At 61.3% G+C, this 57,671-nt stretch carries 48 protein-coding genes and 4 pseudogenes (1 of these 52 running past the window's edge); 26 read left to right on the top strand and 26 right to left on the bottom strand.

Annotated features, from left to right (window positions below; all coding sequences use genetic code 11):
* Positions 1-866, top strand: a protein-coding gene (locus tag EDE08_RS21015; RefSeq protein ID WP_131870730.1) for an IS3 family transposase (it extends 288 nt beyond the left edge of the window). Within the gene, positions 1-866 belong to an annotated coding region that runs on past the window's edge; the region does not span the whole gene.
* Positions 867-940: 74 nt separating this feature from the next.
* Positions 941-1,165 (top strand): hypothetical protein, encoded by a 225-nt coding sequence (locus EDE08_RS21010; protein ID WP_131870729.1) that lies wholly within the window; start codon positions 941-943, stop codon positions 1,163-1,165.
* Positions 1,166-1,208: 43 nt separating this feature from the next.
* On the opposite strand, the gene EDE08_RS21005 is transcribed toward EDE08_RS21010, so the two are convergent.
* On the bottom strand, positions 1,209-1,364 hold the full coding sequence (locus tag EDE08_RS21005) for a hypothetical protein (RefSeq protein ID WP_502700625.1): 156 nt from the start codon (positions 1,362-1,364) through the stop codon (positions 1,209-1,211).
* 52 nt (positions 1,365-1,416) lie between these two features.
* Here EDE08_RS21005 and EDE08_RS38500 point away from each other — a divergent pair, with 52 nt between their 5' ends.
* Entirely contained in the window at positions 1,417-1,650 is a 234-nt protein-coding gene (locus EDE08_RS38500) for a hypothetical protein (protein WP_165936073.1), read from the top strand.
* Between the two features lie 211 nt (positions 1,651-1,861).
* Here EDE08_RS38500 and EDE08_RS20995 read toward each other — a convergent pair whose 3' ends face one another.
* The 7 genes and pseudogenes from EDE08_RS20995 to EDE08_RS20960 form a co-directional block, all read right to left on the bottom strand.
* On the bottom strand, positions 1,862-2,371 hold the full coding sequence (locus EDE08_RS20995) for a PRC-barrel domain-containing protein (protein WP_131870728.1): 510 nt from the start codon (positions 2,369-2,371) through the stop codon (positions 1,862-1,864).
* A gap of 792 nt (positions 2,372-3,163) precedes the next feature.
* A complete protein-coding gene (locus EDE08_RS20990) occupies positions 3,164-3,400 on the bottom strand; it encodes a hypothetical protein (protein WP_131870727.1) in 237 nt (78 codons plus the stop codon).
* Positions 3,401-3,532: 132 nt separating this feature from the next.
* Positions 3,533-4,744: an FAD-binding domain gene (locus EDE08_RS20985; protein ID WP_131870726.1), complete on the bottom strand. Its 1,212-nt coding sequence runs from the start codon at positions 4,742-4,744 to the stop codon at positions 3,533-3,535.
* A 474-nt stretch (positions 4,745-5,218) separates the two neighbouring features.
* Positions 5,219-5,671: pseudogene (locus EDE08_RS20975) on the bottom strand (DUF4142 domain-containing protein); the annotation flags it as partial.
* A 553-nt stretch (positions 5,672-6,224) separates the two neighbouring features.
* A complete protein-coding gene (locus EDE08_RS20970; RefSeq protein ID WP_165936072.1) occupies positions 6,225-6,659 on the bottom strand; it encodes a hypothetical protein in 435 nt (144 codons plus the stop codon).
* Position 6,660: 1 nt separating this feature from the next.
* Complete coding sequence (locus EDE08_RS20965; protein ID WP_131870724.1) at positions 6,661-6,882, bottom strand: hypothetical protein; 222 nt, start codon at positions 6,880-6,882, stop codon at positions 6,661-6,663.
* Positions 6,883-7,130: 248 nt separating this feature from the next.
* Positions 7,131-7,334, bottom strand: a complete 204-nt coding sequence (locus tag EDE08_RS20960; protein ID WP_131871008.1) for a CsbD family protein — start codon at positions 7,332-7,334, stop codon at positions 7,131-7,133.
* A 580-nt stretch (positions 7,335-7,914) separates the two neighbouring features.
* Here EDE08_RS20960 and EDE08_RS20955 point away from each other — a divergent pair.
* Positions 7,915-8,469: an SPW repeat protein gene (locus EDE08_RS20955; protein ID WP_131870723.1), complete on the top strand. Its 555-nt coding sequence runs from the start codon at positions 7,915-7,917 to the stop codon at positions 8,467-8,469.
* A gap of 426 nt (positions 8,470-8,895) precedes the next feature.
* Here the strand turns inward: EDE08_RS20955 and EDE08_RS20950 are convergent, their stop codons facing one another.
* Entirely contained in the window at positions 8,896-9,606 is a 711-nt protein-coding gene (locus EDE08_RS20950; RefSeq protein WP_131870722.1) for a PRC-barrel domain-containing protein, read from the bottom strand.
* Positions 9,607-9,953: 347 nt separating this feature from the next.
* On the opposite strand from EDE08_RS20950, the gene EDE08_RS20945 reads away from it, so the two are divergent.
* Entirely contained in the window at positions 9,954-10,748 is a 795-nt protein-coding gene (locus tag EDE08_RS20945; protein ID WP_131870721.1) for a Crp/Fnr family transcriptional regulator, read from the top strand.
* Positions 10,749-11,020: 272 nt separating this feature from the next.
* Here the strand turns inward: EDE08_RS20945 and EDE08_RS20940 are convergent, their stop codons facing one another.
* Positions 11,021-11,194 (bottom strand): DUF1328 domain-containing protein, encoded by a 174-nt coding sequence (locus tag EDE08_RS20940; protein WP_131870720.1) that lies wholly within the window; start codon positions 11,192-11,194, stop codon positions 11,021-11,023.
* 253 nt (positions 11,195-11,447) lie between these two features.
* Positions 11,448-11,807: a response regulator gene (locus EDE08_RS20935; protein ID WP_131870719.1), complete on the bottom strand. Its 360-nt coding sequence runs from the start codon at positions 11,805-11,807 to the stop codon at positions 11,448-11,450.
* A gap of 244 nt (positions 11,808-12,051) precedes the next feature.
* On the opposite strand from EDE08_RS20935, the gene EDE08_RS20930 reads away from it, so the two are divergent.
* The gene (locus tag EDE08_RS20930; RefSeq protein WP_131870718.1) at positions 12,052-12,435 is read left to right on the top strand and encodes a BA14K family protein; all 384 of its coding nucleotides are present in this window, start codon (positions 12,052-12,054) and stop codon (positions 12,433-12,435) included.
* Between the two features lie 200 nt (positions 12,436-12,635).
* Here EDE08_RS20930 and ltrA read toward each other — a convergent pair whose 3' ends face one another.
* Positions 12,636-14,012 carry a group II intron reverse transcriptase/maturase gene (ltrA, locus tag EDE08_RS20925; RefSeq protein WP_165936071.1) on the bottom strand — a complete coding sequence of 459 codons (1,377 nt, stop codon included), beginning with the start codon at positions 14,010-14,012 and terminating at the stop codon, positions 12,636-12,638.
* Positions 14,013-14,529: 517 nt separating this feature from the next.
* Between ltrA and EDE08_RS20920 the strand changes: the two genes are divergently transcribed.
* The gene (locus tag EDE08_RS20920; RefSeq protein WP_131870716.1) at positions 14,530-15,912 is read left to right on the top strand and encodes a DUF2254 domain-containing protein; all 1,383 of its coding nucleotides are present in this window, start codon (positions 14,530-14,532) and stop codon (positions 15,910-15,912) included.
* Here the strand turns inward: EDE08_RS20920 and EDE08_RS20915 are convergent.
* Positions 15,875-16,825, bottom strand: coding sequence for a YihY/virulence factor BrkB family protein (locus EDE08_RS20915; protein WP_165936070.1), 951 nt, complete (start codon positions 16,823-16,825; stop codon positions 15,875-15,877). The two genes, EDE08_RS20920 and EDE08_RS20915, sit on opposite strands and share 38 nt — an antisense overlap.
* 178 nt (positions 16,826-17,003) lie before the next feature.
* Here EDE08_RS20915 and EDE08_RS20910 point away from each other — a divergent pair, with 178 nt between their 5' ends.
* The 4 genes from EDE08_RS20910 to EDE08_RS20895 all read left to right on the top strand — a co-directional run bounded on the left by EDE08_RS20910 (position 17,004) and on the right by EDE08_RS20895 (position 21,327).
* Positions 17,004-19,448 (top strand): membrane-bound PQQ-dependent dehydrogenase, glucose/quinate/shikimate family, encoded by a 2,445-nt coding sequence (locus EDE08_RS20910; protein ID WP_245524837.1) that lies wholly within the window; start codon positions 17,004-17,006, stop codon positions 19,446-19,448.
* A 270-nt stretch (positions 19,449-19,718) separates the two neighbouring features.
* Positions 19,719-19,907: a DUF3008 family protein gene (locus tag EDE08_RS20905; RefSeq protein ID WP_131870714.1), complete on the top strand. Its 189-nt coding sequence runs from the start codon at positions 19,719-19,721 to the stop codon at positions 19,905-19,907.
* A gap of 43 nt (positions 19,908-19,950) precedes the next feature.
* Positions 19,951-20,703: a LysM peptidoglycan-binding domain-containing protein gene (locus EDE08_RS20900; protein WP_131870713.1), complete on the top strand. Its 753-nt coding sequence runs from the start codon at positions 19,951-19,953 to the stop codon at positions 20,701-20,703.
* A gap of 105 nt (positions 20,704-20,808) precedes the next feature.
* Positions 20,809-21,327: a DUF421 domain-containing protein gene (locus EDE08_RS20895; protein ID WP_131870712.1), complete on the top strand. Its 519-nt coding sequence runs from the start codon at positions 20,809-20,811 to the stop codon at positions 21,325-21,327.
* Between the two features lie 50 nt (positions 21,328-21,377).
* Here the strand turns inward: EDE08_RS20895 and EDE08_RS20890 are convergent, their stop codons facing one another.
* Positions 21,378-22,469 (bottom strand): c-type cytochrome, encoded by a 1,092-nt coding sequence (locus tag EDE08_RS20890; RefSeq protein ID WP_131870711.1) that lies wholly within the window; start codon positions 22,467-22,469, stop codon positions 21,378-21,380.
* A 666-nt stretch (positions 22,470-23,135) separates the two neighbouring features.
* Between EDE08_RS20890 and EDE08_RS20885 the strand changes: the two genes are divergently transcribed.
* Genes EDE08_RS20885 through EDE08_RS20865 form a run of 5 tightly spaced genes read left to right on the top strand, consistent with a single transcriptional unit; the run spans position 23,136 to position 28,683 of the window.
* Positions 23,136-23,606, top strand: coding sequence for a hypothetical protein (locus EDE08_RS20885; protein ID WP_131870710.1), 471 nt, complete (start codon positions 23,136-23,138; stop codon positions 23,604-23,606).
* Positions 23,607-23,650: 44 nt separating this feature from the next.
* Complete coding sequence (gene coxB / locus EDE08_RS20880; RefSeq protein WP_245524836.1) at positions 23,651-24,649, top strand: cytochrome c oxidase subunit II; 999 nt, start codon at positions 23,651-23,653, stop codon at positions 24,647-24,649.
* Positions 24,650-24,672: 23 nt separating this feature from the next.
* Positions 24,673-27,225, top strand: coding sequence for a cbb3-type cytochrome c oxidase subunit I (locus EDE08_RS20875; protein WP_131871006.1), 2,553 nt, complete (start codon positions 24,673-24,675; stop codon positions 27,223-27,225).
* A gap of 6 nt (positions 27,226-27,231) precedes the next feature.
* Positions 27,232-27,588, top strand: coding sequence for a hypothetical protein (locus tag EDE08_RS20870; protein WP_131870709.1), 357 nt, complete (start codon positions 27,232-27,234; stop codon positions 27,586-27,588).
* A gap of 30 nt (positions 27,589-27,618) precedes the next feature.
* Positions 27,619-28,683 (top strand): sodium:calcium antiporter, encoded by a 1,065-nt coding sequence (locus EDE08_RS20865; RefSeq protein WP_131870708.1) that lies wholly within the window; start codon positions 27,619-27,621, stop codon positions 28,681-28,683.
* 15 nt (positions 28,684-28,698) lie between these two features.
* On the opposite strand, the gene EDE08_RS20860 is transcribed toward EDE08_RS20865, so the two are convergent.
* Positions 28,699-29,577, bottom strand: coding sequence for a cytochrome c oxidase assembly protein (locus EDE08_RS20860; protein ID WP_131870707.1), 879 nt, complete (start codon positions 29,575-29,577; stop codon positions 28,699-28,701).
* Positions 29,578-29,798: 221 nt separating this feature from the next.
* Here EDE08_RS20860 and EDE08_RS20855 point away from each other — a divergent pair, with 221 nt between their 5' ends.
* From EDE08_RS20855 to EDE08_RS20845, 3 genes and pseudogenes are all read left to right on the top strand, one after another.
* Positions 29,799-30,842 carry an AI-2E family transporter gene (locus EDE08_RS20855; RefSeq protein ID WP_165936069.1) on the top strand — a complete coding sequence of 348 codons (1,044 nt, stop codon included), beginning with the start codon at positions 29,799-29,801 and terminating at the stop codon, positions 30,840-30,842.
* A 275-nt stretch (positions 30,843-31,117) separates the two neighbouring features.
* Positions 31,118-31,603, top strand: a complete 486-nt coding sequence (locus EDE08_RS20850; RefSeq protein WP_245524835.1) for a DUF2231 domain-containing protein — start codon at positions 31,118-31,120, stop codon at positions 31,601-31,603.
* Positions 31,596-33,126: pseudogene (locus EDE08_RS20845) on the top strand (PQQ-dependent sugar dehydrogenase). Before EDE08_RS20850 ends, EDE08_RS20845 begins: the two are co-directional and overlap by 8 nt.
* A 153-nt stretch (positions 33,127-33,279) precedes the next feature.
* Here EDE08_RS20845 and EDE08_RS20840 read toward each other — a convergent pair.
* Complete coding sequence (locus tag EDE08_RS20840; protein ID WP_131870705.1) at positions 33,280-34,170, bottom strand: PRC-barrel domain-containing protein; 891 nt, start codon at positions 34,168-34,170, stop codon at positions 33,280-33,282.
* Positions 34,171-34,679: 509 nt separating this feature from the next.
* Here EDE08_RS20840 and EDE08_RS20835 point away from each other — a divergent pair.
* Positions 34,680-35,237: a ferredoxin reductase domain-containing protein gene (locus EDE08_RS20835; RefSeq protein ID WP_131870704.1), complete on the top strand. Its 558-nt coding sequence runs from the start codon at positions 34,680-34,682 to the stop codon at positions 35,235-35,237.
* Positions 35,238-35,523: 286 nt separating this feature from the next.
* Here the strand turns inward: EDE08_RS20835 and EDE08_RS20830 are convergent, their stop codons facing one another.
* A complete protein-coding gene (locus tag EDE08_RS20830; RefSeq protein WP_131870703.1) occupies positions 35,524-36,252 on the bottom strand; it encodes a peptidoglycan-binding domain-containing protein in 729 nt (242 codons plus the stop codon).
* Positions 36,253-36,674: 422 nt separating this feature from the next.
* Here EDE08_RS20830 and EDE08_RS20825 point away from each other — a divergent pair, with 422 nt between their 5' ends.
* From EDE08_RS20825 to EDE08_RS38495, 3 genes are all read left to right on the top strand, one after another.
* Positions 36,675-38,456 carry a DUF4142 domain-containing protein gene (locus EDE08_RS20825; RefSeq protein ID WP_165936068.1) on the top strand — a complete coding sequence of 594 codons (1,782 nt, stop codon included), beginning with the start codon at positions 36,675-36,677 and terminating at the stop codon, positions 38,454-38,456.
* Positions 38,457-38,816: 360 nt separating this feature from the next.
* Positions 38,817-40,250 (top strand): mechanosensitive ion channel family protein, encoded by a 1,434-nt coding sequence (locus tag EDE08_RS20820; RefSeq protein ID WP_131870701.1) that lies wholly within the window; start codon positions 38,817-38,819, stop codon positions 40,248-40,250.
* A gap of 422 nt (positions 40,251-40,672) precedes the next feature.
* The gene (locus EDE08_RS38495) at positions 40,673-40,849 is read left to right on the top strand and encodes a hypothetical protein (protein ID WP_165936067.1); all 177 of its coding nucleotides are present in this window, start codon (positions 40,673-40,675) and stop codon (positions 40,847-40,849) included.
* Between the two features lie 1,333 nt (positions 40,850-42,182).
* On the opposite strand, the gene EDE08_RS20815 is transcribed toward EDE08_RS38495, so the two are convergent.
* From EDE08_RS20815 to EDE08_RS20780, 9 genes and pseudogenes are all read right to left on the bottom strand, one after another.
* Entirely contained in the window at positions 42,183-45,500 is a 3,318-nt protein-coding gene (locus EDE08_RS20815; RefSeq protein WP_131870700.1) for a molybdopterin-dependent oxidoreductase, read from the bottom strand.
* 2 nt (positions 45,501-45,502) lie between these two features.
* Positions 45,503-46,495, bottom strand: coding sequence for a bifunctional Delta(1)-pyrroline-2-carboxylate/Delta(1)-piperideine-2-carboxylate reductase (gene lhpI, locus EDE08_RS20810; RefSeq protein ID WP_349627690.1), 993 nt, complete (start codon positions 46,493-46,495; stop codon positions 45,503-45,505).
* Positions 46,496-46,514: 19 nt separating this feature from the next.
* Positions 46,515-47,177, bottom strand: a complete 663-nt coding sequence (locus EDE08_RS20805) for a helix-turn-helix domain-containing protein (RefSeq protein ID WP_131870699.1) — start codon at positions 47,175-47,177, stop codon at positions 46,515-46,517.
* 85 nt (positions 47,178-47,262) lie between these two features.
* Positions 47,263-48,492, bottom strand: coding sequence for an ABC transporter substrate-binding protein (locus tag EDE08_RS20800; protein WP_131870698.1), 1,230 nt, complete (start codon positions 48,490-48,492; stop codon positions 47,263-47,265).
* Positions 48,493-48,495: 3 nt separating this feature from the next.
* Positions 48,496-49,488 carry a branched-chain amino acid ABC transporter permease gene (locus EDE08_RS39510; RefSeq protein WP_349627698.1) on the bottom strand — a complete coding sequence of 331 codons (993 nt, stop codon included), beginning with the start codon at positions 49,486-49,488 and terminating at the stop codon, positions 48,496-48,498.
* A gap of 141 nt (positions 49,489-49,629) precedes the next feature.
* A pseudogene (locus EDE08_RS39505) lies at positions 49,630-50,505 on the bottom strand (branched-chain amino acid ABC transporter permease); the annotation flags it as partial.
* A 13-nt stretch (positions 50,506-50,518) separates the two neighbouring features.
* Entirely contained in the window at positions 50,519-51,220 is a 702-nt protein-coding gene (locus EDE08_RS20790) for an ABC transporter ATP-binding protein (RefSeq protein WP_131870697.1), read from the bottom strand.
* A complete protein-coding gene (locus EDE08_RS20785; RefSeq protein WP_131870696.1) occupies positions 51,213-51,974 on the bottom strand; it encodes an ABC transporter ATP-binding protein in 762 nt (253 codons plus the stop codon). The genes EDE08_RS20790 and EDE08_RS20785 overlap by 8 nt, the downstream gene beginning before the upstream one ends.
* A gap of 151 nt (positions 51,975-52,125) precedes the next feature.
* Positions 52,126-53,409 carry an NAD(P)/FAD-dependent oxidoreductase gene (locus EDE08_RS20780; protein ID WP_131870695.1) on the bottom strand — a complete coding sequence of 428 codons (1,284 nt, stop codon included), beginning with the start codon at positions 53,407-53,409 and terminating at the stop codon, positions 52,126-52,128.
* A gap of 167 nt (positions 53,410-53,576) precedes the next feature.
* Here EDE08_RS20780 and EDE08_RS20775 point away from each other — a divergent pair, with 167 nt between their 5' ends.
* From EDE08_RS20775 to EDE08_RS20765, 3 genes and pseudogenes are all read left to right on the top strand, one after another.
* The gene (locus EDE08_RS20775; RefSeq protein ID WP_207913054.1) at positions 53,577-54,509 is read left to right on the top strand and encodes a LysR family transcriptional regulator; all 933 of its coding nucleotides are present in this window, start codon (positions 53,577-53,579) and stop codon (positions 54,507-54,509) included.
* 263 nt (positions 54,510-54,772) lie between these two features.
* Positions 54,773-56,329, top strand: a complete 1,557-nt coding sequence (amaB, locus tag EDE08_RS20770) for an L-piperidine-6-carboxylate dehydrogenase (protein ID WP_131870694.1) — start codon at positions 54,773-54,775, stop codon at positions 56,327-56,329.
* Positions 56,330-56,335: 6 nt separating this feature from the next.
* Positions 56,336-57,580: pseudogene (locus tag EDE08_RS20765) on the top strand (pyridoxal phosphate-dependent aminotransferase).
* Positions 57,581-57,671: the final 91 nt, after the last annotated feature.

The following is a 57,671-nucleotide window of genomic DNA, read 5'->3' as shown; positions in this document are numbered from 1 at the left end:
TGAAGTTCGTCTTCATCGCGAAGCACCGGACGATCTGGCCGGTGGCATGGCTATGCGATGCGTTGGGGGTGTCGCGGTCAGGCTTCCATGCCTGGCTGAACCGCTCTCCCAGCGCCAGATCCCGCAGCGACGAGGAGCTCGGCGGCAAGGTCAAGGCCAGCTTCATGGCAAGCGATCGCACCTATGGCGCGCGCCGAGTGTGGCGTGATGTGCTCGCCGAGGGGGCTGACTGTGGCCTGCACCAGATCGAACGGCTGATGCGCCTCCAGGGCTTACGGGCACGGCCACGCCGGCGACGCTTGCCGAAGGATAACGGCGATCGGCAGCTCGAGACCGTGCCGGCAAACCTGCTGGATCGGCAGTTCGCCGCCGAGCGACCGAACCAGAAGTGGATCGCCGACTTCACCTATCTCTGGACGGCCGAGGGCTGGCTTTACGTCGCGGCGGTGATCGACCTGTTCTCGCGCCGAGTGGTGGGCTGGTCGATGAGTGCCGCCATGACGGCACAACTCGTGACGGACGCATTGCTGATGGCTGTCTGGCGCCGCGGCAAGCCGGATGCGCTGCTGCACCATTCCGATCAGGGCAGCCAGTATACGAGCGATCAGTTCCAGCGCCTGATGGCCGACCACGGCATCGTCTGCAGCATGAGCCGTTCCGGCAACGTCTGGGACAATGCGGCGATGGAAAGCTTCTTCTCCTCGCTCAAGACCGAACGGACGGAAGCCAAAACCTACAAGACCAGAGACGAGGCACGCGCCGATGTCTTCGACTACATCGAAAGATTTTACAACACGACCCGCAGGCGCTCGACCATCGGTTACCTCAGCCCGGTTGAGTTCGAGCGCAAGGTGGGATTAGCTTAACCCGGTGTCCATCAAACCGGCAGCAGCTCACATCCATTTTTATGTACGGCTGCTTATTTTCCCTTTGTGATTGGATGAGTTCGCTGGAGAGGCTTAGGGCGCCGGTCTATTTCTTCTTTCGTGGTGCAAGCCTCGCTGCTCTGTACTTGGCTCCCTACATGGTTCCTGCCGTGGCTCCAATTGGTTCTTCCTTGTATATCTGGCTGCTCATTATCGTAGGCGCGATAATCATTTTTGCCGGCCAGTTGCTAACGCGCATCATGTTCTCGGTGACCGAAGAGCGAAGCTTCTACGGTTAGGGTGACCGCTATTGCAACGACACTGCCGATGCGAGCGATATGTCTAGACGCGATAGCCGACGATCAGGAACCAGGGCTCACACAAGCGCTGCTGATATCCGAGAGCTGCGGCGGTCCATTGCGTCGCGCCCGAGGTCGAAGCGGCGACGATGCCGAGCACAACGACGATCTGACCGACATAGACTCTTGCTGGAAACATCCGGCTCGCCCCACTCAGTCACCCCACGTGAGCGGCGCGATGAAAACGGCGAATGCGACTGGCCTTCAATCGAAATAGAAAGTCGCGCCCCCGTTTGGTGATTTTCGGGATCGTCAACTGGACCGACGTAGCGGCGATCCTGACCGCCCCCGCTGGCTTTGGTGTGTCGAAGTACCAGGACTTCTTGTCCTTGACCTCGACCGCCACGAACCTTCAATTCGAGGAGAATTCGGAGGTGAAGCTCTCATCGAGGCTACGCTGGACCAATTCCGAATACAGCGTTTGATAGGTGATATCGAGGCGGCCGGTCGTCATGCCGGGAACCCCATTTATACTATTTTCGCGCAAATAGTATAACTTCATATTTTCAGCTCTTCGGAAGAGGGATCGGTACGGTTTAGCACCGCATATTCTCGTGGCTGATTGCGATAAAGGCGGCGTCATCTTCGATGACACCGCCTTTATGAACAGCGCTGAAGCAGCGCCTGAGATCGGCCTCAGTACTTGAATTCAGGCATCTTCTTCAGCTGATCCTTGTTGACGTTCAGCACCACATGATCCGGATACCAGTTGTCGTTTCGGTTAGCCGGCGTTAACGCGCTTCCTGTCGTGGTTGTCGAGCTGGCGTTGCCGGCTTTACCGGCCCCATCGTTGGATGCCGTCTTCATCGGCTCAGTTGCAAATTTGAGCTGATCGAATGCCACGGCAACATTGTGCTCACCCATTCCAAGGAATCCTCCCACGCCGATCACCACGTTGGCAACCCGGCCGCTGGAGTCAAGGATCAGATCGTTGATGTCGCCGATCTTCTCGTCGCTGTTGTTGTAGACGCTTACGCCGACAAGCTTCGAGGCACGCCATTCGCCTTGCTTGTGCACCGAGGCCGTCGAAGCAGTCGCCGGCTGCATATTCGGCGCTGCGGTCGTCGCGTTGCTTTGGGGTGACTGCGCCATTGCGGGTGCGGCCATGAGCACCGCGGATGCGAGAATGCAGAGAGATTTGTTCACGACGATTTCTCCTTGTGTTGTTGGATCATCGTCAACTCGTCGCGCGGCGGGAAGTTTCGTCTGCCTGACCTCGCGGTACGCTTGCGCGCACGGTCTATCCTACCAGCTTGAGACGGCTTCGCATCTTCCGATGGAGCATCGCGCGTGTGACGGAAGGATCACAAATGATGAACTCGACCATCGCGATAATGTCTTCTCTCGTGCGATTGCAGCAAGGATTCCCCCAGGCGGCGAGAAGCCGGCTTGAACTGGTTTGGGTGGACGATGCGGCACGGATTGACGTCAGGATTTTCCCGACAGGTCACGCTCATCTCCTGACTGCCCGATTGGGCGGCACAGGCTATCGTTTCCGGAGCGGATGGAGAACAAAGCGATCCCGCGACCGGCATATGCGTCTCCGGCTCCTGCAATGCGCGCCCTATTGATCAGATCAGCTTGCTGGAGGCAGGTATGCGAAATGTACTTTTCCGAGGACGCGCTGGTCGTCAGCTTTTTGCACGCTACGTTGACGCTCGGATCATCTCGTGTGGCCCGGATTGGCAGGAGATCGTCTCATCATGGGTACAGTCCTGGCGCTACTCTTGCTCGGCATCTTGCTCACGGCGCTCGGCGGCGCAGCGCTGGAGATCGCGGCCCGCAGCTCTTCCCGGGCTGTCAATCGTGACCTTCCGACGTAAGCCCGACGCTTTACTCAGGACGCGTAGCTGACTTACGCACTCCCCATCCTACGTTTCGGTAAAGATTGCTCGCGTGCAGGATGATGGCCGCCTGACCGACCCTCGACGTCCACACCTAGCGGCAAACACGCATGTGCTTGATAATACGCCGACCATGATAGCCGCGCTTGATGACGGTCCGCACCGTGCAGACCCTCCGATGGTAGCGGCGACGATGGTAGTAGCCGGCCTGCATCATCTCGGATGCTGCAGCTGCGCCGACCGAAAGCGCCGTCATCGCATTCGCGGGAACCGGGAATTGAGTTCCCGCAAACAGAGCAGCGGCGGCGAGACCATAGGCGATTTTCCTCATGATTTTTTCTTGTCGTGTGTCCCGGTTCGCACTTCTATGCCCGACCAATGAAGGCGGAGTGAACGACGAGACCGACAATTGTCGTCGCGATCATTCGCCGCACATGAATGAGCAGATGCTGCTTCCACGTCGTCAACCCAAGTGCGGTTCAGCATTTGCTACGAGCCAATGGTAGCCCGGAAGCTCTAGTTGATCGGCCATGTCTCTCCCGATTGAGAGCTTCGCCAACCCCGGCACGGAGAAGCTTCTGACCGCGAGGTTGCGGAAGTGCATCCCTAAGCGAGTCTTCGGCGCCAAGGCCCCGGCAAAACGCTCGGCGCCCTGCTGCTTTCGATCTATATAGTTCTTCAGCCGGGCCTCGTATTGAGCAAATGCCGTCGAATATCGATCACCGGCGGCAGCGAGTTCGCCGGCCAGCACATAGGCAGAAATCATCGCCAGCGCCGACCCCTGGCCTGCCAGCAGCGAGACGCAAAAGGCGGCATCACCGATGAGAGCCACTCGTCCTCGCGACCAGTCCGGCATCTTGATCTGGCTGACGGCGTCGAAGTAGAGCTCGCCGGTGCGTTCGAGCTCCTCGAGCATCCGATCGCACTCCCAGCCATCGCTCCCGTAGATTCCGCGAAGGAGCTCCTTCTGCGCCTCCGGCGTTTCTGGCAACACTGCGCGATCCGCGGCGAAGATCAGGAGAAACAACGTCCGATCGTCACGCAACGTGAAACGGCCGACCATGCGACCCGGCCGGCCGTAGATCAAATAGACGTCCTCGTCGCGCGGTCGATAGCCGTGAACCTCGAAGGCCGCCACCACATACCCCAGATATCGCTCGAACTTCCTCTGCGGTCCAAAGACCAGCCTGCGCACGGCCGAATGCAGCCCGTCTGCACCGACCAGGAGATCACACCTGCGCCTGCCGCCACGCTCCAGCTGGACCTCGACGCAATCGGCTCTCTCTTCGACGAGAACGATCTCGTCTCCGAAAATGGTTTCGACGCCCCCGCTGATCCGCTCGAACAGAAGGCGCGAGAGTCGGCTTCGCTGAAGGGTGACGTATCGTCCGTTCGTCAATTCAGCGAAGACGCCGGTACCGAAGCCGGCCAATCGACGGCCGGCTTCGTCTACGATCCTCAGTTCCTGCACGTGGTAGCCGTCGCGATCGATCTCCGGGAGCAATCCCATCTGCTCGGCGATGCTATATCCCAGCCCCCAGAAGTCGATGACGTAGCCTCCGCTACGCAGAGCGGGCGCGCGCTCGACGAGCGTCGGCTCGAAGCCAGCCGCTCTCAGCCAATAGGCAAGCGTGGGCCCGGCGATTCCAGCGCCAGAGATCAGAACGCTCTTCATGTCCTCTCCTTCCAAGACCCTCGCCGCTGGCCGTCAATCCGAGGTGCTTGCAGTGCTCCGGCACCTGCCCCAATTGCAAGCTGCCAATTTTGCCTGGATGGCAAGAACAAGTAGGGCCGCGACGGCGTAATATATCCGAGACCTCGCGGCGTACCTATGGACGGCCTCCTCTTGTGCGTGGGCCGCTCCGTCTCCGTGGCAGGTTCAGTTCCGGGCAGCCTCTTCTGGCGACGGCGGCAATCGCCACTTTCGCATCCAGACCGTTCCAACAAAGGAGACCAGTTGGAAGACAAATCGACAGCTCACATCCGGCACATCGAGCGTACCGTCCGAGTCAGCGCGATCGGTCTATTTCTCGCAGCTTCCGTCTGGTTGCTTCGTGACATTTTGTTGCTCACCTTCAGCGCCGTGGTCATCGCTTGCGTCTGGACGCGTTCCGAATCGTTCTGCAAGCCCTTGACCAGCTGGGCAGCCTCATCGACCGGACTCCGGACGTTCGGGCCGCGCAGCAGAACCGGCGTTTCCGCTCGTCGTGTCGTTGCGGACGGCCTCGTTGCCGTCCATGGTCGCTGCGGCGACCTGCGCGCGCGTGGTAGGAAGGTTCTGCGCCCTCTGCAAATGCTTTTGCAGTACGGCCAGGGAGGCCTGAGCCCAAGACCGCAGATCTGCACGCCCAGCGCTGCCGTCTGCAAACTCCTGAAAGATCCGGATTGCCTTCCTGTGTCCGTCGATCTGGGTTTGGCGGTATTGTCGCTCGAATTCGTCGCCCTGGAGCTGCTGAAGCTGCGCGCCCCTTTGCCGATGCTGCTGATCCAGCTCCGCGGGGGCCCTCAGATTCGAAATCTCCGCGGCAATGCGCTTCAGGTTATAACCCAGGTTCGTGTGATCGGTGGCGATCATGGCTGCGAACTCTTCATACGTGGGCGAGCTTGCTCGCTTCTAAACCGCTCGAGCCACCTCGATCTCCATCATATTGATCATTGCGGCCTTGTTGACGAACTCTTGCGCATCCCGGGAAAGAGAGCTGTCCTGCGCTTACACCGGTGCGCCGGCAGGGCCCTGGACCAAGCTCCCCGCATCATTCTGTGCTACAGAAAGAAACGTGGCGGCCATCAGCGCCGAGAAAGCAAGAGCAACCGTTCTCATTGCAAGAACCCTCCGTCGAATGGTCGTGCACGGCTTCATGCACCCTAAGCACACAAACTTCCGAAGGCCGGGTTTGTTCGAATAAGCTGGTGCGCTGACGCGCAATGCGATGACGTATCTCGCGACCATCGGATGGAGTACGATCAGATCGCGCGAAGGCGAATGCAGTGTCATTCCCCTCGCCGTCCGCGATGTGTGGCATCGACGTTGGGGAATGATCTTTGCAGCAGCGTCCGTCGCAGCGAAACTGCTGCTCGGGCGCCCTGCTGAAATCCAGACCGACCGTTAGACCCCGGGCAGCTGCTGGACCGGGGAAAATGACGCGGTCGGACGGTTATCGTCGCGCCCGGGGCACGTCATCAGGTTGGATCGGTCGGGATGTGGAGGCAAAGCGGTTGGCGATTGCGAGCGCTCGTGGTTCATCGTCTTCCAGGATGATCTTTTGCGCGAGCACGACGTCGCCGATTGGCAAGGCCGCCGCGGGAAAGAAGCAGCCCCCCTCGACTGGAGCGCCTGCGTCGTTCAGCTCCCGAATGTTCGATACGGTGCTGTAGTAGATTCGGTAGCTTCGGCCGGTGGCGCTCCCAACCACATCGAGATATCCCTCCTTGTCGAAGGTTTCGAGTTGCCCGGGCGGAAGCCAGCTTCTCAACAGCTGGCGGCCGCGGGCCTCAGGAGGTCTCTCCCGCTCCGATATCCGATATAGCTCCCGCAGCGCGGCGAGCCTGGGCTCGTTCCGGCCGGCCCGTGTAGAGTGAAGAAGTTTCAAGCTACCCTCCTGCGAGCCGCGGGAAGAAGAGGGTTTCTGGCTCTGTCGGATCGAACGAGCGAACAAGTCGTAGGTCACCCGAAGCGACGCGCGCCGCAGCAGTGAAGCCGCTCGACGTCAGTTGGTTAAAGCGACGCTCGGCTTCGGATACCTCGTTGGCACTATCCGGAGCGAAATGATGCCGGGTATCGCCCGTCGCGTCCATCACAATCTGAATTGCCACTTGCTATGCTCCTTTGATCTTGAATGATCGCCAATCCTGTCTCTTCGACAGCGTTCCGAAATTGCCGTCTCGAGTAGTCATTTCTGATTTCCTCGTCCGGACCCTCCCGCGCCGCGACACCCCGACCTACACCGCCGGAGGAAGGGCGGTGTAAGCCTTGTGCTCGGCGGAGCCCCGTCCACCATTCGCAGGGTCGGTCAGACAAGCATCGGATTGTTGCACGGTTCTTCGGTACATCGCCCCATGAACTACGAGTTCAGCTTACTCGACCAATCATCTACTTCCTTCTTTGCCTGATCTTTGGCGTAGCCGTATCGTTCCTGCAGGCGGCCCTCGAGTTGATCTTGCTTGCCGCCGATCACATCCAGGTCGTCATCTGTCAGCTTCCCCCATTGCACCTTGACCTTGCCCTTCATCTCCTGCCAATTTCCTTGAACACGATCCCAGTTCATTGTGATCTCTCCTTCCGCTTCGCTGACGCCCCATTTCTCAGCAATGCCATGCACCGCCGCACGTTCCAATCGACACTGGCTTGATCGAGATAGCCCGACCTGCGATCACGGCAAAAGCCGTAGAGCGTCCGCGGCGGCCTTCCGAGCACGACAATGACTAAGACCGACGCGACGTACGAGACGCGCATGGCTACGGCACCATTGGTTCGCCGTCGTAAGTCAATTCGCCCTCGAAACCAGCAGATCTGAACGCTCGAGCTCGCGCTCAAAACTCATTGGCGTCCAACAAGATGGGTACGCTTTTGTACTATGTCTTTCTCGTGCGCGTGCGTCCATCGCCTTGCTTCGCGCGTATATCGAAAGGGTATCTATCGCAAATGATGGGTGCCTTGGCGAAGGGCGGCAAAGGCTTGAGCTTGATCCGTCGGAGCAGCCCACTCCGCTCAACCAACCAATCGCGTATGTCGAGTGCAGAAGGTGCTTACGTGAACCGCGGTGACGTCCAGGCCGGAACTAACCCCGAAGACATCGCCCCCCAAGACTTCCATCGGCAGATTCTCGAACGAGCGACGAGGCCCAAATGAAACAACTCGGAAGGTCCTGCGACGTCGCCATGCTTCTGATCGGCACCGGTCTGTTCATCTCTCCCTGGATTCTCGGCTTTGGGGCAGCGGTTCCGGATTTACCTACTCAGACGGCGGTTGTGATAGGTGCGGGCCTCGCCGTGTCCTCACTTGCCACCCTGATCGCCTTCGAGACGTGGGAGTTGTACATCGTTGCGGCGTTCGCCGCAGGATCGATCACATCACCTTGGATGCTTGGTATCGCCGACCGCACCGCAATCGTGACACTTGTCCTCGCCGGTGTTTCGGCGCTTGCAATATCCATCACGCGCATTCTGCTCGTACGACGGCTTGAAAGCGCATCGGCCGGCCAGAAGGCATCGCAGATGACTTCAGATCACTTTCCTTCTATGCCGGGGTTGAAGGCGAGCGCGCGGCGCATGCCGCCCGAGAGGGAGCCCGACCGGTATCCTAGAAGCGCGAGCACAGATAGGAAACGGGGTCAATTCGCAACAGCTGAGCGTAAAAGAATGTCGCAGCCGCGGCAGCATTCCGGCGGTGAAAGGCCCTAGGAGAAGGAGTCGAAGGTGGCCAAATGCGACACTGAGCACGTCATGTCGAGGCGCCTGGGCCAGCTCAAAAGCTTGGCGAAGGATGCTACAACCCCGCTTGCAGCCCGCTTGGTCCACGAGATCGTGATCGAATTGGAGAATAGATTGCGAACGAGCCAGCCAAAATCTCAAGAAAGAGAGCCGCTGCCGCGACCGTTCCGACCGCCGTCTTAATGTGCCTGCCACTCCATGTGCCTGCCACTTCGCATTCGAGCGCCAGTGGAGCATACAAGCCCCAACCCGGCATCACCCAGCCGAGTAACCGCCACCTTACCGTCATTTCTCCGACATCTCTTGCCACGTCCTTCTGGGGGTGCGCGCACGCCCCGAGTGCAGCCTTCGGAGAGACGCGCATCGCCGCGGACCGTCGCGCGGATGCTTGGCTGCTCACGAGTCCTGAAACTCCTTCATGTCGAGGCGCAGGCCTGCTTTGTTTGCTTGATCTGCCGTGGCGTAAGGCAGGCCGTAATAGCTCAGCTTCGGGCTCCATCGCCCGGTTTGGCCGGGGTAAGGGAAGGCATAGGTCCCTCCGCCCGCAGCCGCTGCGCGGGATATCACGATGGCCGCGAGCTTTCCGCCGCGGTCGAAGACGAGATCGGAGACATAGCCGTAGCCTTGTCCTGCCTGCAGCCGCGCATAGTCTCCGATGACTTTGGAGATCGAGAACTCGTGAGGCTCGGACTGTGCGGTGCCAGGGTCGGTGAAGAGGCCGTATTCTCGCGACCTCAAATCGGAAAAGTCTGCCACGATAGCGCCGTGGTGAAGCGGACGCAGTACGCGCTCAAATGGAACTCGGGAGATAAACTCCGGCTCATTCTTGGTTCGAAAGCCTTCGACCAGCAAGGAAACGATCTGGCCGTCGTCTGCCATGATCACGTTTCGGACGGCTCCCAGATACTGTCCTTTCAGGGAGAACACTGCACTTCCGAGCAATCGCGACGCTCGATATCCGTCGTACACCGTGGTGGCAAACTGCGATCGCGCCGGCTGCTCATTCGCAGTTGCTGTTGCCGTCTCTGCCCGTGCGGGGACCGACAGAAGAGAGGTCGAGATTGTACCCATGAGAATTAGAATAGGAATCCTGCTCTTGATCCGCATTCCAGTGCTCCTACCGTCCAGCGTTACCGTACCCTAATCGCACAAGGCGATCGACGTTCTTGGTGCTCTCAGAGAATGGTTCGCTACCGTGCAAAGGAATGGTCCAGCGATTGACTTCGTACCCGGTCATACCTGCTGCCCCAACATCTGCTCGGCGTGCCGAACTGACGATTCTCGACGCCGAGGGCAGTCGGCTTCCAAATTTGCATACGCATTTCTGGTCAGGTCGATCCCGGTCGTTTGGCCCCCCGTCAGGTTTCTCCTGACGAGGGTTCACCTTCAGCCCGACTGGGACCGGACGGCGCACGCCCTACATCATTCGAAGATCACCTTCGGAGGAGACAAGAATGTTGAGGATCGAACACGAGCACGGCCTTCCGACAATCAGTCCGGCACCGTCCCTCGGTCGGACACGAGAGGGAAATGAAGCGCAGCATGCGCACCACCCGAACAACGACCTGATCCGTCACCTTCCTCATTCATCACAAAGGGGGCTCTTGGTATGCTGCGATGAGGTCAGATTGGAACCGAGACAACTGCTTCAGGAGCGCAACCTCCCGCTGCGGCATGCCTATTTTCTGGAGCACGGCGCGGCCTCTCTGACCGCCAGAGCCGGTAACTGTCTCCCAGTCGAAATTCAGACCCTCGGGATAAACGACTTCATTGGCATCCCCCTGATACTCGGCATGCGCGTTTCCCCTCACCGTTGCATGGTACAGGTTCCCGGCACCGCCCTGTGCATCGAAGCTGATACACTGATCGATCTCGTAAGGAGGGATAGAGAAATCGAGAAGCTGCTATTGCGGTACGTGCAGGCCACACTGATTCAAAGCTCGCAGCTAGCTGCATGCAACTCGCGCCACAGCCTGCAGCAGCGGTTGGCGCGGTGGCTGTTGGTTGCACAGGACAAATTCTCATCCCGCGAAATCCCGCTCACGCACCGATGCATGGCGCAAGCCCTTGGAGTTCGACGCGCTGGCATCACGACGACAATGAGCAAAATGGAGGCACAGGGGATCATCAAGCAAGGTCGCGCTCAGGTCCGCATCTTGGACGAGGCGCGCCTCGAGGAGTTATCCTGTAACTGCAATCGTGTGATTACATTTGCACATCAATACTCTCTCAATGGAACCGATGCTTAGGAGGCGAGCAATTCCGGCTTGCCCGAGGAGGAGGTAGGCTCCGAGCGTGGCAATGTGTTCACCTCGTCCAGATGCGCACCAAGTTCAGTCCGGAGCAGCGAAACGCGCCCTATCCTACCCTGACTCTGATCGAGGTCGAGGAGCCTTGCCTAGAGAAGCCGCCCCTTCCCTGATGGTGCGCCGTCCGGTCTGCTGCAAGCGAATGGCTTGCAGCAGGCAGCAGGCGCCCTCGATCAGCTCCGCACATCCGCACAGGCACTCGCTTCGTGCGGTTACAAAATCACTTCTCCGGCTAAGAAGGCGAGGACCACGAACAGCAAGAAGATCACGATGGCCGCAAAGAACAACCACTTCGCAATTGTGGACGCGCCTGAAGCGATTCCGCTGAACCCGAGGAATCCGGCTACAACCGAAATGACAAAGAAGATCAACGCCCACTTCAGCACATAAAGCTCCTACTTGTCAGGCCCTCACCTGCCTGGACGACAATCGTCACGTCCAATGGGTGTTCCGAGCCAGACGCGTCCCCCATGGCGCGCGGAAGGTGCGACAGCGTACCCCATATCGCCGTGGAGCTGAGGCGAGCGCGCGGCGAGGCCTCTTGTATCCTACAAGGAAGGACCTCGGAGTGTTCGGTCATCCGGGGCAGCCGACAGTTGGCGGTGCTGCGGACCTAACGTGGCTTCGCCAAGCCGCGCATCATCGCGTTCCGGAGAGCCGATCCACGACGTCGGCAATCGAGATTGGCTTCTCGACAAGGCGTGGAATATATCGCATGGGGATCACCTCGCGGCTGTATCCTGTATAGATCAGGAACGGGATGTTTTTGCTCAGGAGGATGTCGGCGATGCCGAACGACGATTGCCCTTGCAGGTCGATGTCAAGCAGCGCGGCATCGAAGGCTGCGCGGCTCGCTGCATGTAACGCGTGGCTTAGCTCGGCAAAGGGGCCCACGGGTTCATGACCTCGCCGTCGGATCTCGGTGATCAGATCGTCGGCGATGAGGTATTCATCTTCGATTACGGCTATTCGCATCTGAGCCTCATGGATCTGCGGCAAGTCAGAACCCTCGCTTATTGAAATCGACGATCGTCGATCATCAAGCCACATTCGCATCGAACAGCGGAAACATCGTGCGCTTCTGTACAAGAACCAACCAGAGTCCGTCTGATGAACGGCTAGAGATTCGTCACGATGAATCAACCGACGCGGCGCCCTGGTACACACCTGTACCAATTGTCTCTGCAACGGCGCCGCCCGCTTGCGCATTTCTTTTGTGCATCAACGGTAAGGAGCAGAGCTGATGAACTTTACTTTCTTTAACAGATTGTGTGCCGCGGCCGCCGTATCATCCCTCGCAGTGCCGATTGGAATTCCTCCCGCGCACGCAGCCCCGATATCGCCTGCAAGCGTGATAGCCAAGAACCACGCCAATGTGGTGGAAGTTCAGTGGAGGCATCACCGTCATCGCAATCATTGGCGGGACGGATACCGGCACCGCTACGGCCGCGGTTGGGGGCCGGCTGTAGGTGGTTTCGTGGCAGGTGCGGCGATCGGAGGCGCTATTGCCAACAGCCGGGCGCAGGCAGCCGAGAACAACGCGTACTGCTCCCAACGATACAAGTCTTACGACCCGAGCACCGGGACCTACATGGGATACGACGGCGTGAGACATCCATGCCCATGACTTGGAGGGCGTCCTCACGACACTAACTTTCGGGCCGGCCCCTTCCGGAGATGGGGCGAAGGAGAGCCCGCAGCAGCCGACGTCGCGCCTGAATTCAGGTACCCCCAAGCAGCGGGTAATGATCGGGATAGGGGGAGCCTCGCGACCCCTCCCCTCCCACACCACCGTACGTACGGGTCCGTATACGGCGGTTCGGCGGATTATGCGGGTCGTTGTGCCGCGACAGAAGCCAAGCCGAGCGAACCGAACATAGCGATTGGCAGAGCGATGTTGAGCGCGGGGCTGTTCGCGAGCTGCCAGGGGCCCCGTGGGCTGCTGGCGGCCTTTGCCGCCAGGACCCGGCCGACGCCGCGGCGTCGCAGCTCGGCAAAACGAGCGGGTCCGCACTTCCATTGCTTCCAGGCGATGGCGCGCAACCGCCGCCTGATCCATTCATCAAGTGCACGCAGCACCGATGGAGTTTGGCAGAAGCCGAAGTAGCCGCGCCATCCCTTGAGATAGACGGACAGCTCCTTGACGGTCTGCGCGAGACTTCGGCCGCACGTGCGCCGCGTCAGCTCCCGGACTCTCGCCTTGAAGCGGGCGATCGCCTGCGGCGCGATGCGCCGCCGTGGCGACAGCTCCCATGTAAAGCTGAAGCCCAGGAACTTGCGGACGCTCGGTTTGGCGACCGCGCTCTTGGCCTTGTTGATCTTGAGCTTAAGACGCCTTTCGAGGAACTTCTCGATCCCGGCCAGCACCCGCTCGCCCGCCTTCTGACTGCGCACATAGATGTTGCAGTCGTCGGCGTAGCGCACGAAGCGATGGCCGCGCTTCTCCAGCTCCTTGTCCAGCACGTCCAGCATCAGATTCGACAACAGCGGCGAGAGCGGGCCGCCCTGCGGCGTGCCCTCCTCCGTCGGACTGACCAGCCCTCCCTCCATCACACCCGCAGTCAAGAAGCCACGGATGAGCTTCAGGAGACGCTTGTCAGTTACCCGCTTGGCAACCAGCCCCATCAGGATGTCGTGGTTGACCCGGTCGAAGAACTTCTCCAGATCGATGTCCACAACCACGGCATGCCCGGACGCGATGTAGGTCTGCGCCCGTTCCACCGCCTGATGCGCCGAACGGCTCGGCCGGAAGCCGAAGCTCGCCTCGGAGAACGTTCCGTCCCAACCTGCCTGCAACACCTGCATCACCGCCTGCTGGATGAAGCGGTCGAGCACCGTTGGGATACCGAGCGGCCGCAAGCCGCCCGATGCCTTCGGTATCTCCACCCGCCTCACCGGCTGTGGTTTGTAGGTGCCGTCAAGCAACTGGGCGCGGATCGCGAGCCAGTGCTCCTTCAGATGGGCCGGCAGTTCGTCGACGGTCATCCCGTCGATGCCTGCCGCACCCTTGTTGCGCGTCACTTGCGCCAACGCTGTCTTCAGGTTCTCACGCTCGATCACTGCTTCCATCGACGGCCCTGCGACCGCCGGGCCTTCGAGGCTGGTTCCCGCCGTGCCGGCTTCAGTCCCTTGGGAGGCGGCGCTTCGGGCTTCACCCGTCGCGTCGCGGCCCAAGTCCAGTGTTTGTCGTAACTTCTGCTGCATGGCCTGCACGAGATTGCCGCTCTACTGACCTCTTCCACCGTTCGGGCCTTCGGCGGCGCGCTGCCGCCTACTATGCCCTCTGCTGACTTCTGCGTTGCGGTCAGATCGCCTTACGGCGACCCCAGTCCCGTTGCCGGGACACAACGTAGACCTCCCGAGGTAAGACCGACCGCCTTCACCGCACCCCCGCCGGATCTACCACCCCGGCTCTTGATGACCGTGGACTTTGCGATCAGTAGCTCGCTCGTCCGGCCGGGTAGGCCTCATTATCCGATGTTTGTCCATCGGGCCGCGGCTTTGCTCCACGCTGTCTTCAGACCCCACCTCACGATGACGCCCTTGCGCTTCGCTAATCCTTCGCCGTCATCAGGCTGGATAGAGGACTTCCACCTCCAAGCTGTCGTTCATACTCGGCGCACTACGCAGAAGGAGCGGTTCGGCGAACCGCTCCTTCTCTGCAACTTTCCATACAGACCGGAATTGAGGTTAGTCTGCGATTTTTGCGGCTGTCTAAGTCATGCTCGCTCGTGCCAAAAGACTGTTGGCTGATCTGGGAGAAACATTCTGGCTGGTGCCCATGTTGATGGTGCTTTCTAGCCTCATCGCCGCCTTCACTCTCGTTCAGATTGACCAGAGCGATACCGTTTCGATTTCCATTCTGCAGGATTGGATTTACGATGGCGGCGCGACCGGGGCCCGGACCCTGCTCGGCGCCGTTGCCAGCGCGACGGTCGGCGTGGCGGGGACCGTGTTCTCGATCACTATTGCCGCATTGTCTCTGGCTGCCGGTCAGATGGGGCCGCGGCTGCTGCGCAATTTCACCAGCGACCGCGGCAACCAAATCACGCTGGGAATGTTGCTCGGCACGTTCTGCTACGCCCTCGTCGTGCTGAGAAGTATCCGGACGGAGCCTGAGGGCGGTTTCGTCCCTCATCTCTCCATGAGCGTTGCGATCGTGCTCGCATTGGCTTGTGTTGCCATGCTGGTGTATTTCGTCGGTCATGTCGCCGGCCGGATCAACGTGGAAACGGTCATCGAACTCGTCAGTGAGGACCTTCGCTCCGCTATCCATAAGCTTACGGCCAAGGATCCGCAGCCACAATCTCCCCCGGAGGAGTATTGGATCGGCTGCCTGCCCCTGCGGGACTCACGGCGCGGCTACCTGCAGCATCTCGACGAAGATGGCTTAGCCACTTGGGCGGCCAAGCACAAAGTGACCATTCGCCTGTTGATCGGCCCCGGCGACTATGTTTTCCCGGGAGCGACCGTTGCTGTGGTTACTCCTCCCGTCGATGACGCCGAGACCGCCATTCGGAATGCGACCGCGCTGGGCGGAAGCAGCAGCATCTCTTCCGATCTGCGCTACGCGGTTCGCCAGCTCGTGGAGGTCGCAGTCAGGGCGCTCTCCCCCGGCATCAATGACCCACACACGGCGCTCGCAGTGCTGGACCGGCTCGGAGCGGCCCTCTGCGATCTCGTTCCCCTGCACCTTCCGACGGGAGTGTCGATCAAGGGAAATCGGCCGGTCCTGGTCGTACCGCAAGTGCAATATGATCAATTGCTCGACACCATGTTCCATATGATCCGGCAAAGCGCGGCCGCTCACCCGGCAATATCGATCCGGCTGATCGATGTCTTGACGCAAGTCGCGAGCTGTGAGCGCGCTCCCGCGCGGCTCGCGGCCCTTTCCCATCATGCTGACCTCGTCCTCGCGGACGCGCGTCGAACGATTGCCTCGGCGAGCGACAGGGAGGATGTCGAGCGCCGGTATCAAGCGTTTACCCTCATGGTCCGCACAGGTCCGATGGGGCAATTCACTGCACAAGTTTCCTCTTTGCAGAGCGGCGACGATGGTCCAGAGACTATCGCTCAGCCAACCGGCTTCCGATCTCGGCGTTGAGCTCGGCGCCCGCGAGGATGGAATAGGCTGCGACCCAGAGCCACGTCATCAACACGGCAACTGCGCCGAGCGAACCGTAGGTCGTCTGATAAGCAGCGAACGTGTTAACATATGTTGAGAATGCGTATGACCCCGCGATTAACCCGGTCGTTGCGAGAAGCCCGCCGGCCGAAGCAAGGTCCCATCTCGGCTGGGGTCGATTGGGTGCGTACCGATAGAGCAATGCAATTATGGCCGCGATCATGCATACGAGGAGCGGCCACCGGATCCATATGGCCGCAGTTTGCCAGCCCGGTGGAACTGGCAGGTAACTGATCAGAAGAGGCAGCACCGCGATCAGGATCACGGCTGCCCCTGCTAGAACGATCAACGCCATGGTCAACGACAGAGCGACGGCGTTGAAGAGAACAAATCCCCGCTCCTCGGAGACCCCGTAAGTCACGTTCAAGGCAGTCATCAGTGTGCCGGTCGCATAGCGGGCGCTCCAGATCGAAATCCCGACGCTGACCATCAGCCCTACGCCGAAGGGCGGACGCGTGCCCTGCTCGAGTGCCTTCAACCGTCCCGAAATGAGCGCGGTCGCCTCATCCGGCAGGATGACCTGGAGCGCATCGAGCTGTCGCACGATGTCGTCGGTGTCGGCGACGAGGCCGTAGAGGGACACGAGCGCCGCAATCGCAGGGAAGATCGAGAGAAAGGAATAGAAGGCAACGGCGGCAGACAGGACTGAAACGTTGTGCTCTGCGAGCCTCGCCCAGACCGCGACCGCGACGGAGATAAATCTGCGCACAGGTCTGGAGCGATCGGTGTTCACCGGTTCAACATTGCTGGTTGCGCTTCTGGGCACGTCGATCGCGAATCGTGGCGCTTGCAGGAAAGGACGGAGAACCTCCCGTCGCTGCGTAGGTTCCAAGCGCCAAAACAATGGGCCAAGGGCCTTAGTCACGGTCCGGGAACGTACCTAGTCGTGAAGGAACGAATGCGTTGGGCCTGCCTTGGATCCTGAAGCAGGCAGCTTCATCGTGAGTAGTTCGGCAATGGCTCAAACGTATCGCGCAGCAGATTGGGCGGCATCAGTTCTCGGAGGTGTCATGATTCTCATCGGCCTCGTGCTCGGGGCCGGCGGTGCTTGGCTGCTCTGGTTGGGAGGCTCGTTCTATTACTTGCCCAGCGGAATCGTGCTGATCGTCTCGGGTGCTCTGTTGGCCCGCCGGCGTGTCGAGGGCGCATGGCTCTACTTACTTCTGTTCCTGCTCACCCTCGCGTGGGCGTTCTGGGAAGTTGGCGCCAATGGTTGGGCGCTGGTCCCGCGGACCGTCGGTCCAGGCTTGTTGCTAGTCGCCGTTATGGCGCTCACCCCGAAGCTCCGCCCGATACGTCATCGATACGAGCCCATCGCCACTATCCTCGTCGGGTTCCTGTTGTTGGCTGCCACGACTACGCTGATGACGGGGGCATTCCACCCCGCAAACGCGACAGTGCACGCGCTGCCATCGCCGATGGCAGCGATGGCCGACCCTTCGCCTTTGAAGACGGGCGCAGATTGGCCCGCCTACGGCGGCAGCTACAGTGCGCGCCGCTATTCACCACTCGACGAGATCAATACGACGAATGTCGCCAAGCTCACCAAGGTCTGGACCTTTCATACGGGCGACTTGCCGACCGAGAACGCAGAAGGGACCTACGGCGCCGAGAATACCCCGCTCAAAGTGGGAGACAACCTCTACGTCTGCACACCCAAGAACATCGTTTTCGCAGTGGACGCCAAGTCCGGCAAGCAGATCTGGCGATTTGACCCGCGTGTCCCGGACACGTTCATTCCCTACACTGCAGCTTGCCGAGGTCTCGCATATTACGAGGTTCCCGATGCCGGTCAGGACACAGCGTGCGCCCGCCGCATCATCGAGGGCACGCTCGACGCGCGCCTGATCGCAATTGACGCCAAGACCGGCAAGCGCTGCGAGGCATTCGGATATGACGGTCAAGTCGATACCGCGACCGGAATTGGCCAGCACGATCCCGGCATGTTTTCGATCACGTCGCCGCCGACGATCGTTCGCGGTGTCATCGTCGTCGGGCATCAAGTGCTGGATGGCCAGAAGCGGGATGCTCCCTCGGGTGTGATCCAGGGATACGATGCACAGACCGGCGCGTTGCGCTGGGCCTGGGATATGGTCAAGCCAGATGCCGGCGCGCCGCCACCGTTAGGAGAGACCTATACGCGGGGCACACCCAACATGTGGACGACCGCCTCCGGCGACGAGAAACTGGGCCTCGTTTATCTGCCCCTTGGGGTTTCGGCCGTCGACTACTGGAGCAGCAGCCGCTCCGAGCGCGAAAAGGAGTTCGCGACGTCCCTCGTCGCGCTCGACGTCACGACCGGTAAGCCTGCCTGGCATTTCCAGACCGTGCACAACGACGTCTGGGACTACGATCTCGGCTCTCAGGCCACGCTGGTCGACTTCCCCACCGAAAGCGGCGCGGCGGTCCCAGCGCTCGTGCTGCCGAGCAAACGCGGCGACATTTTCGTGCTCGACCGCCGCACCGGCAAGCCGCTCGTCGGCGTCGAAGAGAGGCCGGTGCCGCAAGGCGGCGTCGAGCCTGCGCAACGTGCCAAGACCCAGCCATTCTCGCTTTACCACACCCTGCGGAAGGCCGACCTCACCGAGCAGGATATGTGGGGCATGTCGCCGATCGATCAGATGATCTGCCGTATCCAGTTTCGCCGGGCGAGCTACAAGGGCATCTTCACGCCGCCCACCGCCAGCCCGCACTGGATTGAATATCCGGGTTACAATGGCGGCTCCGACTGGGGCGGCGTCGCCGTCGATCCCGTTCGTCAGGTCATCGTTGCGAACTACAACGACATGCCGAATTACAACCGGCTGGTGCCGCGCGACGAAGCCAACCGACGCGGCTGGGCTCCGCGCAACCAGGCGCGCGGTGAGATCGGCGGGCAAGAAGGCGCAGGCGATCCGCAATTCGGGTCTCCCTATGCCATCAACGTCAATGCCGGTTGGCGGTTGCCCGGCAGCGGGTTGTTGTGCAAGCAGCCGCCCTATGGCGGCATTCGCGCCATCGATTTGAAGACCGGCAAGACGCTGTGGGATCGCCCACTTGGTGAAGCGCGGACGAACGGCCCGTTCGGCATCCCGTCGATGCTGCCGATCACGATCGGGACGCCAAACAACGGCGGCGCCGTCGTGACTGCCGGCGGCCTCGTCTTCATCGCAGCGACGACCGACAATCTGATCCGCGCGATCGATATCAAGACGGGAAAGACTGTCTGGGACGACGTGCTTCCCGCCGGCGGGCAGGCCACGCCGATCACCTATGAAGCAGGTGGTCGCCAATACCTCGTCATCATGGCCGGCGGTCATCATTTCATGGAGACGCCCATAGGAGATGCTGTAGTGGCGTACGCCTTGCCGGCGGAGGTGAGGTCCAGCCAGAACTCGACACCGCAAGGCAGTCAAAGCCTCAAGTCCTCGCCGTCTGCCGCCTCCGTCAATGCGAACACGCCAGCGACCGAGTGAAGTTGGTCAACCGGTGCTCGGAGGGTCTTCGCCGGCCTGACCCAAGTGCATCTTGTTGATTGATCGGGCACCTTAACTCAAACGAAGCTCGACGGGCCCGCGCTGGTCTCAGGCGCCGTGGAGCGGCGGCCACCTATCATCCTGATCAGCCAAGACACTCTCTAGTCGCGATCATATCGATGCGCCCCATCGGACGACGATGGATGCTCAGGAACGCCTACTCGACATGCCGGTTAGCGGTTTGATCGATCCAACACATCGGAGGAGAGCATGCCTGCAAAATCCAGTTCACAACAAAGGGCAGCCGGCGCAGCTCTGTCCGCCAAACGCAAGGAGACGAAGGTCTCGCATCTGAAGGGCGCGTCGAAATCAATGTACCAGTCCATGAGCGAGCGAGAGCTCAAAAACATGGCCTCGACAAAACGCGCAGGGAAACCTGAACATCGGTCGAAAGACTGATGCGCCGAACAACCAGATCCCGCCAGGTTCCGTAAGCACAGCCATGCCTGCAGCCACCATGCGTTCGCCCCTTTTTGCCGCAGCGCTCTGCTCTGCAATCACGCTCGGACCGGCCGCGGCGGCAGATAGCCAATGCGGCAATGAAGCCCAAGTCCGCCAAGGCGAGAGCTTGAGTGCCCTCGCCGAGCGCTGCAACGTCACAGAAGCCAGAATTCTCGATCTCAATCCAAAAGTGCAAGGATCGAAGGACTTGCAGGCGGGAATGCTCTTGAAATTAGCCGCGCCTTCGGCAGACGACGCCGCCACCGAAGCGCGGGAAGCGGCGGGATCGCTGTTCGGTCGCTTGAAATCCTACGCCCAAGATGCTGGCCAGTCGATTGAAGGAGCAGCCGAGACCATTACCCAATCGGTCGACAATTTCGTTAAACAGAATCCGGATTTGCATTTGCGCGTGCGAAAGCTGGGCCATAGCCTGAGCATTCCCGGCATGGAACGCGTCGAAGCACAAGTTGCGTTGTCCCGTAGGAAGGGAGTTCCAGAAACGCCGGTGACGCTGTCGGCCATCGGACTTCCGACCACTCAGCGGGTTGACATCGCAGGTGGTGAACCCGGCGGCGACTATAAGATCCTGGATTCTGCGCTGACCAGTGCGGAAGGCACTTTGCAGGTGACCCTGGTGTTGCCGAGATGGGCCGATCCACAACGTGACTTCATCTTCGTCATAGCGGGGCCGACGACCGACATTGCGTTGCGTTCTGCAGTGTTCGATGTCCTCGAACCATCAGTCGGAAAGTGAGTACGTGAGGCTGCCGTCCTTCGGGAGCAACAGCTTGTAAAACGCGCCCCGTTCACAAGGGGACAAGCGAATGCTGCATCGTCAGTTCTGGGCAGAGAAACCATCATGATGTTTGAAAGCTGGACGGACTTGGTGCGCATCCTTAGTGTCGGAGCGACAAGCTATCTGGCGCTCGTTGCTCTGCTCCGCATCTCCGGCAAACGAACGCTGACCAAACTTAACGCATTTGACCTTGTCGTCACGGTGGCGCTCGGCTCGACCTTAGCGACCGTGCTCCTCAACAAGTCCGTAACATTGTCGGAAGGCGTGCTTGCAATGGCTCTACTGATCAGCCTGCAATTCGTTATCACGTGGCTGTCGGTTCGTTCTGAAAACCTACAACGTCTGGTCAAAGCTGAGCCGACCTTGATCATTAGAGACGGTTCACTTTTGGACGATGCTCTGCGAAGGGAACGCGTGACACGTGAAGAAGTGCTTGCCGCGCTCCGAGCCCATGGGGTCACCGACGTCAGCAGCGTTGCAGCTGCCGTTCTTGAAACAGATGGATCGATAAGCGTTCTATCTGAAGGAAATGCCGGCAAGATGGGCAACAACACACTTCAGGGCGCGGCCATTCACCATTAGCAACCCGGAGCCTCGCCGCATCATCGGTCTGCAGCCTTACCTCGTCCATCTCATTTGAGTGTGCTGTAGTATATTGCGACACCCTCGATGTCTTCATCAGTCAAGCCGTGCGCCGCAGCCGACATGACGTTCGCCAAGCGGCCGCCTCGCTTGCCCGCCCGAAAGAGCCGCAGCTGATTGGTCAGATATATGGTATGCTGTCCCGCAAGAGCAGGATACTGGAGAATGTTATCGCTTGCACGCCCATCCCTTCCGTGACAGGCCTGACAGGCAGGAATTCCGCGCATTGGTGCGCCCTGTTCGGCGAGCATGGCCCCAAGCTGGCGCGACTTTACGGTTTTTTCGCTAGTGTCGCTTTTTACCACCTCGTCGAGCTTGATTGACGAATAGTAGCGCGCGAGTTCGGCTCTCTGTTGCCGGTCCAGGTTAGCGGCGGGTGGCGCCATCATCCCGCTGGGTCGGGTACCCGCTGCGAACTCTTCCAACGCCATCTCGAGATACGCAGTTTTTTGCCCCGCGAGCCTCGGAACGCCACCGAGCGGGCTTCCCTCGCCGCGCGCTCCATGACAACCGCCACAGGCAAACGGACCCACGATCAATCCTTCGTTCGCCATTGTCCGGGCGCCCTGGCTTTCGCCGTCGCGCAGACGTGTGGCGGCCTTGTACTCTCCAGCTGGAATCTGTGGCATGCGTCTAAGGAATCCGACAAGCGCCCAAACCTCGTCGTCGCGGCTCGGCGCTGGCCACGCCGGCATGCCGGTGTACTTGATCCCATGCTTTACGATCCAGAACAGCTGCGCATCGGACCAGTCATCGGAGACACCCGTGAGATCCGGTGGCTGCGGAAGCATGCCCAAAGCCACCGGATTGCGCGACCGGCCGGGCGCCCCGTGGCAAGGCGCACACCCGGACTGAAAGTATAACATGCCCTGTTCGACGTGAGCGGGACCGAGCGGCGGCACTACTATTCCCATCGCGTACGTCCGGACCGAATTCTGCATGCCGAACTGGAGAAATTTGCTGACGACCGCAAGATGACCGCTGGACGCAGCGATACTATAGATGCCCGACCAAGCGAACAGGAATGCTGCCGTTGCCGCAGCAAAGATGGAGATCAGCGTACCCCACAGTAGCTTCCGCATCGTGGCTTTCCAACTCGCACCTGATCAGCGACCCTTCCGCGGAAGCGGCGGAACCGCGGTCTTACCAACCTGCACTCCGTAGCCTGGTTCCTGAGGCCGCTCCCCGAGCCTTGATCGGCAACTCGGACTTCCGAACGGCGCGAGCGCATCAATCACAGCAGGGATTCGCTGCAGCTTAAACGGCTCTGCAGCGGAGCCAGATTGCGCTTTCTCCATGCCGTTTCGTTCGTTGCTTGAGGGTTCGCTTTCTCAAAGCTTGTTCCTTTGATCGACGTGGCGGCCCTTCACATCCAGCTAGCGAAAAGAATACCTTCGCAAAGCGTGTCAGTGCTCCGCCGGGTCACGGGGGCAGTCACCCTTCAAGGAACGACCACTGCAGAACAATAAACCGACGCGAATTCGAAACAATGTACCCTAACGTACAGCAAATCATCGCTTGCTAAACTAATCCGCGCCAGGACCAAGTCGCTGCCGTTTCGCTAGGAACAATCATCGATCTGAAGAGCTTGAGGGACATTCGAGCGCGGAAGCGGGAGTGACCCCTGGGCACGCGTGAGGTCCAGTCTGCTCCGATGAACGTTGGCATGCGAGATACCGCCGCAGCGCCCCTCGAGCTTCTCGTCAATCGTGAACGGTTACTCGTCAGGGACACGGATAAATCCGATCATGGCACCGATCGCCCAAGATCTTTCTGATCGACAGAACCGTCAAGTGTCGGCCTTCTGCGCATCGCGCTACGGCAAAGCACTGCCTGCACTTGCGTCGGTGCCGCCGCCCCTGTCGCAGCACGGCGCAGCAATTGCGGTTGTCGAAAATGCAGAGTTCGGCGTCCGGTGCTGCATCTATTGCCACGGCACCGGCTGGTCGCGAGCTCAGCAACATCCTTCGTTATCCGGGGGTACGATACGTCAACCGCCTCGAAACAGATTCGAAGTTTGGAACCCAAGAGCTCGAAGGAACAGCCGCAAGGCCGGCGATGGCGCGTTCAAGCGAACGTACATCGCGGAAGCGATTCCGAACTGGCCTGCTGTGCTTGTCGCCTGGGTGCGCGATGCGCCGCCGCTGATACGGCAGACGGCCATGCCGCAATTCCCGATCTCTTATCAAGAGGCGGTGCATATCGCCGCCTATCTGTAGTACACCCCAAAAAAATGAAAGCAGCCTCTCCCTCGGTAATTCTGGTGATCGGCACTGGCGTCTCGGGCTGCACTTGGATGCTGCCGGAAGAAAGCCATGGCAGCCGGCCGTCGCTGATGTGGTTGCAGTCAGCGCTGATCACGGCTGGTCCGAATGCGGAAGCCATCCGCACCCTGACCTGGATCATGTTTGCAGGTGGCGCGGCATTATTTCTGTTGGTCCTCGCCTTCACGGCGCATGCAGTGTTTGGCGGGACGAGGCGCGGCTGGATGAGCGGGCATCGCTTCGTCATCATTTTCGGCGTCGCCATGCCGGTTGCTGTTCTCACAGTTCTCCTGGTCTATGGGCTGATGCTTACGGGTCGTTCGGCTGCTCGCGGGAATCCCGCGGCCCGCATCGAAGTCGTCGGCGAGCGCTGGTGGTGGCGAGTGAACTATCTGGGTCCCCGGGGCGAGCGGCAGCTCGTGTCCGCAAACGAAATTCGGGTTCCGGTGGGCGCGCCTGTCGAATTCATTCTGAAATCAAACGACGTCATCCATTCGTTCTGGGTGCCGAGCCTGGCCGGAAAACTCGACATGATACCGGGACGTGTCAACAGGTATCAGTTTTCGGCCTCGCGGACCGGCGTCTATCGCGGCCAATGCGCAGAGTATTGCGGCGCCCAGCATGCCCTGATGGCGTTCTACGTGGTCGCGGTGGAGCGCGACAATTTCCAGACTTGGCTTGCGGACCAGAAGAGGCCCGCGAGCGATCCCGTGACCGAGCTGGGCGTCAAAGGAAGGGAGCTGTTCCTTGCCTCGGGTTGCGGCGCCTGTCACACCGTACGTGGGACGGCGGCGTCGGGCCAGATCGGTCCCGATCTCACCCACCTCGGCAGCCGGAAATCGATCGGTGCTGGAAGCTTCCCCAACAACGCTGGCACGGTGGCAGGTTGGATCGCGTCCGCACAGCATTTAAAGCCCGGCGCTTTGATGCCGTCATTCTCCAACCTGGGCGGAGAGGAACTTCGCGCGATTGCGGAGTATCTTGAGGGTCTCAAGTGACGACGAATGCCGAACACTCCGCTATCGCGAATCCGCCGGAGAAAACATCCGTCCGGACTGACGGCTTTCCGAATGCAGTGCCGCGCCCAGAGGGCGAACTCGAGGAGCTAGAGCGAATCTGGGCGCCGCCGCGCGGCTTCCATCTGATCTCGGCTGTCAACAACAGTTATGTCGGCGTCTGGTACGTCGGCGCAGCGATGTTGTTCTTCGTTCTGGCGGGCATTCTAGCGCTGATGATGCGCACGCAGCTGGCCGTCCCGGAAAGCGGGCTTATCGGCCACGCACTCTACAATCAGCTGTTCACTATGCATGGCACGCTGATGATGTTCCTTTTCGCGGTGCCGGCCGTCGAGGCCATGGGCGTGTACCTGCTTCCGAATTTGCAGGCGGCACGCGACCTCCCGTTTCCACGATTGTCGGCCTATGCATTCTGGGCATATTTCGTTGGTGGCCTTGCCTTCTTTTGCAGTCTCTTCTTCGGACTTGCTCCAGATGGCGGCTGGTTCATGTATCCGCCACTGACGAGCTACACGTTTTCTCCCGGGATCAATGCCGATTTCTGGCTTCTCGGCATAGGATTCATCGAAATCTCGGCCATCGCTGGTGCGATCGAGATCATCGTCGGCGTTCTGAAGACGCGCGCACCGGGACAATCGCTCGACAAGCTTCCTGTGTACTCCTGGGCAATGCTGATCTTCGCGCTGATGATCGTTCTTGCCTTCCCTGCGATTATCATCGCCACGGTGCTTCTCGAGCTCGAGCGAGCATTCCACTGGCCTTTCTTTGTCGCTGAGAAGGGCGGCGATCCGCTGCTGTGGCAGCACCTCTTCTGGTTCTTCGGCCATCCCGAAGTCTACATCATCTTCCTGCCTGCCGCGGGCATGGTATCGATGATCGTGCCTGCAATGGCGCAGGCGCCCCTCGTAGCGTACCGGCTTGTGGTGTTGGCCATCATCGGCACAGGCTTCCTGTCGTTTGGGCTGTGGGTGCACCACATGTTCACCACCGGCCTTCCGGCTCTTTCAATCAGCTTCTTCTCTGCGGCGAGTATGGCCGTGTCGATACCAAGCGGCATCCAGGTCTTCGCATGGATCTCAACCTTTGCGTTGGGTACGCTGCAGTGGAAGACTCCATCCTACTTCAGTCTTGGCTTTCTCTTCATTTTTACGATGGGCGGCCTGACCGGCGTGATGGTGGCAATGGCCCCATTCGATTGGCAGGCACACGACACCTATTTCGTGGTTGCTCACCTCCACTACGTCCTGATCGGCGGGATGGTCTTTCCGCTGTTTGCCGCGTTCTACTATTGGGCGCCGACGATATCGAGCAAGCCGCTTTCCGAACGACTGGGCAAAGCCGCGTTTTGGCTGATGTTCATTGGTGTGAATGTCACTTTCTTCACCATGCACCTCACCGGCCTGATGGGCATGCCGCGTCGCACCTACACCTATATCGCCGCGATGGGCTGGGGCCCGCTGAACATGATCTCCACGGTGGGCGCATTCATGATCGCCGCCGGAGTTCTGACCTTTCTGATCGACCTTGCAAGGAACTTCCGTCCATTCGGAGCAAGTGCCGGGAATCCATGGAATGCTGGAACGCTCGAATGGCTGCCTACCGGCAACTACCAAACACGTTCGATCCCCATCGTCACCAGCCGCGAGCCGCTTTGGGACCAGCCCAACCTTGCCGCAGACGTGCAGGATGGGCGGTATTACCTGCCGGGCGCGCCGACGCGGTCGCGCGAGACCATAGTGACCAGCCCCATCGAGGCGCGGCCACAATACGTGCTGAGGATGCCGGGTCCGAGTTGGCCGCCCGTGTTGGCGGCGCTGTTTACCGCGGCCTTCTTTTTCGGCTTGACGCTCAAAATCTACGTTCCGGCTTTCGCTTGCGGCGCACTGGCTGTTGCGTGCGTGATCTGGTGGGTGTGGGACACGGACCCGGGTCCGGATGTGCCGGCCGTCGATATTGGCGGCGGCCTCGTACTTCCGGCTTACGTTACGGGTCCGATGAGCCATAGCTGGTGGGCGATGATCGTGCTGATCATGGTCGCTGCTACCGCATTCGCTTGCCTGCTGTTCTCATACTTCTTTCTATGGACGGTAAACCCGCAGCTTTGGCCACGCGAATCGAGCGGCCTGCCGCATCTCGTCTGGCCGGCCGCTTCGGCTGTTCTGTATCTGCTGAGCGGCGCAGCAATCTTTGCCACGGGTCGGCTGCTCGCGCGTGTGCCGCGCGGAAGCTCCGCTCTCGTCATCTTGGCTCTCCTTACCGCCATATTGCTGATCCCGTTGCCCGTCGCCATTGAGGTGCTCGGCCAGCGCTCCATTGGTTTGTGGCCGTCAGTGACGAGCTACGGCGCTGTCGTGTACACGGTTGCAGCCTGGCAGGGATTCTTTGCGGCTGTGCTTGTGCTCATGGGCCTCTATACAGCTGCCCGTTCACTCACGGGCCGCCTGTCCGCCGAGCGTCGCGTCACCTTCGACAATACCCAGCTCCTTTGGTGCTACGCCGTTGCACAAGGGCTCATATCGCTCGCGATCGTTCACCTGTTTCCGCGTCTCCTCGGGTAAGCTCGCATGGAGAACACCGGGTTCATTCGCAAGACCGTTTTCGTGCTTGGTGGGCTGCTTATCTGGGCTGCACATTTCGGGTTCGTCTACGTCTTCAACGCGCTTGCCTGCGCCCGCGGCTTTCATCGGCTGCACCTGTTCGGGATCGGCGCAGTTCCGCTGACGGTCGGCCTGGCCACTGCGATTGCCCTAGCTGGCGTAATCGGCGTGCTGGTCATTGCACTTCGAATCACGGGCCCCAACGATGCGCGTGGGCCATCCGCCGACTTCCTGCGAAACCTGACGGCCGCGGTGGCGCTGTTGTCGCTCCTTGCAATTGGGTGGGGCGGATTGCCGGCCCTTGTGGTGCCACCGTGTGGCTAGGGAAGCGGCCGCAGCCAGGAGGATCCGACAATGAATCTCGGCGATTTCAGCAGTCTCGGTCTTGCGGCGAACCTTGCAATTTTCATGGCAGCTGCAGGCATCGTCTGGTTCTCCGGCTACAAGCTGGCACAATATCTTGACGCGATCGCCGACAAGACGGGATTGAGCGAGGCATTCGTCGGCATGCTTCTCATGGGCACGATTACGTCCCTGCCGGAGATCGCCGCCGTTTCAACGTCGGCATATATCGGAAACGCCGCCCTTGCTACCAATAACCTGCTGGGCAGCGTTTCCATCAATGTCGTATTGATCGCCGTGGCCGACGCCGTGCTCGGCCGCGACGCCATCACGTCGACGATCGGTCGGCCGACGACGATCATGCAGGGCGTGCTTGTTATCATCGCCCTGGCGCTCACCATTGCTGCGGTTTTGGCGGGCGATGTGAGTCTTGGCCTGTTCGGCGCCTGGTCGCTCGCGCTTCTTGCGTACGCCATCTTTGCATTCTGGATATCGGCACGTTATGGCAGGCGCGCCCCTTGGCGCGTCCAGCAACGCCAGAACCATGAGCCGGAGCAGCGCGAGGAAGGCGGGAGCGATCAGAGCGAGGACGGCGCCCACCGTTCGCTAACTACCCTGGCGCTGCTGACGGCTCTGTGTGCAGCCACTATCCTGGTGGCCGGCTTTGGTCTCGCGCAGAGCGGTGATGCTGTCGCCAAGCTCACTGGTCTGGGATCCGGCATCGTTGGGCTTGTGCTGATTGGATTTGCCACATCGCTCCCGGAACTGAGTTCCATCGTTTCGGCGGTACGGCTGCGGCGCTACGAGATGGCTTTGGGGGACGTATTCGGCACCAACATTCTCACGCTCGGACTCATCTTTCTCGCCGACCTCGTCTATGCGGGCAAGCCGGTCCTGAACCAGGCCGGCCGATTCGAAGCGATCGCGGCAACGCTCGGGATCATCCTGACGGGGATCTTTCTGATTGGTCTGCTCGAGCGCGCGAACAAAACGTTCCTGCGGATGGGCTATGACGCTCTTGCCGCCCTCCTGACGTTTGCGGTTGGCGTCATGCTTCTCTACTTTGTCCAAAGTTGAGAGCGGCCTCGGGCCTCACTTCCAGTCGGCGCTACCCGTCGTCGCAGACGACTGCCTCATTGACTGCTCGGAGAATCCGCGGCTGATGACCAAGAGCGCGCTGAGCAGATAGATCAAACCCATGGGTACCCACATGATGAGGCCGGCCAGCTGTTGATCTTCGATCGGCGAAAGTCCAAACACGATTGCTCCTCCGCTCATGATAGGGTAGAGCGGCCGCGGAGCGAAGGTCAGCAACGCTCCGAGCAAACCGGTGTGAACCATCGTGAGGAGCAGAGCGAGCGCGGCCGCACCAGTCGACCTCGCTCGAACCATGCAGGTCCAGAACCAGAGACTGACCAGCATGAGAGATCCAAGATAAAGAAGGTGCCAGCCCGCGCTTGTCAACGCAAGCTCGTACGTCGCGGGAGCGTGCCAGAACCAGATCAGGAAGCCGTAGGCACCAGCGGCCAGCAGCGGTCGATTCCACTGAACCTCTGGCCTGCCGTTGCTCGAGGTCGCGCACGTGGTTCTGCTTAGTCCGGCTCCGAGCGTTCGAATCGGAGCCGCAACGACAATGAGCTGCGGAGCCAAGATGACCAGCACGAGGTGCTGTATCATGTGGGCCGAAGCGAGCGCAGCGGATAGCCGGCAGAGCGGGCTCACGACCGCAGCCGCGAGCAGGAACATCGCCGCTACCGCGGCCGTTGTCTCATAGGACAACGCTCCTGAATCATGCGGCTCTGCGGCGCGCCGGAAGGCTCCTGCAGCATAGAAGGCCCCGAACAGAATCAACGGAACCGTCACGGCGGGCGCGATGCTCCACGCCGACCAGATCGTTGCTGAATCGACCGAGTTTCCGGACGCAAGGCAAAGGGACCACACTGAGTCCAGGTCATTTGCGGGATCGTTCATTCGCAGCCCCTTCGGAGCGGGTACGTGCCTGGCCCAAAAGTGGCGCTTGTCAGGTGCCCGGCACCAACGTCGTTTGGATCTAATGGAACGAGCGCGACAATCCGCAGTTCCTCCGCGACGAACGATCGAGGAGGTAACATGAAAGCGCGGTTGTCCAACCCGGCATTCACCCTTCAGGTAACACTCGGTAGCGCCACCTCCGCCGGGTCGGTTCCATGCACATGAGCTACGCCCCCGCCTCCGACTGGATTTTTCTCCGCCGCGTACTCATCACGCTAGCAGTGACCACGATCGCCTATATCGCGTGGAAGCTTGCTGACCTATTCATCCTCCTCTTCGCTGCCGTTCTCCTGTCGGTTCTGCTAGGAGGACTTGCCGCCGCGGTTGCAAGATACAGCCGGCTGCCAACTGGCTGGGCGCTCGCCGCGAGCTGCGTGTCATTGGCAGCCCTTGCCAGCATCTTGCTCAGCTTATTCGGAGCACAAATCATCGGACAGATATCAGGGGTCTTCGACCAACTTCCCGGCGCAATCAATGTTGCAGGCGCGACGCTGGGCATTGCAGATGCATTCAAACAGGTTCAGGAAACTCTTTCCAACGAAGGCAGCGGACAGTTGCTGTCCCGAGCCGCCCGCGTCGGTTATACTGCGCTTGGCGTTTTGAGTGATCTTTTGCTGGTCACGGTCGTAGCAGTGTATCTTGCGGCTGACCCGAACGTCTATCGTCGCGGCGTGATCAAGCTGTTCCCTTCCGAGCAGCATGACCGCATCGCAGAAGCGCTGGACATTTCCGCCTCAGCACTTCGCCTTTGGTTTCTCGGGCAACTCGCCTCCATGACGCTGGTCGGCCTGCTATGCGGGCTTGCCTTTTGGGCGATCGGATTGCCTTCTCCCGTCGGTCTTGGAGCAATTGCAGGTGCGACGAACTTCATTCCGTTGATCGGCCCGATCATCGGAGCGCTGCCGGCAGTCCTATTCGCGCTAACACAGGACCTTAGCATAGCATTGTGGACAGTGGGCGCTGTTCTCGTCATTCAACAGCTCGAAGGCAACATTATCACTCCGATGATTCAGAAGCGTGCAGTGGAGTTGCCGCCCGCGCTCATTTTGCTGGGACTCTCGGCATTCGGAGCGCTAGGAGGCATGCTAGGCGTCATCCTCGCAACGCCTCTTACCGTCGTTGTCATGGTCCTCGTGCAAAAGTTGTGGATCCGCGAAGCCCTCGGCGAGAAGACCACGATCCCTGGAGAGAGACGCTCCAACTAATTGCCGTTTCCAGCCCTGCGACAGGACCGCGGCCCTCCGACTTCTTCTCTTCAGCAGGCTCGTAACCGTCGTCTCGTTCTTCCGCCGAAAGTCGCAGGTGAGCGCCGTTTGGAGCGATACCGTACAATTCGTCCCCCGCAGCCACTTCTCGGCATCGAGCGCGGCCGATTTACAATTGGGCATGCGGTTCGCAAGCTCCGTTGGCGACAATTGTAGGTGCGCTTGCAGACCTAGCTCGGTGCTCGGAGGAACGATGCGCCCGCCCGCAAATTCGGATGGTTGAAGTAACCGTCGTGGACACCATGATGACGCATATGCATCCCCCCGCGACCGCGGCAATCGGCGGTCAACCGATTCACTCGATGCTCGCGCAGTTCCCGACCGTCTGTTTCACGCTGACACTGTTCACCGACATCGTATACTGGCGAACATCCTATCTCATGTGGCAGGAGTTCTCATCCTGGCTCCTCCTGGCCGGGCTAGTCTCCGGCGCGCTTGCCTTGGTTGCGGGCGTCATCGCCTTTTTGTTCAGTTCGGCTGTGCGTGCCGCGAAACCCGCATGGCCCCATGCCATTGGTGGCGTGATTGTCCTCGCGTTGGCCTTCCTCAACAGCCTTGCTCACGCCAGAGACGGATGGATCGCCGTTGTGCCATGGGGTCTCATTCTCTCCGTTGCGACGATCATCGCCATGGTCATCAGCAACTGGCTTGGCCGTGCACTCGTATTTCACTACGGCGTGGGAGTGAGACGACATGACTAGATGTATCCGGTTGCGGGGCGCCGCATTTGTCAGCAGTTCCCTGCTCGTCGCAGCCCTTGCGGGCTGCAGCGACGGCGGCACGGATTTCGACATTTCGCAGCAGATCGGTCCTGAGCCTCTCCTGCCGAAGCCGAGCCACTCCATTTTGACCAATTTGAAGGTGGCTGAAGTGGTCGGCTGGAGTGAAGGCGAGACGCCGGCCGTGGCCGGCGGGCTCAAGATCACGGCCTATGCCAGCGACCTGGTTCATCCCCGTACGATACATACCTTGCCGAACGGAGACGTTCTCGTCATTCAGTCACGCGCTCCATCCGGCAAGCCGGTCGCGCGCCCCAAAGACCTCATCCGCGGCTGGATCATGTCGTACGCGCAAGGAGGTGGCGGCGAACAGAAGAAGAGCAACCTCATCACTCTCTTGCGTGATACGAACCGCGACGGCGAGGTCGACGAGCGCCGTGACCTGCTCACGGACCTAAATTCACCCTTCGGCGTGGCGTGGTACGACGATACGCTCTATGTGGCCGCCGCCGATGCGATTCTGGCCTATCCCTACCGGCTCGGCGACGTCAATATCACTCCGCAGCCGAAGGTGCTCACGCCGCTGCCCGGCGGACCGATCAACCATCATTGGACCAAGGATCTCGCGCTCAGTCCGGACGGCCGCTTTCTTTACGTGTCGGTTGGCTCCAACTCCAATGTAGCGGAAAGAGGGCTGGAGGCCGAGAAGGGACGCGCCGCCATCTGGCAGGTGGACCGGCAGACCGGCGCCTCCCTCGTCTATGCGTCTGGCCTGCGCAACCCCAACGGCCTGACATTCCATCCGCAAACGCGCGAACTCTGAGCGAGACGAACTCGGTCCCAATCTCGTCCCCGACTACATGACCTCGGTCAAACAGGGGGCATTCTACGGCTGGCCATGGAGCTACTATGGCCATCACGTCGACGAGCGCGTCCACCCACCGCGTCCTGATATGGTCGAAAAGGCGATCGCTCCTGATTACGCGCTGGGGAGCCACGTTGCCGCGCTGGGAATGACATTCACGCTGAATTCAGCCCTTCCAGGAGAATATCGGAGTGGTGCTTTCGTCGGCCAGCACGGCAGCTGGAACCGCAACTCCTTTTCCGGTTACAAGGTGGTCTATATTCCCTTCGAGAACGGCGCGCCCGCCGGCAAGGCGCGCGACGTGGTGACCGGCTTCCTCGACGGCGATCGGGCGCGCGGTCGGCCCGTTGGCCTCAGGATCGACGGCACCGGCGCGCTGCTCGTTGCGGACGACGCCGGAAACAAGGTCTGGCGCGTTGCCGCTGCCGATGGCAGCTCCACACCGGAGCCGGTCGGGACGGATCAGATCACGGTCGGCCTTGCGGGCGGTCGCGGGCAGAGCGCGACTGGGCAGCAGGAGGCCACCTCCCCTGCCGGCTCTTCCAGCGAAGCGACTTCCCCAGAGCCACCGCAGATGAACATCGCTCCCGCCGCTCTGCCGCCTGCAGGTTCGGGAAAGCCAGAAGTGCTGGGCAAATGATGGATCATAGCTCAGTCCAGCCGAATCCAACGGACTGGTTTGGCTGCCGTCACCGATGCCGATGCCACTCAAACTCGGGGCGTCAGGTCCTTGGTGATCATGCAACGCCCCCAATCGGGCTCCCTTCGAGGCTAGATTGGCGCCGGGTCCCCGTCAAAGACCGGCGAAGCGCTCTCGCCGTACCTTGGGAGCGGGCTGCGACATATTTTCCAGTGGAAGGTCGTAGTAGCCGTAGTGAGGTCTCCAGCCAGCTTGATAATCGTAGAACGGATAGGCGTAGATCCCTCCACCTAGCCGGAATGATCGCGACTCTAGAATTGCGCGGAGCGTTCCGCCCCGATCGATCACGACGTCGGTGACATAACCGCGCTTGATGAAGCAAGGATTGGTCTCATTGCCGATGCGTGTCCAGTCTCCGATGATCTGTGAGACACGGAATTCGTGACGATCGTTCTGAACCTTGCCATCATCGAACAGGTCCATGCGCTCCACCTCGGTCTCGCTACGATTAATCGCAACGCCATTCCGGCTAGGGGTCAGATCGACCTGGTCCCACGAAACTCGGAATGCTCCCACGCCGACTTCCAGGAAACCTCCGCCCTCGACGATAATTGCGGCAACGCTTGCGTCCGGACCAAACAGGATATCTTCTACTTCGCCGATCTGGTGGCCCTCCCGGCCATACACTTTCTGTCCCAAAAGCGATCTTGCGAGCCATCCAGAGTAAAGCTGCGCAGGCACGAGCGGCGGCGCTGGCTTTGCGACACGAGGATCCAGATAGCCCTCTTCCGGCAGTTCACACAGCTGATCGCTCTGCCGTCGCAGCTTCTGCGAAGCGTCGCCAGTATAGGTCGGCGGCCCTGGAACGATTGGCTTCACGAGTTCGCCCCGGTCGCCCGGAACCTCCCCTGTCAGCCGTTGCTGTGCCTCCGCGCCCGTTGAGCAAGCCAGCAAAACTCCTCCGAGCAGTAGCACGCATTGACGGTTCATGTGGACCTCCTGATCGCTCGCGGTGGCGGTCGTGCAATTGAACGCGTCGAACAACGGCCCGTTCCTGGCCGGCGCGGATCGCCGTGCATCAACGACGTCGGTAGTTCACACTCTGCGCAACGAGCGAAATGAGCAGCCTGGCCGCCGTCGGCGCCCAGAGCTGTCGCAGAGCGGGGGCGCGCTGCTCTGGCCTTCCGCGCTGAAGCGCTGCTCGGCCGCGTACGTCATTCTAAGAGTAGCTCGGCCCTGCATTTGAACTCGGAACTGCCGGCCCATCTTTGACGGCTTACCCCCAGAACGTCGGTCCGATAACGTACCGCCGGGCAATTCAAATGCGAACGGATGATCACGCGAAAGCTTTACGCCAGTAGTCGCCTTGGCGATGGCTAGTGGTTTAGTCGGCACAGGATGAAGAGCATGGACGCGTTCAGCTATCCCGAGACCATCGGTTGCTGCGAGCCCCGCTTTAGTTGCTACGGCCAACCTCACGTCACGGATGAGCGGGTTGCGCAATCCGATGCCAGTATCGGCAGCGGTCGCTTCGAAGGTTGCAGGGGGGCAACATGAGAAACTTTCGATGGCTCATCATCACAGTCGCTCTAAGTCCATTCATTGCGCTCGTTCCAATGCAGGATGCCCTGGCCGAGATCACAATTGAGGAGAGCCACTACAGCGCGGGTGTCCTTACGATCCGAGGCGAAACGTCCCAACCTAACCAGCGCGTCACGCTTGATGGACGTTATTCCGAATGGACCAATGGCTACGGTCGTTTCACCTTCCGAGTGAGGTATTTGCCAGGCGACTGCTTGGCCCAAATTCGGGCAGGCGCCGACGAGCGGCCAACCTACATCACGAACTGCAATGCGCCTCTTCCGAAGCTCGGCGACGTATCGAAAGAGAACGGCTCGGCTTCAGCCGCTTCCGAGCGCACCCCCCTACTTCGTGTCGTCAAGCAGCCTTGTGAGCGTGACTGCATAGTCGTCTGCCAGAACGGCGAGTACGCCATCAACGCATATTGCCCGCGAGGTTCCACCGACATTCTGGACGAGCGAAGCGTGGCCTGTCGGCAAGATAGGCCGAGCCAGATCGTCGCCTATTGCATGTCGCCCGGGGGCTCCTAAACGAGGCCAAGCGCCTATCGACATTTGTCCTGAAAAAGGATGGGCCTTCAGCCTAACGCACCTAGGCGGGATGATGCGCGACCAGCCGCTGAGGAGTCGACGCATTCGCCGGCAGGCCAGCAGCTCGGTGTGGTGGGCTTGAAAGGGGGTCCCGCGGCTCGGAGCTTACAACTCAGCACAAAGAAACGGCCCCTTTGACAGGAGCCGTTCCTCCTTCCTGAGAACCATCTGGAGACCCGATCGAATCCCCAGCTAGGCAGTTTCGTTTACGAACGCCTATTCAGCCTTACTTCTGGTTGCCAGATTGTGCTCCGCTTTGCCCGGTGCCTTGCTGGCTCGACTTGCTTCCCTGCTGGTTTGCGGCTCCGGTCGTCTGGCCGCCGCTCTCCTGCTGCGCGAATTGAACTCCGAGTGCGGTTGCAGTCTTCTGGTCGAGGGCACCGGTTTGCTTCATGTTCTGCGACTTCTGGAAATTGCGCAGCGCCGATCTAGTCTCGTCGTCCCAGGTACCATCGACCTCTCCCGCGTCAAATCCCTTCTGATTCAGGCTTCGCTGAACCGCGCGGATATGTTCTGGTTTCAGGTTCTGCACGTCGTAGCGCAGGGACGCCTGATCGAACTGAACGCCCAAGGCTGAAACGGTCCTCTCATCGAGGTGCCCGGTCTCCTTCATATCCTGCGCCTTCTGGAAATTTCGGACTGCCTGACGTGTTTCCTCACCCCACGTCCCGTCTGCATTTCCAGCGTGAAAGCCCTTCTTGTTCAGCGCCTGCTGTATCTGACGGATCTGGCTTTCATCCAGGCTCTGGACATCGTACGACATGCTGGGCCCGTTCCTCTGCTGCCGGCTGGTCGTCTGCTGTCCGCTCTGCTTCGCGGCTTGCTGGTTGTTCTGCTCCGTCTGCTGCGTACCTTGGCTCTTCTGAGTGCTCTGATTCTGCTTTGCCTGCTGCGCGACAGCCGGAGCTGCCAGCGCCGTCGTTGCGAGCAGTGCTACAATCGTTCGCCACATCATTTTCTCTCCATTTGTTCAACGATACCGGCCCAACGCCAGGCTTCCACAACGGTTCATGATTGCATGTGTGCACGATAACTGTTGTTCGTCTGCTTCCGTACCGTTCCACGACGGTAGGCTGAGTTAGCCGTCTCGAACCGACCAGATGTGCGGCAAATGGTCGAACGTTTCTTATGCTGTGTAAGCGGACTCTGCCCTGAGCTCGGATGACGCATTGCCAATCGACATCGGCAGTAATGCGCATTGTCTGCTTTCGTACCTGCTGTCGACCGGCTCATCAGGAACGTCGGCTTCCGGGTGAAGTTGCCCGGGACATCGCCGTCTCCTTCCGAGAACGGCCTTCAACCTGGCAGTGGCGCCAGAGCCACGAGACGTGTGCAAATCGTCGGCTCGGCCGATGTCCAAAGCAAGTGGAGTACGAGATGCGCCCGAACTTACAGATGCTGCTTGGCACAACCGCCCTTGTGGTCACACTGGCCGCAACCGGTGCGATGCAGGCCCAACCCCGCAGCGAGAACCTGACCCAGTCTGACCAGCGGCAGCAATCCGACCAGCGACAGCAGCAGCGCGCGGAAGCCCCTCGGACCTCCCAGAACCAGAAGATGAGCGATCGCGACTTCATTGAACAGGTCGCAATCGTGAACATGTTCGAGATACGTGCCGGCAAGATGGCTCTCGACCGATCTCAGCATCAGGACTTACGAGAGTTTTCGCAGCGTATCGTCAATGATCACCGAAGGATTCAAGATCGGATTGCTCAATTAGCCGGGCAAACGGACATACCCACGCAGCTCGACAAGAAACATTCCGGCCTTATTGATAGGCTCGACAGCTCGTCGGACGATCGGTTCGATAGGCGCTTCATCCGCATGCAGGTCCGCGGACACGAGCAGGCGATCGACCTTTTCGAGAATTTCATCGAAGTGCGACAGGATCAGGCGAATGGGGGGAGCAACAACACGCGATCTCAGGCCGGACAGACGGCACAGGATCAGTCGACCCAAGCAGCAACACAGCAAGATGAGCGCGGTGGGTCGCCCCTTCTGCATTTTGCACAGGAGAACTTGCCCACGTTGAAAACACACTTGAGATCGGCACGGTCAATCAGAAAGACCATGCAATCCGGGCCTGATGTTGCCGCCAATCAGCCATCCCAGTCCCAGCGGAGTCCCGCTGATGGGCGCTCCGAGCAATCCCGCACCCGGGACGGCGATACCGCCCGCAGGTTCGTTGTGGAGCAACCAAGGCCGCGAGTGACGGTGACGGACCCACGATCGCAAGTGAACGTCGAGCAGCCCCGACCGCGGGTCACGGTGCGCCAGCAGGCCCCGACCGTGACCATCGATCAGCCGCCTCCTGAAGTCGTCATTCACATGCCCCCGCCGAATGTGGACGTGCAGGACCGCGAACCGAAAGTGTCGGTGAACGTACCGCCACCGCAGGTCAATGTCGAACAACAAGCGGGTTCCGCGCGCGTGCAGGTGCAAGGTCGATCTGACGAAGCGGCCGACGAAGCGGCCCAGGTGCAATATCAGCGCGCGCGCCCTCAAGTGAAGTTCGAACGGGCCGGTGAACCTCGCGTCGTCTATCGCCCCACCGAGCAAGAGCCAAAGGTCCGCTATGAATCCGAACGTCAGTCGGCGGCCAGCACTCGGCAGCAGCAGGTGGCGAGCTCGCGGAGCGGCAGCACTGCCCAGTCTTCGGATGCGCAAACCGATGCGCAGCAGTCCGCGACGGCTCGGCGGGAGCGTCAGGGTGAGCAGAATTGGCGTGATCGCGCCCGCCAACTGACGCGCGCGGAAGAGACAAGCAGCACGACTTCCGGTCGGGGCAAGAGCGACAAAAGCGCCGACAGCAACCTCACCCAAGGCGCCGGAATTGATAGCAGCGCTACGTTGATGCTCGTTAGCCGGATCAACGACATGCCGGTGTACAATGCGCGCGGACAGAAGCTTGGCGAGGTCGAGGAGGTCGTCGTTGATGAAAACACGAATGCACGGTTCGTAATCCTCGCGAGCGGCGGCTTTCTCGGATTGTTCCAGGACGAAGTCGCACTGCCCGTCGAACGGTTTCACGCAAAAGGGGACCACCTCGTCGTCAGCGGCCTGACCGACCAGGACATCGATAACATGCAGGACTGGGAAGACCGCCTTCCCAACAGCTCCGTGCTGGACGATGCTCAGTCGGTCCGCATCCGGAAATAGCGCGATCCCGAAATTTGCGCGGCAACATCGTCTGTGCGCCGCTACTTGGGACGCGCCTAGTCGTCGGGCGCGTCCCCTAGCCGCATCGCACTGCGGGTGGTCGCCCTGTCACAGCAGGTCGGCTCCCACGGGCATCATATTTGTGCCCAGGGTGACTTTCTTTTGCATGTTTGCGAGAGAACAAACTCTCCTTCATTTCCTAGCGCCCTACCGACCGCCGCAGCCAATCGCGACCATTCAACCCCGATGCAGCCACTCCCGGGAGATCAGCGTCCGCTCATCCGGCATGGACATCGCCGTGTTGGACGCCATGGAACATGCTGACCCACCTTCCCGTTGATTTCATTTCGGGAGGACCAAATGGGGCGGCAACCCTGCCCAAGTCACCTCGGCACGGCTCGTGAGCTTCGCGCCCCATTCCGGCTACGCGCCTTCGGCATTCTGCTCGCGATCTGGGCCGGACTGACGATGTGCAACTCGACTGCCGCCACCGCGCAGTTGCCAGCCGGACCTGGAGGCGATCCGCCCGATCAAGAGCCACGCAAAGAGATTCGCGTAGAGCCGAAGGTCGGCGACGCTGCGATTGCCGCACGCATTGAGCGCATTCTGGCATCCACGACATGGTTCCAACGCGCCCATGTTGCTGTTCGTGAAGGCGTCGTGTTCCTTAACGGCAACACCGATACGCTTGAACATCGGCGCTGGGCCGGCCGACTTGCGGAAAGCACGGAAGGCACAGTCGCGGTGGTCAATCGCATCGAGGTCGAAACCGACACTGAGTTGACCTTTGGCTTTGCACGCGCGGAGTTTGCGCGGATGGGACGGCAGGCTCTGCAGACATGGCCTTGGGTGGTGCTTGCGATCACGATCATTCTCCTGTCCTGGCTGCTGTTCCACATTGTACGCCGCGCTGCCCTGCGGCTTCTCGCGACTCGCATTGCTTCGCCCCTTCTCCTGCGCGTGGTCGCGCGCCTCATCTCGATCCCGGTGTTCCTACTCGGCATCTACTTCGTCCTCCGCGTGTCCGGCCTGACGCGGCTTGCGCTGACCTTGCTTGGCGGCACTGGGGTGGTCGGCATCGTGGCCGGCTTAGCCTTTCGTGATATCGCCGAGAATTTTCTTGCGAGTGTTCTGCTTAGCGTCAGGAATCCGTTTCGAACGGGCGACCTGATCGAGGTAAACGGGAAGAAAGGGATAGTCCGGAATCTGAACATGCGGACCACTGCTCTTTTGACGCTGGATGGCAATTACGTTCAGATTCCTAACGCAATCGTTTTCAAGAGCACGATCACCAACTACAACAGCGCGGCTAGTCGGCGCGCGGAATATACGGTAGGCGTTGGCTATAGCTCGCAGACAGTCAAGGCACAGGCCTTGATTGCTGATGTTCTGCGGCAGCATCCCGCGGTACTGAAGAGCCCGGAGCCGCTCGTGTTGGTCCAGGAGCTGGGCGCCGCTACCATCAATCTCCGGGTTTATTACTGGTTCGCCAGCGCGACCTACTCGCCCGAAAAGATCAGTTCGTCTCTGATGCGTCTGACGAAGGATGCGCTGATCGACGCTGGGATCGAGCTTCCGGACCCGGCTCGCGAGGTGGTGTTCCCGAACGGCGTCCCAATCATCCAGGCCGATGCAGCGAAGACGAACATCGACCGTTGGACGACGCCGCCGCCCCCCCACGACAGAGCTATGGCACGCACCGCTGAGGGCGATCTGCGCAATGAATTCTCGGAACTGACGGAGGAGACCGGACTAAATCCGCCTGGACAGGAGAGAAACTTGCTAACGTCTTGACGCTGCCGCGGGCGGACTGCGGGGCAGAGCTCAAAAGCACGCAGGCACAGGATGTGACCCGGTCATTCCGGGCTTTAGGTTCGACAAATCGGGCGAAGCACACTCGACTGAAGGAACGTTCGACAGCTCGTCAAGGCCGTGTCCTTCCGTCATCCGGCCACCATGGCTACGTCACGAAGCACCACAGCCGATGGCTGCCTAAGAGCGCCGAAAACACGCGACGGCAGTGCGCTCTTAAGTCACAAGGCGCGGCAAAAGCCACTCGAAACGGATAGTCGATATCCGGGTTGACGTGCATCAGGTGAACTAGAAGCGAACATGCGCGCGGACGTCTCGTGCTGCCATTCGACACACGCATTGCGTGGACAACGGCTGCGCGCCCCATTTTATCGATTAACGAGAGCACAAGCTGGAGCACTCACATGGAGAAAGCGGAACTGCATCCTGAAGATTTTCCTCTCATGCTCGATGGCGATGCCTTGGTCACCCAAGATGGAACGAAGGTCGCCAATGCGCGGTCGGTCCGGTTGGCAGAAGACATAGCGCAACGCCTCAACGAGAACGCGGCTCGCAAACGAGAGGATCGCTGGGCCCTCTAGAACTGCTTCGCTTTGGCTACTTGAGACAGACAGTTAAAGCATTTGCAGCGGCGAGAATCCCGACTGCCTCCGCTGACGAATTGCAGCGATTTAACGTGCAGCTGAAAGGTCAAGCGCGTGCGAAGGAGCAAGAGCTCCTCTCGTTGTGCTGTGGCCAAAGCTCGGGTCGGAGTTCTAGCTCCGCTCAGCCTGATAATCAGAAGTCTCGGTGGCACCGGATTCTCAGGAAGACGCCTCGAGACCGATCAGTTCCTTAGAACCAACTGGCCATTTGCGTCGATTACCTCACCGGGGGCCGAACTTGACGCGGCTTAGTGCGATCTTTCCTTCCGATCGAACGAAGCACTGGCAGCACCCGCCGGCATACACAGCAATTTCGCGTGAGATCGAGGCGTTAAGTGCTGGGCGCGGCACCGTACCGTCATATACGGAAGGGTTGCTGAGAGAGGCCATTATACTACGTCGGTTTCCCCAAACCGGCAAAGCGGCCCCGGCCTCAAAAGCCCCCAATGCCCCAGCCGGGGCCGCAACGTTGGCCGGTACAACACTGAGACCTGCTTGACCTCGCTTGAGAATGTTACTGCGGAGCCGCTCGGCTTGGACAGCTTTACCTTTATCTACAATGGCCTTCGAAGGTCCGTCTGGACTCTTAAGCGGGCGGAGCCATGAATTTGGACCCTGCAGCAGCAGCGGAGCCCATCGACTGGCGTCTCGCTCAACGTCAATCCTTCATTCGTTCACGGGACGTTTCGTTGCTGGGCAGATTCTCGTGCGGATTGAGGGCTTGCGAATTTCGCGCTGGGCTCGGTATCGATTATCAGCTGCGCTGGACTTTCGTTTTTGCCGCCATCTTCCAGTCGAGATACTCGCAGAGTTCGGAAATTGGCGCGGCACCCGCGATGCCGATGGCGATGCCGGGCGCGTTGCTCCGGCCGGAGGACCGCGTTGGTTGCTCCTGGTCTGCAGCGAAACCGGTCCTTCTTCGAAGCCGCTCCAAACCAAACTCGGCCGTCAAAACTATGGGCGAGCGGTGTTACGTTCGAGCAGAGACTTCCGCAGGCTACGTTCGGCAGACGAGATTGTGGCGCGTGTATTTCGACAGGTGTATTGATGCGCGGCAGATCGCGCGACTGAGCCCACGCTTGCTCTCATCGGATTTTTCTTGATCTCCCGGTGCACACGTTGTGCACACGTCGCCTTCTAACCGATTGAAACATCTGAACTCTCGTTCCAGTCGATCATGGGCCAATTTGAGCAAGCTTGAAGCAAGCAGCGACAACCTGCGCAAACTCGGAGTAGCAGCCGAAAATAAACGCGACTTCGGCAGACCACCTCACGCGTCGATGACGACGTCGGAAAGCGGTACCGCCTGGCATGTCAGGCAATATTCCTCATCCAGCTCCGGACAATCGATGAGATGACGAACCTCGCCGGTCCTTACTACCACGGCGCAACTCTCGCATTGTCCGACGCGGCAACCACTCGGCAGCGTGAGACCGGCGCCTTCGGCCACCGCAAGAATGCTAGTAAGCGGTGCCTGCGGCGACCATGTCAGCGTGCGGCCAGAGCGAGCGAAATGAAGCTGGCGCGGCATCAGGCCATCGAGCACAGGTGGCGCAGGCGAACGGAAGCGTTCCCTGAATATCTCGAAGGCAGGCACGCCGCGCGCCTGAAGTCCCGCGTTGACTTCTTCCATCATCGCATCGGATGCGCACATGTAAAAGCGCGCCCGCTTGCGCAATAGTTCGGGATCGATGTCCGACACTGTGAATCGGCCCAGCCGGTCGAAGCGGTCGCCGCTTTGCGGCCGGCTCAAATGGGTGACCAGCGTCAGGTTCGGCAGCCTCTGCTGCAGCGCCTCAAGCCGATTCTGGAACGGCCGGCTCCGGTCATCCCGGCAACCATAGTGCAGCGCGATGCGCGGCTCGCCGGCATTCCCCTCCAGCGTTTCGAGATAGGACAGGAACGGCGTGATGCCGATGCCGCCAGCGATCAGAACGACCGGAAATTCGTTGCGCAGCGGCAAGACGAAGCCACCTTTCGGCGACTGCAACTCGACGACGTCGCCGGGCGCGAGCGCGTGCCTGATCGCCGTCGAGACCCGTCCACGCTCGATATGCCTGACCCCGATGTCATAGCCATCGGGCGAGGCGACCGCGGCTCCGGTGAGCGAATAGGAGCGGATCGCATCGCCCATCCGGAGGCTGATATGCTGGCCCGGCCGGAAGGACGGAAGCGGAGCGTTGTCCACTGGCCGCAATGTCAGCGCCACCACATCGGAGCATTCCTCGCGGCGCTCCGCGACGACGAACGATCGCCAACCCCGCCAGGCACTGCTCTCGCCACGCTCGACATCGCAGGCAAAGGAGCGCAGCGCCAGCGATCCACTGAGCGGATCACGCCCGTCTTCCGAGATGATGGCGTTGAAGCTCGCGCCCACGGTGCGCGTCTCGTCCGGTAGATAGCCCGGCAAGCCGAGATCCGGCGCCGGCTGCCACCAGCCGTAATCGCTCGCCACCACATCCTGCGCGAGCGCGTCGTTGCAGACGGCACGCATCCGGATCGTGCCCAAGCGGCTGTGCACGAGCATCCAGTCACCCTCCAGAATATTCCTGCGGCGGGCGAGTTCGGGATGGATCTCGGCGGTCGGCTCGGCGCGCTTGCGGCGCAGCGCATTGATGCCGCGATGCTGGCTATGACAGAAATACCCGCTATTGGCGGAAAACAGTGTCAGCGGAAACGCCTCGTCGCGCGGCTCGGCCGGTTCGACGAAGCGCGGCACCGCGGGATAGCCATGGCGATGCAGCAGTTCCGAATAGAGCTCGGCCTTGCCGGTCGGCGTGGCGAAGCCTGTCGTCTCGTATTTGCGGTGGAGATGCTTGAGCGGCACGCGAATGCCCTCCGGCTTCGCCCGTAGCGCCGCGAGGTCGAGTCCGAGCGGGGCGAGCAGATGTTCAAAGCCCTTTTCGACATCGCCGTCGAAGAACAGTTCGCCCATGCCGAGCCGTTTGGCGAGCTGGAACACGATCCACATGTCGGAACGAGCCTCGCCCTGCCGCGGAATCATCTGCGGGCGCAGCTGCACCAGTTCCTGCGCTTCGGGCGAGATCTCGAAGCCTAGGCGGAGCGCTTCGTGCTCCCAGGGACTCGACACCGGCAGCACGATGTCGGCCATTTCGGCGGTGGGATTCAGGAACAGATCGCAGTGGACCTGGAAATCAAGTGCCTTCAGCGCTTCCCGTCCGCGCTGCGGCGCAGGATGCGAGACCAGGAGGTTGGAGCCGAATGCGAACAGCGCGCGCACTCGGTAGGGCTTTCCGGTCAGCGCCGCGTCGTAGAAATCGCTGGAGGTGATCCAGCCGTCCGTTGGCGGGCCGAGCGGACGCTCCATGAGCCCGAGCGTATGCGCCCTCGTCTCCGGCGGGATCATCGCGATGGAATGCAGCGACGGCACCGGAAGGCTCGGCATCCTGACATTGCCCCCCGGCGCATCGAAACAGCCGGTCAGCGCATAAAGCGTGGCGATGGCGCGTTCGGTCTGCGAGGCGTTGGTGTGCTGTCCGAGTCCAGTCCAGCCGTGGTAGCTGACTGATGCCGCGGCCGCGATCGCAGCCGCGAGTTGCTCGACCTGCGCCGCCGGGATACCGGTGATGCGCTCGACCGTCGCGGGATCGTAAGGCGCGGCCGCCGCAACATAGTGATCGAAAGCGGTGCGGCAGGCGATAGGTCCGTCGGGGCCGCTGACCTCGAAGCTTCCTTCAAGCGCAGCCGCAGCGGGTCCATTCTCGGCGCGCTCTGCGCTACCTGCGCCCTCGTCCCAGACCAGGAAGCCGTCACCCAGCAGCCCGATATCGCCGGCACGCAGAAACCGGCCGTCGCTGTTGCGGACCAGAAAGGCAGCATTGGTCCAATGCCGAACGAAAGCGACGTCGTAAGCGCGGTTGACAATGAGCCAGCGCGCCAGCCCGAGCGCCAGCGCAGCATCGGTGCCGGGACGTATCCGCAGCCACAGATCGGCATCACGCGCCGAGCCGGTCCGGCGCGGATCTATCACCGCAAGCCTGGCGCCCCGCGCCCGCGCAGCGCTGATCGCCTCCGCCTGGGCCAGCCAGACATTGGCCGGGTTGTGGCCCCAGAGCAGGATCAGTTCGGAGTTGCGATAGTCCGCTGTCGGCAGGCCGCAGCCAAAGGTGAAGGCGTGGGCGTGGTCCTTGTGCCAGTTGCAGATCTCGGTGGAGAAGCAGTTGTTGGGACTGCCGAAGCCGCGGATGAAGCGCTGGATCCAGTCCAGGCTGTCTGATGTCGAGGACGAGGAGCCCGACGTCACGGCGAACGCGACTGATTCCGGACCGGTCTCCTCCCGGTAGCGCCCAAGCCGTTCAGCGATCTCGCTCAATGCCTCGTCCCAGGATATCGGCATGAAGCCCGGATCGGCTGCCCCCTTCGGCGCGGTGCGTCGCAACGGCGTCTTCAGGCGCCGGGCCGAGTGTGCGATCTCCGGAGCGGCCCTGCCCTTTGGGCACAACGCCTTGCCGGTCGGATGCGCCGGATTCGGCCGCACGGCGACAAGCTTGTCATTCTCGACCAGGTTGAGCGTGCCGCAGCGGGAGCGGCACAACGTGCAGAAGCCGGGCATTTCCTGCTTGGACATGGTCAGGCCTTCGTTGTCGCGCGCCCTCGCTCGGAAGGCCGAACGAGGGAACCCGATGTGGCGTCGTTCACCAGCAGGCTCGCGGCCGCGAGGTCCTCGATCGCCGCGCCGACGGACTTGAACAGGGTAATCTCGTTGTGGTGAAGGCGACCCGGCCTCGTGCCCCTTGTCAGTTCATGCAGATCGCCACAGATCCTGTCGGCGCTCCAGCGTCCGGCCGCGATGGGTTGCAGCAGGTCTCCCGCCTCGGCGAGCGCTCCGGCAAAGGTATCGACAAAGACGCGGCTGCGCGAGATGGCCTCATCGTCGCTTTCGCGCATCTGCGGCCTGAACGCGCCGACAAGATCGAGATGGGTTCCCGGCCGCAGCGATGCCCCCTTGACCAAGGGCTCGGTCGAGGTCGTCGCGCAGCTCACGATGTCAGCCTGCGGCAAAGCCTCGGCAAGGTCCGCCGCGGGAGTTGCGTTGACGCCCTGCCGGACAAGCGTCTCGGCCAGGGCCAGCGCGCGCTGAGGATTGCGCCCCCAGATCAGCACCTGTTCGATCGGACGAATGGCGCAGTGCGCGGCAACGAGGTGAGGCGCGAGATGGCCGGTTCCGACGACAAGCAGCGTGCGGCTGTCAGTGCGGGACAGATAGTCGGATGCAAGAGCTGAAGCGGCAGCCGTGCGGCGGTTGGTCAGGGCCTCGCCGTCGATCATCGCGCGCGGCTGGCCGGTCTGACCATCGAGCAGGAAATAGAGCGACGATACCGCTCCGAGACCACGCTCCGCATTCTGCGGAAACACCGTGACGAGCTTGACGCCGAGGGCTTCGCCGCGGATCCAGGCCGGCATGGTCAGGAGACTGGCGGGCGCGCCGTCGACACCGACCTCGTAGGCCTGCCGCAACGGCATCGGTTCGCCACCGCGTCTGAAAGCTGCGCGCAATGCCTCGATCAACCCGGGAAAGGCGAGCGCGGCATGGACGTCTGCAGCGGAGTAACTGCGCAGCATCGGTATCATCCCGTCCAAATCATGAAAGTGCGCTGATGCCGGTGCAAATCCAGATGACTTCAGCATCCTCCTTGCTCAACGACACGATGGCGTGGCCCATGTTACTGTCGAAATAGGTGCTGTCACCGACTTCGAGCGTGACGGGAGCATAGAACTCCGTAAACACCCGGATGGTACCGGACAGGACGCACAAAAACTCCTCGCCCTCGTGACGCACCCAGCCGGGAAAATCGTCCAGACTGCGCGCCCTGATCCGCGCCTTGAACGGCAGGATGTGCTTTTGCGAGAGGTCGGTCGCCAGCACCTCGTAGTCGTAGGTGTCAGTCGGATGCGGCTTGCCCTCCCCCTTTCGGGTGACGCTGCGGCGGCCAAACGGCGCGTTCTGGCGACGCTGGTCGAACAACTCGACGATGTCGAGATCGACGCCGCGCGTGATCTTCTGGAGCACGTCATAGGTCGGCGACATCTGGCCGTTCTCGATCTTCGACAGGGTCGAGCGCGCAACGCCCGTTCGCTCGCTTACCTCCTTCAACGTCCACCCCTTGTCGATCCGTACGCGCTTCAGCCTGTGACCGAGGTCATCGTCTCCCTCGGCCGGCGCGACGTCGGCCGAAAAACGCGCAGGCACACTCTCGGTGGCCGCGGTCTCCCTCAGCGACGGTCGCGTCGCAGACTTCTTCATCGCGTTTCTCTTCCGTCTATTCTCGATTTGCTTCCATGACCGGCGGGCGGTCCCGGCGGCACGTGGTGACCGCCGGGACCCTGCCTCACTTCTTTACGAGAGGGCATTCACTCTGGGCAAGAGACTGGAAGGCCTGCTCGCCGGGAACGGTCGCCACGACATTATAATAATCCCATGGCTGCTTCGATTCGGAAGGTTTCTTGACCTGGACCAGCAGCATGTTGTGGACCATGCGGCCGTCCTCGCGCACCTTGCCGCCCTTGGCGAAAAAGTCGTCGACGGGCAGCTCGCGCATCTTGGCAGCCACGGCCTTGGCCTCATCGGTGCCGGCGGCCTGGATCGCCTTGAGATAGTGCCGGATCGAGGAATAGACGCCGGCCTGCGGCGCGGTCGGCATCGCCTTGCGCGCCTCGAAGAAGCGCTTGGCGAAGGCGCGCGTTTCGTCGTTCTGGTCCCAATAGAAGCCTTCGATGAACGAGATGCCCTGCGCGGTCGACAGGCCGAGAGCGTGAACGTCCGTAATGAACATAACCGGCGCGGAGATTGCCTGGCCGCCCGCGATAATGCCGAACTCATTGGCCTGCTTGATTGCCGTCGTCATGTCCTTGCCGGCGGTGGCGAGCACGATGACTTTTGCTTTCGATGCCTGCGCCGGCAGGAGAAACGCCGAGAGATCGCTCGCGCCAAAGGGATGGCGGACGGTGCCCAGAACCTTGCCGCCGTTCGCAGTGATCGCTTCGCTCGCGATCTTCTCGAGCGAATGCCCAAAGGCAAAGTCGGCGGTAATGATGAAGAATGTATCGTTGCCCTTGTCGATCAGGGCCTTCATCGGTCCGACCGCGTTGGAGTAGTTGTCGTAGACCCAATGAAAGCCGGTCGGCGAGCACTGCTTTCCGGTCAGATCCGTCGTGCCCGGCGACGAGAAGAGCGCGACACGATTGGTGTCGCGCGTCAGCTGCTGCACCGCGAGCGCAATGGCGCTGTTGGTGACGTCCGAGATCGCATCGACCTTCTCGTTCTCGATCCAGCGCCGGGCGATGCCGACGCCGATGTCGGCCTTCTGCTGATGATCGGCGCCGATGATCTCGATGGGCTTGCCGAGAACCTTGCCGCCAAAATCGGCCGCCGCCATCTGCGCGGCCAGGAGCGAGCCCGGTCCGTTCAGGTCGGAATACTGGCCGGACATGTCGGTCAGCACGCCGATCTTTACCACGTCGTCGCTGACCTGGGCCGCGGCCTGACCGCCGACGGCGAACGAACCCAGACAGAGCGCGGCCGCGATCCCGCGCAAGGATTTGGAAGGCGTCTGTTGCATCATCTATTCCCTATTGTCAGATCCACTCTCTCGAGCGGGTTGGCCCGGTCCTGTCGTGCTCCGCCCCGACGGCGAAGCCACTATTCGAAATCTCTCAGCCCATTCCTGCGGCGCGACGGTCACCTCATGGAGCACGGCGGGCGTAGCCGCCGGGGTTCGGCGCAGGCTATGCCAGAACTCGATCAGCTCGCCGACGATACCGCGCCGGAAGGCGAGTACGCAGAGGACGAAGATCAGGCCGTGAATGACGGTGACCCATTGCCCGAAGGCAGCCAGATAGTTCTGCATGGCGACGACGATGAAAGCGCCGACGAGCGGACCGTAGAGCGTGCCGACGCCCCCGAGAAACGTCATCAGCAGCACCTCTCCCGACATCGACCAGTGCACGTCGGTGAGACTGGCGAGCTGGCTGACAATCGCCTTGGTCGAACCCGCAACGCCCGCAAGCGCCGCCGAGAGCACGAAGGCAACGAGCTTGTAGTGGCTGGTCTCAAAGCCGAGCGACTGGGCGCGGGCGTCGTGATCGCTGATCGCCCTCAGCACGCGCCCGAACGGCGAGCCCACCAGGCGCATGATCAGGAAGAAGCCGCCGAGGAATATCGCCAGCACGAAGGCGTAGAGATTGGCCGGCCGCGACAGATCGATCAGGCCGAACAGCATGCCACGCGGAATTGCCTGCAACCCATCTTCGCCGCCGGTGAAAGGCGCCTGCAGCGCCACGAAATAGATCATCTGCGCGAAGGCGAGCGTCACCATGGCAAAGTAGATGCCGCTGCGACGAATGGCGAGCCAGCCGATGACGAGGCCGAGCATCGCCGCAACTGCGGTCCCGGCCAGGATCGCAAATTCGGGAGGCAGCCCCCAGATCTTGGCGACATGACCGCAGACATAGCCGGCGGAACCAAGGAACATCGAGTGGCCGAAGGAGACGAGCCGCCCATACCCGGCGACCAGGTTGAAGGCGCAGGCGAACAGCGCGAAGATCATCGCTTTCATCATGAAGCCGGGATAGACGACGAGCGGCGCCGCCGCGAGACAGCAGGCGAGCGCCAGGAAGATCAGCGTCTGCTTGCGCGTTGACGACGCAGTCGCCGACAGGCTGGACTGCGGTTGACCCTGCCCCGCCTCGAGCTTCGCGCCGAACAATCCGGCCGGACGGATCAGCAGCACCACCGCCATCACGACAAAGACAACCGTCGTCGAGGCTTCGGGATAGAAGGCCTTCGTCAGACCCTCGATGATGCCGACGAGGAAGCCGGTCACGATCGCGCCCATGATCGAGCCCATGCCGCCGATTACCACCACCGCGAAGACGACGATCAGCAGGTCCGCGCCCATCAGCGGACTGACCTGGTAAACCGGCGCGGCCAGAACGCCCGCCAGCGCGGCAAGCGCGACGCCGGCGCCGTAGGTCAGCGTGATCATGCGCGGGACGCGGATACCGAACGCCTGAACCAGAATCGGGTTCTCGGTTGCGGCGCGCAGATAGGCGCCAAGCTTGGTCCGCTCGATGACGTACCAGGTGCCGAAGCAGATCACCACCGATGCCGCGATCACCCAGGCCCGGTAGTTCGGCAGGAACATGAAGCCGAGATTGCGACCTCCCGTCAGCTCCTGTGGAATCACATAGGGTTGGCCGGAAGATCCAAACCAGTTGCTGAACGCGCCCTGCACCATCAACGCGAGACCGAATGTGAGGAGCATGCCATAGAGATGATCGAGCCTGTAAAGGCGTCGCAGCAGCACCACCTCGATCACAATGCTGATCGCGCCGACGGCGAGCGGAGCCAGGATCAGCGCCCACCAATAGCCGACGCCGAGATAATTGAGCAGGAACCACGCGCCCACCGCGCCCATCATGTACTGCGCGCCGTGGGCGAAGTTCACGATGTTCATCATGCCGAAGATCACCGCGAGGCCTAGGCTCAGCATGGCGTAGAAGGCCCCGTTGATCAGCCCGAGCAGGAGCTGGCCATAGAGGACAGCGGAAGGGACGCCGAGGATCGTGGTCATGATGTCCGTTCGGTTAGAGTCCTAGATAGCTTTTGAGCGCGCCAAGCCTGCCTTCGAACTCCGCGCCCGGAATTTCCTCGACGACGCGGCCGAGCTCCACGACGTAGTGCCGATCGGCGAGACCGGCGGCGAAGCCGACGTTCTGCTCGACCAGCAAGATGGTAAAGCCTAGCGTCTTCAGTTCCGTGATGGTGCGGCCGATCTGGCGGATGATGACGGGAGCCAAACCTTCGGTCGGCTCGTCGAGCAGCAGGATGCGCGCGCCGGTATGCAGGATGCGCCCGAGCGCCAGCATCTGCTGCTCGCCGCCGGACAGCTTGGTTCCCTGGCTATCGAGGCGCTCCTTCAGATTTGGAAACAGCACGAGGATTTGTGCGACCGTCATGCCGCCGGCGGCGACCTTCGGTGGCAGCAGCAGGTTTTCGCGCACGCTCAGGCTCGCGAAGATGCCGCGCTCCTCGGGACAGAAAGCGATTCCCTTGCGCGCGATGTCGTAGGGCGCGGCAGCGATCAGCTCGTGGCCGTCAAGCGCGATCGAGCCCGCGCGCTTGTCCAGCAGACCCATGATCGCCTTCAGCGTCGTGGTCTTGCCGGCGCCGTTGCGGCCAAGCAGCGTCACCACCTCGCCCGCCCGGACACTGAAATCCACTCCGTGCAAGACCTTGGACTCGCCGTACCAGGCCTGCAGCTTGCCGACCGTTAGGGTCTCAGCCATGCGCCTGCCCCGTATAGGCCGCCATCACGTCGGCGCGCGAGGAGACTTCCGCATAGCTTCCCTCCGCCAGCACCTCGCCGCGCACCATCACGGTGATGGTGTCGGCGAGCTCGGCGACCACATTCATGTTGTGCTCGACCAGCAATACCGTGCGGTCCTTCCCCGCCTCGTGGATCAATTGCGTCACCCGGCCGATATCTTCGTGACCGAGTCCCGCCATCGGCTCGTCGAGCAGCAACACCTTGGGCTCGAGCGCAAGCGTCGTCGCCAGTTCGAGCACGCGCTTGCGGCCGTAGGAAAGGCTGCCCGCCATCGTCCAGGCATATTCCGACAGGCCGAAGCGCGCGAGCAGCGCATCAGCACGGTCCAGCACGCTGCGATGACGCGAAATTCGGCCGAGCAGATTCCAGGCGAGACCATGCTCGCGCAGCAGCGCGAGCTCGATATTCTCGCGCACCGTCAATCCGGCGAAGACCGCGGAGATCTGGAAGGAGCGCACCACGCTGCGCTTGGCCATCGCCGGCATGCCAAGGCGGGTGACGTCATCGCCTTCGTGCAGGATCACGCCGGCTGTAGGCGGGAGGAATTTCGTCAGAAGGTTGAACAGGGTGGTCTTGCCGGCTCCGTTCGGGCCGATCACGGCGTGCATGCTGTTGCGGGCAAGGCGGAAGTTGACGTCTTTGACGGCGAAGAAGCCGCCGAACTCGCGGCTCAGGCCGCGGGCCTCCAAAGCATAAGCGACGCCGTCCATCATGCCTTTGCCTTGCTGACGCCTGGATGTCGGATCGGAGAAACGAAGGTGACCAGACCGCGGCCCCATCCTCGATCATAGGTTTCCTATCGTCAACTTTATTCCGATAAGATATTTTTGGCAGAATGCTGAATTTTTAGGCCCGTCGGGAAATCTACCGCCGCCCCTCGATCAGATGGACGAGTTGTGCCCCGACCTCGTACAGGGCCATCCTGGCGCTCCGGAACGGCGGCTTGATCGGCGCCGAGGCCGGGAGCGGCAGATCTTTCTCGTGGAGTCGTCCGAGCGCGTAGAGGGCGAGCAACCGTCCGAACGTCGTACCGGGCGCAATGCCGCGCCCGTTGTAGCCACTGAAGCCGAACACGTTTTCGGCGAGCTTGTGGAAGCGCGGCAGGTGATCGTCGGTCATGCCGATCAGGCCGTACCATTCCGCTTCGAACCTGACGTCACCGATCTGCGGGAATAGCTTCTTCAGCGCCCGTCGTGCCCAGGATCGATGAACCGCAACACCCGTCCCTCGGAGCGCGCCGCAACTTCCGAACACGAGGCGGCCCGCGCGATCGAAGCGAAACGAACTCAGCACCTCATTAGTGTCCCAGGCACCTTGCCGTTCGGGAAGAATAGATTCGCGAACGTTGTCGGACAACGGCTGGGTGGCGAAGTTGAAATAGGGCAGATGGATCTGCTCCGTTCTCACTTCGGACCAGGGCCCTGTCGCATAGGCATCGGTCGCCACGATGACGCGATCGGCAATGACGCGGCCGCCCGCCGTGTGCAGCTTCCACTTTCCGTCAATCTGCTCGGCCGAGGTGACCGCGCTGCGAGTGAATATCTTGGCGCCGGCACTCAAGGCGCTGCGGGCAAGGCCCCGCGCATAGGCCAGCGGCTGGATCGTTCCTGCGCGCCGATCCAGTAGCGATCCGGCATAGGCTGACGACCCGATCTTCGTCTCGGTCTCGTTCGCGTCCAGTAACTCAACCGGCGCCCCGCGGCGGCTCCACTGCGCAACGCGCTGCTCCAACTCCTTCAACCCCTTGAGACCGACGGCGCAATGAAGCGTGCCAGCACGCTCTACCTCGCACGCGATGCCGTGACGTTCGATCAGATCGAACACCAGTTTCGGGGCGTCGCCCAACAGTTCGAGCAGACGCTCGCCGTAGTCGCCGCCGAGCACGTCGCTGAGGACGTCCGGCATCACCCACATGCCGGCATTAACCAGCCCGACGTTGCGGCCGGCCCCGCCAAAGCCGATCTCCACCGCCTCGAGCAGCGCGACATTGGCACCCGCCTCAGCGAGATGGAGCGCGGCCGACAGGCCAGTATATCCGCCGCCGACGATGGCCGTGTCGACCTTGATCAAGCCGTTCAGCCCGGCGGTGTCAGGCGCCGGTGGTGCGGTCAATTCCCAGAGACCGTGGGATCTGGCGTTGCCTAGCATCGGCTCCGACGTCCTCTCTTGCGTCCGCCCGCGGGTCGGGTTGTCCGAGGCGCGTTGACTGGCTCATTCCAAATCGGCAAGTGGGATGCCGACCGTTGCGGGGTGCCGAGCACCTAGACTGCGGGTCCGGCGGTAATCTAGCGTTGCCAGCGGCGACGGGCCAAGCCATGTTTGGTAAAGACCTCATTCGCCCGGAGAATGACGTGCAGGGCCCTCGCCGCTTCTTACCCTCGCTGCCTCTGCTGGCCGCCTTTGAAGCGGCGGCGCGGACGGGGAGCATCACAGCCGCGGCCAGGGAGCTGTCGCTAACGCAGAGCGCCGTGAGCCGCCAAGTCAAGGCACTGGAGGAGCAGCTCGAAGTCGAGCTGTTTCATCGCGAGCGGCAGACCATCCGCCTGACCGTGGGCGGAGACGCCTATGCCCGCGAGATCCGCGACGCGCTGCGCAAGATCAGCACGGCCTCGCTCAACCTGCGAGCCAATCCGTTCGGCGGCACATTGACTCTCGCAATCCTCCCGACCTTTGGCACACGATGGCTGGCGCCACGGCTGCCCAAATTCCTTGCGGGCAATCCCGGCATCACCATCAATCTGGTGACGCGGCTGTCGAGTTTCGATTTCAGGCTGGAGCCCGTCGACGCCGCGATCCATTTCGGCCGCCCGGAATGGCAAGGGGGCGAACTGGCATTGCTGCGGTCGGAGACCGTGGTACCCGCCTGCAGTTCCGAGTTACGACGCCAATACAGTTTCAAGGAAGCAGGCGATCTCCGGAAGGCTCCCCTCCTGCATTTGATGACGCGCCCGGACGCGTGGGAGCAATGGCTGACGCTGCACGGCGTAGACGCCCATGCCGTCCATGGTATGCTGCTGGATCAGTTCGCCACCGCAGCGCAGGCGGCGATTTCCGGACTAGGCATTGCCTTGCTTCCCGAATTTCTCATCGAGGAAGAGCTGAGCACCGGCAAGCTGGTGCGCGCCCTCGATCTGCCAATGAAAAGCACCGAGGCCTACTATCTGGTGTGGCCGACCGACCGGGCGTCCCATCCACCACTTGTTGCCTTCCGGGAATGGCTTCTCCTGGAAACGGCAGCGGATCGTTGAAGGTCCCCCTGACAAGGGGCGGGTCTGCGGACCGGCCCTCAATTCCGAGCGATATCAGCTTGGCTCCCCTCGGTCATTCAACGCAGGAATGACTTCTTGAACTTCTATCGTTTGAAAATGCCGGGTCATTATCCTCTCTACGAGATGGGACATCGCCTTCACGGGCCCCGCCCCCGAGAGAAAGCGATCGTGACGTCTCTCAAGCCAACCGCTGACAGCAGCCTCTTTTGAAATCAACGCGAGCCCTTTGAAAGGAACGCCTCATGTCAGTCAAACCGTCCGACCAGGCAGGAAAGCTTTCGCTCAAGGCCGAGGTCGACGCGCTTCTGGTTGAACTCGGCGTCGAACCCGCCAGCTACACCGGCGGTACGCTGGTCGCGACGACGCCGATCACAGGCGAAACCGTGGCGCATGTCAGGCAGGTCGATGCCGATGACGCGGCCTCGGCCATCGAAAAGGCTCACGCAGCTTTTCGCGCATGGCGCTTGGTCCCTGCTCCCAGACGCGGTGAACTGGTACGACTGCTCGGCGAGGAGCTGCGCGCCAACAAGCGCACGCTCGGCCGGCTGGTTTCGATCGAGGCCGGCAAAATCAAGTCCGAAGGTCTCGGCGAAGTCCAAGAGATGATCGACATTTGCGACTACGCCGCGGGGCTTTCCCGCCAGCTCTACGGCTTGACGATCGCCACCGAACGTTCCGAGCATCGAATGGCGGAAAGCTGGCATCCGCTCGGCGTCACGGGCATCATCTCGGCTTTCAACTTTCCGGTCGCGGTCTGGTCGTGGAACGCCGCGTTGGCGCTGATCGGCGGCAACAGCATCGTCTGGAAACCATCGGAGAAGACGCCCCTCACCGCCTTGGCGACGGACGCGCTGTTCGGACGCGCCCTGACGCGCTTCAAGGCCGACGGAGGCTTGGCACCCGACGGATTGTCCGCCGTGCTGATCGGAGGACGCGAGATCGGTGAGGCCGTCGTCGACAACCCCAGGGTCCCCCTGGTCTCGGCGACCGGTGCGACGGCGATGGGACGCGCCGTCGCGCCGAAACTCGCCCGGCGCTTCGCCCGCGCTATTCTCGAGCTCGGCGGCAACAACGCAGCGATCGTGACCCCGACTGCCGACCTCGAGCTGACGCTGCGCGGCGTCGCCTTTGCGGCAATGGGCACGGCCGGTCAACGCTGCACCACGCTGCGACGCCTCTTCGTTCACGAGAACGTCTATGACAGCTTCGTGCCGCGGCTGAAGAAGGTCTATGCCTCCGTCTCCGTCGGCAATCCTCTCGCCGACAATCTGGTCGGCCCTCTGATCGACGGCTTCGCTTATGAATCGATGCAGCGCGCCCTTGGCGAAGCCAGGGCCGCAGGCGCAGCCGTTTTCGGCGGCGAGCGCGTCGCCGTCTCGGGCGCCGACGGGGCGTTCTACGTCCGCCCAGCGCTGGTCGAGATCAGCGGACAGACCGGAACGGTCGAGCGCGAGACTTTTGCGCCGATTCTCTATGTAATGAAATACAGCAACTTCGATGCCGTGATCGAATTGCACAATGCCGTCCCGCAGGGACTGTCGTCTTCGATTTTCACCAACGATCTGCGCGAGGCCGAAGCCTTCCTGTCGGCGCGCGGCTCCGATTGCGGGATCGCCAATGTGAACATCGGCCCTTCGGGCGCCGAGATCGGTGGTGCATTCGGCGGCGAGAAGGAAACCGGCGGCGGGCGCGAATCCGGGTCGGATGCCTGGAAGGCCTACATGCGGCGCGCCACCAACACGATCAACTATGGCCGCACGCTGCCGCTCGCCCAGGGCGTCAAGTTCGACGTCGAATGAACGGAAATCGCCGTGAACGTGTCGCTGCAGACGTCGTCGCATTTCCGGCCGTCCTCCCGCCTGTCGGCGATCGGGGTCTCGGAGATCCTGAGGCTCACCGGCCTCGCCACGGATCTGAAGCGCCAGGGCAAGGATGTCATCATCCTCGGCACCGGAGAGCCCGACTTCGACACGCCCGCTCACGTCAAGGACGCGGCGGCGCGCCATGCACGCAGGCGCGACGAAATATACCGCGCTCGACGGTACGCCCGCGCTCAAATCCGCCATCCGCGCCAAATTCCACCGCGACAACGGCCTCGACTTCGCTCAGGACGAGATCACGGTCTCAAGCGGTGCGAAGCAGGTTCTCTACAATGCAATGATGGCGACCCTCGACCCGGGCGACACCCGGGCGACGAAGTCATCATCCCGACGCCGTTCTGGGTGAGCTACGCCGACATCGTCCTCATTGCAGGCGGCAAGCCGGTTCTGGTGCCATGTTCGGAAGCCAACGGCTTCCGGCTCTCCGCGGGCGATCTCGAAGCGGCGATCACGCCATGCACGCGCTGGGTGATGTTGAATTCGCCGTCGAATCCCACCGGCGCCGCTTACTCCGCGGCGGACCATCAGCCGTTGCTCGACGTCCTGTTGAGGCAACCGCGCGTCTGGCTGATCGCCGACGACATCTATGAGCATATCGTCTCCGACGATTTTCGCTTTGTCACCCCGGCTGCGATCGAGCCGGCGCTTCGTGACCGCATTCTGACGGTCAACGGTCTTTCTAAGGCGTATGCGATGACCGGCTGGCGCATCGGCTACGTCGGCGGACCACGCGCGCTGATTCGCGCCATGGCCGCGGTGCAGAGCCAGTCGACGTCCTGTCCATCGTCTATCAGACAGGCCGCAGCCGTCGAAGCCCTCAACGGTCCGCAGGACATCGTGCGCAACCATTGCCGGTCGTTTCAGGCACGCCGCGATCTCGTCGTTTCCGCATTGAATGAGATCAAGGGTATCACCTGCCGCGTGCCCGAAGGGACGTTCTACACGTTCGCGAGTTGTGCAGGCCTCATCGGCAAGAAGGCGCCCGACGGCAGCATCGTCGAGAGCGATATGGCCCTTGCAGAATATTTGCTGCGGACGGTCAGCGTCGCAGTCGTTCCCGGGTCGGCATTTGGTCTCGCGCCGTATTTCCGCATCTCCTACGCAACTTCGGCTGCAGAACTCGAAGAGACCCGTCGGCGCATCGCGACGGCGTCCGCACAACTACTCTAGAGCAAAATCTGACCGACTTGGATCGGGAGGGATTCCCATGGGAGTCAAAATCTGATTCACCCTGTGTGCTGGACGAGGAGGCCGGCACACA

Source organism: Bradyrhizobium sp. R2.2-H, from assembly GCF_004346455.1.
GTDB classification, from domain to species: domain Bacteria; phylum Pseudomonadota; class Alphaproteobacteria; order Rhizobiales; family Xanthobacteraceae; genus Bradyrhizobium; species Bradyrhizobium diversitatis.
Note: the sequence above shows the minus strand (reverse complement) of the source record. Positions and strands in the feature narration are given on the sequence as shown.

Bases quoted from the DNA above. Each gene is read 5' to 3' on its own strand.
- EDE08_RS38500 (WP_165936073.1), top strand. From the start codon at position 1,417: ATGCGACTGGCCTTCAATCGAAATAGAAAGTCGCGCCCCCGTTTGGTG.
- EDE08_RS21005 (WP_502700625.1), bottom strand. From the start codon at position 1,364: ATGTTTCCAGCAAGAGTCTATGTCGGTCAGATCGTCGTTGTGCTCGGC.
- EDE08_RS20825 (WP_165936068.1), top strand. From the start codon at position 36,675: ATGCGCCCGAACTTACAGATGCTGCTTGGCACAACCGCCCTTGTGGTC.
- EDE08_RS20805 (WP_131870699.1), bottom strand. From the start codon at position 47,177: ATGAAGAAGTCTGCGACGCGACCGTCGCTGAGGGAGACCGCGGCCACC.
- EDE08_RS20780 (WP_131870695.1), bottom strand. From the start codon at position 53,409: ATGCTAGGCAACGCCAGATCCCACGGTCTCTGGGAATTGACCGCACCA.
- lhpI (WP_349627690.1), bottom strand. From the start codon at position 46,495: ATGCTGCGCAGTTACTCCGCTGCAGACGTCCATGCCGCGCTCGCCTTT.
- EDE08_RS20950 (WP_131870722.1), bottom strand. From the start codon at position 9,606: ATGCGGATCAAGAGCAGGATTCCTATTCTAATTCTCATGGGTACAATC.
- ltrA (WP_165936071.1), bottom strand. From the start codon at position 14,012: ATGCAGCAGAAGTTACGACAAACACTGGACTTGGGCCGCGACGCGACG.
- EDE08_RS20900 (WP_131870713.1), top strand. From the start codon at position 19,951: ATGCCTGCAGCCACCATGCGTTCGCCCCTTTTTGCCGCAGCGCTCTGC.
- EDE08_RS20790 (WP_131870697.1), bottom strand. From the start codon at position 51,220: ATGGCTGAGACCCTAACGGTCGGCAAGCTGCAGGCCTGGTACGGCGAG.
- EDE08_RS20850 (WP_245524835.1), top strand. From the start codon at position 31,118: ATGGTTGAAGTAACCGTCGTGGACACCATGATGACGCATATGCATCCC.
- EDE08_RS20930 (WP_131870718.1), top strand. From the start codon at position 12,052: ATGAACTTTACTTTCTTTAACAGATTGTGTGCCGCGGCCGCCGTATCA.
- EDE08_RS20860 (WP_131870707.1), bottom strand. From the start codon at position 29,577: ATGAACGATCCCGCAAATGACCTGGACTCAGTGTGGTCCCTTTGCCTT.
- EDE08_RS38495 (WP_165936067.1), top strand. From the start codon at position 40,673: ATGGAGAAAGCGGAACTGCATCCTGAAGATTTTCCTCTCATGCTCGAT.
- EDE08_RS20920 (WP_131870716.1), top strand. From the start codon at position 14,530: ATGCTCGCTCGTGCCAAAAGACTGTTGGCTGATCTGGGAGAAACATTC.
- EDE08_RS20890 (WP_131870711.1), bottom strand. From the start codon at position 22,469: ATGCGGAAGCTACTGTGGGGTACGCTGATCTCCATCTTTGCTGCGGCA.
- EDE08_RS20855 (WP_165936069.1), top strand. From the start codon at position 29,799: ATGAGCTACGCCCCCGCCTCCGACTGGATTTTTCTCCGCCGCGTACTC.
- EDE08_RS20910 (WP_245524837.1), top strand. From the start codon at position 17,004: ATGATTCTCATCGGCCTCGTGCTCGGGGCCGGCGGTGCTTGGCTGCTC.
- EDE08_RS21010 (WP_131870729.1), top strand. From the start codon at position 941: ATGAGTTCGCTGGAGAGGCTTAGGGCGCCGGTCTATTTCTTCTTTCGT.
- EDE08_RS20800 (WP_131870698.1), bottom strand. From the start codon at position 48,492: ATGCAACAGACGCCTTCCAAATCCTTGCGCGGGATCGCGGCCGCGCTC.
- EDE08_RS20885 (WP_131870710.1), top strand. From the start codon at position 23,136: ATGGCACCGATCGCCCAAGATCTTTCTGATCGACAGAACCGTCAAGTG.
- EDE08_RS20955 (WP_131870723.1), top strand. From the start codon at position 7,915: ATGAAACAACTCGGAAGGTCCTGCGACGTCGCCATGCTTCTGATCGGC.
- EDE08_RS20865 (WP_131870708.1), top strand. From the start codon at position 27,619: ATGAATCTCGGCGATTTCAGCAGTCTCGGTCTTGCGGCGAACCTTGCA.
- EDE08_RS20775 (WP_207913054.1), top strand. From the start codon at position 53,577: ATGTTTGGTAAAGACCTCATTCGCCCGGAGAATGACGTGCAGGGCCCT.
- EDE08_RS20905 (WP_131870714.1), top strand. From the start codon at position 19,719: ATGCCTGCAAAATCCAGTTCACAACAAAGGGCAGCCGGCGCAGCTCTG.
- EDE08_RS20785 (WP_131870696.1), bottom strand. From the start codon at position 51,974: ATGATGGACGGCGTCGCTTATGCTTTGGAGGCCCGCGGCCTGAGCCGC.
- EDE08_RS20990 (WP_131870727.1), bottom strand. From the start codon at position 3,400: ATGAGGAAAATCGCCTATGGTCTCGCCGCCGCTGCTCTGTTTGCGGGA.
- EDE08_RS20830 (WP_131870703.1), bottom strand. From the start codon at position 36,252: ATGATGTGGCGAACGATTGTAGCACTGCTCGCAACGACGGCGCTGGCA.
- EDE08_RS20835 (WP_131870704.1), top strand. From the start codon at position 34,680: ATGAGAAACTTTCGATGGCTCATCATCACAGTCGCTCTAAGTCCATTC.
- EDE08_RS20870 (WP_131870709.1), top strand. From the start codon at position 27,232: ATGGAGAACACCGGGTTCATTCGCAAGACCGTTTTCGTGCTTGGTGGG.
- EDE08_RS20815 (WP_131870700.1), bottom strand. From the start codon at position 45,500: ATGTCCAAGCAGGAAATGCCCGGCTTCTGCACGTTGTGCCGCTCCCGC.
- EDE08_RS20820 (WP_131870701.1), top strand. From the start codon at position 38,817: ATGGGGCGGCAACCCTGCCCAAGTCACCTCGGCACGGCTCGTGAGCTT.
- amaB (WP_131870694.1), top strand. From the start codon at position 54,773: ATGTCAGTCAAACCGTCCGACCAGGCAGGAAAGCTTTCGCTCAAGGCC.
- EDE08_RS20960 (WP_131871008.1), bottom strand. From the start codon at position 7,334: ATGAACTGGGATCGTGTTCAAGGAAATTGGCAGGAGATGAAGGGCAAG.
- EDE08_RS20985 (WP_131870726.1), bottom strand. From the start codon at position 4,744: ATGAAGAGCGTTCTGATCTCTGGCGCTGGAATCGCCGGGCCCACGCTT.
- EDE08_RS39510 (WP_349627698.1), bottom strand. From the start codon at position 49,488: ATGAAAGCGATGATCTTCGCGCTGTTCGCCTGCGCCTTCAACCTGGTC.
- EDE08_RS20945 (WP_131870721.1), top strand. From the start codon at position 9,954: ATGTTGAGGATCGAACACGAGCACGGCCTTCCGACAATCAGTCCGGCA.
- EDE08_RS20895 (WP_131870712.1), top strand. From the start codon at position 20,809: ATGATGTTTGAAAGCTGGACGGACTTGGTGCGCATCCTTAGTGTCGGA.